Origin of the sequence: Bradyrhizobium sp. th-b2, from assembly GCF_000426785.1 — a bacterium.
GTDB lineage: Bacteria > Pseudomonadota > Alphaproteobacteria > Rhizobiales > Xanthobacteraceae > Bradyrhizobium > Bradyrhizobium septentrionale.
In genome coordinates this window covers 57,672-114,908 of the sequence record NZ_AUGA01000030.1, presented here as the reverse complement: position 1 = coordinate 114,908, position 57,237 = coordinate 57,672, and the positions used below count along the sequence as shown (strand labels likewise).

The 57,237-nt window shown below is 65.5% G+C and carries 52 protein-coding genes and 2 pseudogenes (1 of these 54 cut by a window edge); 30 read left to right on the top strand and 24 right to left on the bottom strand.

From position 1 onward, the window contains the following. On the top strand, nt 1-642 hold the 3' portion of the coding sequence (locus K359_RS0131070; protein WP_029082813.1) for an enoyl-CoA hydratase. Its footprint begins 171 nt before the window's first position; only the last 642 of its 813 coding nucleotides appear in the window; its start codon lies off the left edge, out of view; the stop codon is at nt 640-642. Between the two features lie 331 nt (nt 643-973). Here the strand turns inward: K359_RS0131070 and K359_RS0131065 are convergent, their stop codons facing one another. The 8 genes and pseudogenes from K359_RS0131065 to K359_RS0131030 all read right to left on the bottom strand — a co-directional run bounded on the left by K359_RS0131065 (nt 974) and on the right by K359_RS0131030 (nt 8,558). After that, nucleotides 974-1,756, bottom strand: coding sequence for an SDR family NAD(P)-dependent oxidoreductase (locus K359_RS0131065; RefSeq protein WP_029082812.1), 783 nt, complete (start codon nt 1,754-1,756; stop codon nt 974-976). 86 nt (nt 1,757-1,842) lie between these two features. Further along, a pseudogene (locus K359_RS53450) lies at nt 1,843-2,770 on the bottom strand (DUF1932 domain-containing protein). Then, complete coding sequence (locus K359_RS0131055; RefSeq protein WP_029082811.1) at nt 2,770-3,639, bottom strand: ABC transporter substrate-binding protein; 870 nt, start codon at nt 3,637-3,639, stop codon at nt 2,770-2,772. The pseudogene K359_RS53450 and the gene K359_RS0131055 overlap by 1 nt, the downstream one beginning before the upstream one ends. 19 nt (nt 3,640-3,658) lie before the next feature. Beyond that, nucleotides 3,659-4,405, bottom strand: a complete 747-nt coding sequence (locus K359_RS0131050) for a TetR/AcrR family transcriptional regulator (RefSeq protein ID WP_029082810.1) — start codon at nt 4,403-4,405, stop codon at nt 3,659-3,661. A 59-nt stretch (nt 4,406-4,464) separates the two neighbouring features. Beyond that, nucleotides 4,465-5,343: an SMP-30/gluconolactonase/LRE family protein gene (locus tag K359_RS0131045; RefSeq protein WP_029082809.1), complete on the bottom strand. Its 879-nt coding sequence runs from the start codon at nt 5,341-5,343 to the stop codon at nt 4,465-4,467. A gap of 35 nt (nt 5,344-5,378) precedes the next feature. Beyond that, complete coding sequence (locus K359_RS0131040) at nt 5,379-6,449, bottom strand: aldose epimerase family protein (RefSeq protein WP_029082808.1); 1,071 nt, start codon at nt 6,447-6,449, stop codon at nt 5,379-5,381. Between the two features lie 2 nt (nt 6,450-6,451). Further along, on the bottom strand, nt 6,452-7,381 hold the full coding sequence (locus K359_RS0131035) for a Gfo/Idh/MocA family protein (RefSeq protein ID WP_029082807.1): 930 nt from the start codon (nt 7,379-7,381) through the stop codon (nt 6,452-6,454). A 151-nt stretch (nt 7,382-7,532) separates the two neighbouring features. Beyond that, nucleotides 7,533-8,558, bottom strand: coding sequence for a histone deacetylase family protein (locus tag K359_RS0131030; protein WP_029082806.1), 1,026 nt, complete (start codon nt 8,556-8,558; stop codon nt 7,533-7,535). A 179-nt stretch (nt 8,559-8,737) separates the two neighbouring features. On the opposite strand from K359_RS0131030, the gene K359_RS0131025 reads away from it, so the two are divergent. Next, nucleotides 8,738-9,349 (top strand): TetR/AcrR family transcriptional regulator, encoded by a 612-nt coding sequence (locus tag K359_RS0131025; protein ID WP_029082805.1) that lies wholly within the window; start codon nt 8,738-8,740, stop codon nt 9,347-9,349. Between the two features lie 3 nt (nt 9,350-9,352). Here K359_RS0131025 and K359_RS0131020 read toward each other — a convergent pair whose 3' ends face one another. Together K359_RS0131020 and K359_RS0131015 are read right to left on the bottom strand one after the other, a co-directional pair. After that, entirely contained in the window at nt 9,353-10,303 is a 951-nt protein-coding gene (locus tag K359_RS0131020) for a fatty acid desaturase (protein WP_029082804.1), read from the bottom strand. A gap of 14 nt (nt 10,304-10,317) precedes the next feature. Beyond that, nucleotides 10,318-11,349 (bottom strand): alpha/beta fold hydrolase, encoded by a 1,032-nt coding sequence (locus K359_RS0131015; protein WP_029082803.1) that lies wholly within the window; start codon nt 11,347-11,349, stop codon nt 10,318-10,320. A gap of 144 nt (nt 11,350-11,493) precedes the next feature. Here K359_RS0131015 and K359_RS0131010 point away from each other — a divergent pair, with 144 nt between their 5' ends. The 7 genes from K359_RS0131010 (at nt 11,494) to K359_RS63485 (ending at nt 19,866) form a co-directional block, all read left to right on the top strand. Beyond that, nucleotides 11,494-12,831, top strand: a complete 1,338-nt coding sequence (locus K359_RS0131010; protein ID WP_029082802.1) for an MFS transporter — start codon at nt 11,494-11,496, stop codon at nt 12,829-12,831. 129 nt (nt 12,832-12,960) lie between these two features. Continuing rightward, the gene (locus tag K359_RS0131005) at nt 12,961-13,866 is read left to right on the top strand and encodes a LysR substrate-binding domain-containing protein (protein WP_029082801.1); all 906 of its coding nucleotides are present in this window, start codon (nt 12,961-12,963) and stop codon (nt 13,864-13,866) included. Between the two features lie 124 nt (nt 13,867-13,990). Next, a complete protein-coding gene (gene kdgD, locus K359_RS0131000) occupies nt 13,991-14,932 on the top strand; it encodes a 5-dehydro-4-deoxyglucarate dehydratase (protein WP_029082800.1) in 942 nt (313 codons plus the stop codon). A gap of 44 nt (nt 14,933-14,976) precedes the next feature. After that, nucleotides 14,977-16,332, top strand: a complete 1,356-nt coding sequence (gudD, locus tag K359_RS0130995) for a glucarate dehydratase (RefSeq protein ID WP_029082799.1) — start codon at nt 14,977-14,979, stop codon at nt 16,330-16,332. Between the two features lie 18 nt (nt 16,333-16,350). Beyond that, the gene (locus K359_RS0130990) at nt 16,351-17,799 is read left to right on the top strand and encodes an aldehyde dehydrogenase family protein (protein WP_029082798.1); all 1,449 of its coding nucleotides are present in this window, start codon (nt 16,351-16,353) and stop codon (nt 17,797-17,799) included. 184 nt (nt 17,800-17,983) lie between these two features. Next, nucleotides 17,984-19,525, top strand: coding sequence for a galactarate dehydratase (gene garD / locus K359_RS0130985; RefSeq protein WP_029082797.1), 1,542 nt, complete (start codon nt 17,984-17,986; stop codon nt 19,523-19,525). 164 nt (nt 19,526-19,689) lie between these two features. Further along, complete coding sequence (locus K359_RS63485) at nt 19,690-19,866, top strand: hypothetical protein (protein WP_165126055.1); 177 nt, start codon at nt 19,690-19,692, stop codon at nt 19,864-19,866. A 51-nt stretch (nt 19,867-19,917) separates the two neighbouring features. On the opposite strand, the gene K359_RS0130975 is transcribed toward K359_RS63485, so the two are convergent. Genes K359_RS0130975 through leuC form a run of 6 tightly spaced genes read right to left on the bottom strand, consistent with a single transcriptional unit; the run spans nt 19,918 to nt 25,849 of the window. Further along, nucleotides 19,918-20,775 carry an ABC transporter permease gene (locus tag K359_RS0130975; protein ID WP_371261204.1) on the bottom strand — a complete coding sequence of 286 codons (858 nt, stop codon included), beginning with the start codon at nt 20,773-20,775 and terminating at the stop codon, nt 19,918-19,920. 11 nt (nt 20,776-20,786) lie between these two features. Then, on the bottom strand, nt 20,787-21,620 hold the full coding sequence (locus K359_RS0130970) for an ABC transporter ATP-binding protein (protein WP_029082795.1): 834 nt from the start codon (nt 21,618-21,620) through the stop codon (nt 20,787-20,789). Then, nucleotides 21,617-22,678: an ABC transporter substrate-binding protein gene (locus K359_RS0130965; RefSeq protein WP_029082794.1), complete on the bottom strand. Its 1,062-nt coding sequence runs from the start codon at nt 22,676-22,678 to the stop codon at nt 21,617-21,619. The genes K359_RS0130970 and K359_RS0130965 overlap by 4 nt, the downstream gene beginning before the upstream one ends. After that, nucleotides 22,678-23,811: a 3-isopropylmalate dehydrogenase gene (gene leuB, locus K359_RS0130960; RefSeq protein WP_029082793.1), complete on the bottom strand. Its 1,134-nt coding sequence runs from the start codon at nt 23,809-23,811 to the stop codon at nt 22,678-22,680. The genes K359_RS0130965 and leuB overlap by 1 nt, the downstream gene beginning before the upstream one ends. Then, a complete protein-coding gene (gene leuD, locus K359_RS0130955; RefSeq protein WP_029082792.1) occupies nt 23,808-24,443 on the bottom strand; it encodes a 3-isopropylmalate dehydratase small subunit in 636 nt (211 codons plus the stop codon). Before leuD ends, leuB begins: the two co-directional genes overlap by 4 nt. Then, entirely contained in the window at nt 24,443-25,849 is a 1,407-nt protein-coding gene (leuC, locus tag K359_RS0130950) for a 3-isopropylmalate dehydratase large subunit (RefSeq protein WP_029082791.1), read from the bottom strand. Before leuC ends, leuD begins: the two co-directional genes overlap by 1 nt. 145 nt (nt 25,850-25,994) lie before the next feature. Here leuC and K359_RS0130945 point away from each other — a divergent pair, with 145 nt between their 5' ends. Further along, complete coding sequence (locus K359_RS0130945; protein WP_029082790.1) at nt 25,995-26,783, top strand: IclR family transcriptional regulator; 789 nt, start codon at nt 25,995-25,997, stop codon at nt 26,781-26,783. Between the two features lie 288 nt (nt 26,784-27,071). On the opposite strand, the gene ald is transcribed toward K359_RS0130945, so the two are convergent. Then, nucleotides 27,072-28,187 carry an alanine dehydrogenase gene (gene ald / locus K359_RS0130940; protein WP_029082789.1) on the bottom strand — a complete coding sequence of 372 codons (1,116 nt, stop codon included), beginning with the start codon at nt 28,185-28,187 and terminating at the stop codon, nt 27,072-27,074. A 127-nt stretch (nt 28,188-28,314) separates the two neighbouring features. Here ald and K359_RS0130935 point away from each other — a divergent pair, with 127 nt between their 5' ends. Further along, entirely contained in the window at nt 28,315-28,803 is a 489-nt protein-coding gene (locus tag K359_RS0130935) for an Lrp/AsnC family transcriptional regulator (RefSeq protein WP_029082788.1), read from the top strand. A gap of 77 nt (nt 28,804-28,880) precedes the next feature. Here K359_RS0130935 and K359_RS0130930 read toward each other — a convergent pair whose 3' ends face one another. Then, nucleotides 28,881-29,438 (bottom strand): cytochrome b, encoded by a 558-nt coding sequence (locus tag K359_RS0130930; RefSeq protein ID WP_029082787.1) that lies wholly within the window; start codon nt 29,436-29,438, stop codon nt 28,881-28,883. Nucleotides 29,439-29,799: 361 nt separating this feature from the next. Between K359_RS0130930 and K359_RS0130925 the strand changes: the two genes are divergently transcribed. Beyond that, entirely contained in the window at nt 29,800-30,738 is a 939-nt protein-coding gene (locus K359_RS0130925) for a hypothetical protein (protein WP_029082786.1), read from the top strand. 85 nt (nt 30,739-30,823) lie between these two features. Further along, nucleotides 30,824-31,537 carry a type 1 glutamine amidotransferase gene (locus K359_RS0130920; protein WP_029082785.1) on the top strand — a complete coding sequence of 238 codons (714 nt, stop codon included), beginning with the start codon at nt 30,824-30,826 and terminating at the stop codon, nt 31,535-31,537. A 9-nt stretch (nt 31,538-31,546) separates the two neighbouring features. Here K359_RS0130920 and K359_RS0130915 read toward each other — a convergent pair whose 3' ends face one another. Further along, complete coding sequence (locus tag K359_RS0130915; RefSeq protein WP_051346503.1) at nt 31,547-31,897, bottom strand: hypothetical protein; 351 nt, start codon at nt 31,895-31,897, stop codon at nt 31,547-31,549. Nucleotides 31,898-32,132: 235 nt separating this feature from the next. Beyond that, nucleotides 32,133-33,068: a LysR substrate-binding domain-containing protein gene (locus tag K359_RS0130910; protein ID WP_029082783.1), complete on the bottom strand. Its 936-nt coding sequence runs from the start codon at nt 33,066-33,068 to the stop codon at nt 32,133-32,135. 193 nt (nt 33,069-33,261) lie between these two features. On the opposite strand from K359_RS0130910, the gene K359_RS0130905 reads away from it, so the two are divergent. The 6 genes from K359_RS0130905 (at nt 33,262) to K359_RS0130880 (ending at nt 41,556) form a co-directional block, all read left to right on the top strand. Continuing rightward, on the top strand, nt 33,262-34,248 hold the full coding sequence (locus K359_RS0130905; protein WP_029082782.1) for a hydroxyacid dehydrogenase: 987 nt from the start codon (nt 33,262-33,264) through the stop codon (nt 34,246-34,248). Nucleotides 34,249-34,301: 53 nt separating this feature from the next. Then, nucleotides 34,302-35,633 carry an MFS transporter gene (locus K359_RS0130900; protein ID WP_029082781.1) on the top strand — a complete coding sequence of 444 codons (1,332 nt, stop codon included), beginning with the start codon at nt 34,302-34,304 and terminating at the stop codon, nt 35,631-35,633. 29 nt (nt 35,634-35,662) lie between these two features. Further along, entirely contained in the window at nt 35,663-36,991 is a 1,329-nt protein-coding gene (locus K359_RS0130895) for an MFS transporter (protein ID WP_029082780.1), read from the top strand. A gap of 21 nt (nt 36,992-37,012) precedes the next feature. Then, nucleotides 37,013-38,038, top strand: a complete 1,026-nt coding sequence (locus tag K359_RS0130890; RefSeq protein WP_029082779.1) for an amidohydrolase family protein — start codon at nt 37,013-37,015, stop codon at nt 38,036-38,038. Nucleotides 38,039-38,071: 33 nt separating this feature from the next. Next, nucleotides 38,072-38,746, top strand: coding sequence for an RraA family protein (locus K359_RS0130885; RefSeq protein WP_029082778.1), 675 nt, complete (start codon nt 38,072-38,074; stop codon nt 38,744-38,746). Nucleotides 38,747-39,072: 326 nt separating this feature from the next. Beyond that, nucleotides 39,073-41,556: a TonB-dependent receptor gene (locus K359_RS0130880; protein ID WP_256375182.1), complete on the top strand. Its 2,484-nt coding sequence runs from the start codon at nt 39,073-39,075 to the stop codon at nt 41,554-41,556. A gap of 158 nt (nt 41,557-41,714) precedes the next feature. Here K359_RS0130880 and K359_RS0130875 read toward each other — a convergent pair whose 3' ends face one another. Both K359_RS0130875 and K359_RS0130870 read right to left on the bottom strand, forming a co-directional pair. After that, nucleotides 41,715-42,488 (bottom strand): SDR family NAD(P)-dependent oxidoreductase, encoded by a 774-nt coding sequence (locus K359_RS0130875; RefSeq protein WP_029082776.1) that lies wholly within the window; start codon nt 42,486-42,488, stop codon nt 41,715-41,717. Between the two features lie 88 nt (nt 42,489-42,576). Next, complete coding sequence (locus K359_RS0130870) at nt 42,577-43,197, bottom strand: hypothetical protein (protein ID WP_029082775.1); 621 nt, start codon at nt 43,195-43,197, stop codon at nt 42,577-42,579. Between the two features lie 362 nt (nt 43,198-43,559). Here K359_RS0130870 and tuf point away from each other — a divergent pair, with 362 nt between their 5' ends. The 8 genes from tuf (at nt 43,560) to K359_RS0130825 (ending at nt 54,423) form a co-directional block, all read left to right on the top strand. After that, nucleotides 43,560-44,765, top strand: a complete 1,206-nt coding sequence (gene tuf / locus K359_RS0130865) for an elongation factor Tu (protein WP_029082774.1) — start codon at nt 43,560-43,562, stop codon at nt 44,763-44,765. A gap of 232 nt (nt 44,766-44,997) precedes the next feature. Then, nucleotides 44,998-45,369, top strand: coding sequence for a DUF2946 family protein (locus tag K359_RS63480; RefSeq protein ID WP_029082773.1), 372 nt, complete (start codon nt 44,998-45,000; stop codon nt 45,367-45,369). Between the two features lie 148 nt (nt 45,370-45,517). Beyond that, nucleotides 45,518-47,791: a TonB-dependent receptor gene (locus K359_RS0130855; RefSeq protein ID WP_029082772.1), complete on the top strand. Its 2,274-nt coding sequence runs from the start codon at nt 45,518-45,520 to the stop codon at nt 47,789-47,791. Between the two features lie 166 nt (nt 47,792-47,957). Beyond that, nucleotides 47,958-48,893, top strand: coding sequence for a helix-turn-helix domain-containing protein (locus K359_RS0130850; protein WP_029082771.1), 936 nt, complete (start codon nt 47,958-47,960; stop codon nt 48,891-48,893). Between the two features lie 118 nt (nt 48,894-49,011). Further along, nucleotides 49,012-50,256 carry an acyl-CoA dehydrogenase family protein gene (locus tag K359_RS0130845; protein ID WP_029082770.1) on the top strand — a complete coding sequence of 415 codons (1,245 nt, stop codon included), beginning with the start codon at nt 49,012-49,014 and terminating at the stop codon, nt 50,254-50,256. Nucleotides 50,257-50,364: 108 nt separating this feature from the next. Next, nucleotides 50,365-51,087, top strand: coding sequence for an SDR family NAD(P)-dependent oxidoreductase (locus K359_RS0130840; RefSeq protein ID WP_029082769.1), 723 nt, complete (start codon nt 50,365-50,367; stop codon nt 51,085-51,087). Nucleotides 51,088-51,726: 639 nt separating this feature from the next. Beyond that, entirely contained in the window at nt 51,727-52,587 is an 861-nt protein-coding gene (locus K359_RS0130830; RefSeq protein ID WP_029082767.1) for a DUF427 domain-containing protein, read from the top strand. 72 nt (nt 52,588-52,659) lie between these two features. Next, the gene (locus K359_RS0130825; protein WP_029082766.1) at nt 52,660-54,423 is read left to right on the top strand and encodes an MOSC and FAD-binding oxidoreductase domain-containing protein; all 1,764 of its coding nucleotides are present in this window, start codon (nt 52,660-52,662) and stop codon (nt 54,421-54,423) included. Nucleotides 54,424-54,498: 75 nt separating this feature from the next. Here the strand turns inward: K359_RS0130825 and K359_RS0130820 are convergent, their stop codons facing one another. Further along, nucleotides 54,499-55,398 (bottom strand): LysR family transcriptional regulator, encoded by a 900-nt coding sequence (locus tag K359_RS0130820; RefSeq protein ID WP_029082765.1) that lies wholly within the window; start codon nt 55,396-55,398, stop codon nt 54,499-54,501. A 110-nt stretch (nt 55,399-55,508) separates the two neighbouring features. On the opposite strand from K359_RS0130820, the pseudogene K359_RS66270 reads away from it, so the two are divergent. After that, nucleotides 55,509-55,766 (top strand): annotated as a pseudogene (locus K359_RS66270) (alcohol dehydrogenase catalytic domain-containing protein); the annotation flags it as partial. Here the strand turns inward: K359_RS66270 and K359_RS63475 are convergent. Further along, nucleotides 55,697-55,879 (bottom strand): hypothetical protein, encoded by a 183-nt coding sequence (locus K359_RS63475; RefSeq protein WP_198031202.1) that lies wholly within the window; start codon nt 55,877-55,879, stop codon nt 55,697-55,699. The pseudogene K359_RS66270 and the gene K359_RS63475 sit on opposite strands and share 70 nt — an antisense overlap. A 128-nt stretch (nt 55,880-56,007) precedes the next feature. Here K359_RS63475 and K359_RS63470 point away from each other — a divergent pair, with 128 nt between their 5' ends. Then, a complete protein-coding gene (locus tag K359_RS63470; RefSeq protein ID WP_198031201.1) occupies nt 56,008-56,478 on the top strand; it encodes a zinc-binding dehydrogenase in 471 nt (156 codons plus the stop codon). A 96-nt stretch (nt 56,479-56,574) separates the two neighbouring features. Then, entirely contained in the window at nt 56,575-56,757 is a 183-nt protein-coding gene (locus K359_RS64720) for a DUF1427 family protein (protein ID WP_371261205.1), read from the top strand. The last annotated feature ends 480 nt before the right edge of the window (nt 56,758-57,237 follow it).

Here is a 57,237-nt window from a genome sequence, read left to right as displayed (position 1 = left end):
CGCGTCGTGATCCTGGTCGGCGCCGGCGACAAGGCCTTCGTGTCGGGCGCCGATATCAGCCAGTTCGAGAAGACCAGGCACAATGCCGAGGCCTCCGAGGAATATTCACGGCGCAGCGCGGCCCAGCGCGCCCTGCTCGCCGACTATCCGAAGCCGACCATTGCCTGCATCCGCGGCTTCTGCCTCGGCGGCGGCATGCAGGTCGCGATGCTGACCGACATCCGCATCTCCGGCGCCAGCGGCCAGTTCGGCATTCCCGCGGCCAAGCTCGGCATCGCCTATGGCTATGAGGGCTTGCGCCATCTGGTGTCGCTGGTCGGCCCGTCCTGGGCGCGGCTGATCATGTATACGGGCATGCGGATCGACTCCACGGAAGCGCTGCGGATCGGCCTCGTCGATCGCGTGCTGCCGGACGCCGAGCTCTGGGACGCGACCATGGAGATCGCGCGCACCATTTCGGGCAACGCGCCGCTGGCGATCAAGGCCGCCAAGATCACCATCGCGCAGGTGCTGAAGGATCCCGCCGATCGCGACATGGCCGCGATCAAGCAGATCGGCATCGACTGCATGGACAGCGCGGATTTCCGCGAGGGCCGCAGCGCCTTCATGGAAAAGCGCAAGCCCAAGTTCAAGGGCCGGTAGCGGCGTCCTCATCCTCACCTGTCATCGCCCGGCCTGTGCGCAATTGCGCACTTGGACCGGGCGATCCAGTACGCCGCGGCCCATCGGCTCAAGCACGACCGCCTCTCGAATACTGGATCACCCGCATGCGCGGGTGATGACACCGGATGGCTATTGCGCGATTTTCTGAATAATCGAATAATACCGTCGATTTGCCCGACGTGTCAAGTTGCCGTGTCGAACGTCGGCAGCCGCGGGCTACTTTGCATGGGGTTGTTTTCGATATTTTGGCAATGGGCCCTTGCAACGGCAGGCCGCGGAGTTTCGCTGTGCTCGTGCTTGAACCTGCCCCCTACTTCTTCTCGTTGACCGGCACCGTGTAGTTCAGGATCAGCCGTCCGCCGTCGGGGTAGATGGTCTGGCCGGTGATGTAGGAGGCATCGTCGCTGGCGAGGAAGGCCACGACGGAGGCGACCTCGCTCGGTTCGCCGCAACGGCCGGCCGGGGTGCGCGACAGCACGCTGCGCCGGGCATCCTCGGACGAGAAGATCGCCGTCGCCACCATCTCGGTCAGGATCGTGCCGGGTCCGACCGCCACGACCCGAATGCCGTGCGGCGCCAGCGCCACGGCCGCCACCGAGGTGAGCTGCTTCATGGCGCCCTTGGACATCGCATAGGTCGCAAGCGAGGGGATCGCAAGCAGCGCATTCACCGAGGACATGTTGACGACGACGCCGCCACCGCCCTGCGCGATCATCTGCCGCGCTGCGGCCTGGACGCCGAAAAACGCGCCCTTGAGGTTGATCCCCATCACATCGTCGAATTCGGCTTCGCTGATGTCGAGGAAATCGCGGTTGCGCGCCACGCCCGCATTGTTGACCATGACGTCGAGCCGGCCGAACTCCTTGACCGCCGTAGCGACGATGCGATCGACATCGGCGCGCTTGCTGACGTCGGCTTCGACGGCCCGCAACCGATCCTCATGTCCGAGTTCGTTGGCGGTGTGGACGAGCCCAGCAGCGTCGACATCAGAGATGACGACCCTGGCGCCATCGGACAGGAAGCGCGCCGCGCAGGCCTTGCCGATGCCGCGCGCCGCCCCCGTGATGGCGACGACCTTGCCGGAATTCTTCATGGTAGTGCCTCCAGATCAAGACTGTTCAAGGAGCAATAGCGCATCGCGCGTCCGCAGGGAACGCGACGGATTCTCCGCAGGAGGATTCAGGACTTTATGCGCGCGAGAATTCTATCGGCCTCGATCCGCCAGTCCGCGCGGCGGGCGAAGTCCGGCGTTCCCTTACGCCCGAACACGCCTTCATCGGCAAGATCGGCGATCCAACCCTGCCGCTCGGCGGTAGCAGACGCGGACCATGGCGCAAGCCCGGCCTCGCGCACGGTCTCCGCCCGCCACCTCGCGCACCTCCTCGGCGCGGCGCCGGCCGTGCTCGATCACCCGCTGGAAGAAATAAGCGCCCTGCTTCTCCCAATCGATGGCAGGGAAGGTTTCCTTGAGCGAGGCCAGCACCGCATCCTCGACGCCAAAGGCACGCGCGGTGGTAAAGCTCTCGATCACCATCGCCTCCAGGCCCTTGATCATGATGCTGCGGCACATCTTGACCGCCGAGGACACGCCGAGTTCGTCACTCGCGACCTTGGCCGCGAAGCCGAGCGCGACCAAAAGCGGCGCCAGCTCCCGCGCGCCCGGGCCGCCGAGCAGCAGCGGCACCTTGATCCGGTACGGCGGCAGCGAAGTCATCACCGCGCCTTCGACATAGCGGCCGCCGGCGCCATCGATGTGCACGGCGGCGCGCTGCTTGGCACCGGGCGAGGCCGAATTGAAATCGAGAAACCAGGCGCCGTTCCGGATCGCGGGTGCACAGGCCTCGGCCACCGCCACCGCCTGGCTCGCCGTCACCGCCGAGATGATGAAATCGGCCCGCGCCGCGAGATCGGCGTGGGATTGGGCGAGCGCGACGCCGATCTCCGCCGCGTGCGCGCGCAGCGGCGCGCCCTGCCCGCGGTCGAGCTTGATGTCATAGGCCGCGACCTTGACGCCCAGCTTACGCAGGTCCTCGGCGAGGATGCGGCCGACCTCGCCATAGCCGAGCATGCCGATCTGCCATTGTCGCGGATCGCTGGAGATTGTCATCAGTTCAAGTCCCGTGTTGTGTCGTCAAACAGCGCGTCGACCGCGACGCGACGCGGGATCAACGCCTGCTGGGCGCAGTAGTCGATCATCAGTTCGAGCGGCCTGCGGTTCGCCTCGACGCCGAACGGCACCAGGTCCGGCACGTGGGGCGGACCAGCCCTGGCCTTGCTGCGCTTGAGGAGCTCGTAGAGGCTGCGCACCACGTCGGGCCGCGACGTCGCGAGCTGTCCCGTCACCACCACCAGATGATTGACCGGTACGACACCATGCCGCGCATACCACCGCGCCGCCTCGCCGGCCGGATCGGCGAACAATGGCTTGAGCGCCGGGTCGCTCGAGGTCTCGCCCAGCACGGCGTCGAGCTCGCCGTCCTTCAGCATCTGGATGATGGTGCTGCCCTTCGGCGCACGCTCGGTGCGGTCGACATATTCGGCGATATGCGGGTCCTCGAAGGTCACCCAGTCGATGCTGTCGAGGTTGACGCCGTAGTCGTTGGCCAGGATGCCGCGCATCCATGCTCCCGTCGTGGTCGTGAACGAGCGGATGCCGACCCGCTTGCCCTCGAGATCGGCAGGCACGAGCGTGCCGCGGTCGGCGCGATAGAGCGCGTGACCGTGCTGGAAGCGGCCGACCATCGCTGCCGGCAACAGCACCAGCGGCTTGCCGTGCGCGTGGGCCATCAGATAGGTCACGATGGCCATCTCGCAGACGTCGAACGCCTGCTCGCGCACCATCGGCTTGAACGCGGCGTTGGTCGGCGTGAACTCGGTGAAGTCGAGGTCGAACAGCTCCGAGCGCAGCTCACCGTTCCTCACCGCCTGGATGTGCGGGTGATTGCCGAGCACGGTCCGCAGCCGAAGTTTCTCCATGGCGATCGCCTCCGCGGGATCAGGTCAGCGCTCGTCCGGGAATTGCGCCCGGTGCCTTGCGCGGGGCAGGCGTCACAGGATCGAGTGGAGGAGCCTGCAGCGCGGCCACCGTCGCGCGCACCAGTTCCTCGATGGCGTGGCCGGCGTCGGTGCCGTCGGCGCTGCCGCGCGACAGGCGCGAAACGCGCTCGGGGGTCACCAGCGTGTAGTAGAGCGCGCCGAGTAGGAAGTGGCCGCGCCAGACCAGATCGGTGCGCGGAATATGCGGCAGGCTTTCATGGATCGCATCGATGAAGGCGTGGCTGGTGTCGTCAAACGTCTGCGCGATGATCTTGCGCACGACCTCGTTTCCTTCGGCGGACATGATCGCGCGCAGCCGCGTGAACCGCGTCCCGCCGCCGGCAAGGTCGCTGCCCGAGGTGAAGGCCGGCAGCACATAGGCGCGCACGATCGCCTCCAGCCGGTCCTGCAAATCGCGCACGCGCCGCGCCGCCGCCAACAACTCGGAGCGCCGCCGGTTCATCGGACCGCAATGCCGCCGGTAGATTTCCAGCAGCAGGCCGTCCTTGGTCTTGAAGTGATAGGTCACGCTGCCAGGATTGGCGCCGGCGGCCTGCGCGATGTCACGCACCGAGACGGCGTTGAAGCCGTAGGTCGAGAACAGCTCCTCGGCGGCGGCGAGGATCGCCTCGCGCATGTTCGGCTTGCGTGAGCTTGCGGCCTTGACGTCGGCCTTAACGCCAAACTTGGCAGGTTTGCGGACCATATTTGTACTATCGTCCAAATAATCAGGTCGCGTCAACAAGGCGGCCAACAAGCGCGCGGTCAGGACAGTTTGAGGTCAGGCTCGGCTCGGCCGCGCGCGGCGGCGTCGAGCAGGAAAGTCTTGCCATGCCCGGGATCGGCCGCGCGCTGCGCGTCATCCATGTCCTGCCAGGCCGAGGTCACAAGCACACGCGAGAAGTCGCGGCCGACAAAGGCCGGGCAACTCGATTGGCTTGCCGGCACGCGCAGCGAGCGCAGACGCTTGCCCCGGGGATCATAGATGTCGACGCAGCCGCCGCCCCAGCGCGCATTCCAGATCAGCCCGTCGGCATCGACGACCGCACCGTCGAGCCCGCCCGTGCCTTGATGCTGGATCAGGACCGCGGGCTGGCCCACCGGCAATCCGGTCGCGGCATCGAGCGGCACCCGGTACAGCACATTGGTCGCGGTATCAGCGAAATAGCCGACATCGCCCGCGGGTGAAAAGCAGATCGCGTTCGGGATCGTGATGTCTGGATAAAGCTGCGTGATGCGACCACGGTGCAAGGTGTAGATCGCGCCCGCTCCCTGCTCGGCATTGCGCCCCATGGTGCCGAGCCAGAATGTTCCGGACGGATGCACGCGCGCGTCGTTGGAGCGCGTCGCCGGGTTGTCGGCCTCGAGCGCAGCGAACAGCTCTATGTGGCCATTGGCGATCTGCCGCACATAGAGCCCGTCGTCGGTGAGGACAAGCTGCCGCTCGCCGTCGATCCGCGCCAACGCGCTCGCCATGTTCGGCAGGTTGTGGATCACGGTCCGCCCACTGGCAAAGCGATGCTCGAACAGGCGACGCTCGCGGATGTCGAACCACCAAGCGGTGTCGGTTGACGCATCGTAGGTCGGGCCTTCGCCGAGATGACAGCGCTCGGCCGACAATATCGATGTCGGCACCTCTTCCATCGGCGGCTCGGCGGCTCGATCAGTCATGGCATCACTCACACGGTCGAGAATCGATAGATGGCGCTGCGCCGATAGATCTGCCCGGGATCGAGCCGCGCCGACGGAAAGTCGGGCCGGTTCGGCGCATCGGGCCAGGCATGCGGCTCGAGACACAGCGCATCGGATTGGCGGTACAGCCGGTCGCCCTTACCGGCGGTCGAGCCGTCGAGGAAATTGCCGGAATAGAACTGCAGTCCCGGCTGATCGGTGAACAGCTCCATCACGCGGCCACTGTGCGGCGCCTCGAGGCGCGCGGCGAAGCGGAGGCCGGTCCCCGCGGCCAGACAGAAATTGTGGTCATAGCCGCGCCCGAGCCGCAGCTGCTCGTCATTCATCCTGATCCGCGCGTCGATCGCTGTGGGCTTGCGGAAGTCGAACGGCGTGCCGTCGACCGGCCGCGGCGGCCCCGGCAGCGGGATCGCGGTGGCATCGACCGCGAGAAAATGGTCGGAAGCGATCGTGAGCCGGTGATCGAGGATCTGCGTGCCTGAGCGCGCACCGTCGAGATTGAAGAAGCTGTGATTGGTGAGGTTGAGGCAGGTCGGCCGGTCGGTGGTCGCCTCATAGGTCACCGCGAGCTCCATCGGACTGCGCACGCGATAGGTCACCCGCGTCGCCAGATTGCCCGGATAGCCCTCCTCGCCATGCGGGCTTTCGCGCTCCAGCACCAGCGTCGGCCCCGGACCGTCGCTGAGTTCGGCGATCCGCCACAGCTTGCGATCAAAACCCTGCAGCCCGCCATGCAGCGCGTTGGGGCCGTTGTTGGCGTCGAGCTGCACCGTTTCGCCATCGAGCATGAAGCGCGCGCCGGCGATCCGGTTGGCGTAACGCCCAACGGTCGCGCCAAAGAATTTGCGCTGCCCGAGATAGCCGTCGAACGCGTCGTGACCGAGCACGATGTCGTCGCACTGTCCGTCGCGATCCGGCGTTACTAGCGCCTGCAGCGTGGCGCCGAAGGGAAGGATGGCGGCCTCAAAGCCGTGCTCGCCGCGCAGCGTCACGCGCTCGACCACGGTACCATCGGGCAACATGCCGAAGGGCGCGCAACTAATTCCGGCCGAAGTCATTTTCAGTCCTCGAACGCCTCGACGAGGCGCCGCCGCCCCAGCATGAAGCTGTCGGCGACGAGCTGCAAGGGCACCAGATCGACGTCGGATTTACCATCCGACGTCAGCGTCACGAAGCGGCGATACAGCGCGGGATACTCCTCGTCGGCGGCATCGACGACCAGCATGCTGCCGTCGCGCAGCTGTCTGCCACCCTTGGACAGCGTCACGGGCCCGGCATCGGTCTCGCATAGGATGTCCCAGGTCTGCGGACCGGTCTGGCGGAAATCGAATTCGGCACGGATCGGCAAGCCGCTCTCATCGGAGAGCTCGAGTTCCGCGGCAATCGGCGCCTCCCGATTGGCGGGGAAATCCAGCATCGCACTCCTGACAAGAACCGGACGCGGCAGGATGTCGGTCAGGATCGAGAGCGCGTTGACGCCGGGATCGAACACGCCGAAACCTCCGGCCTCGAAGATCCAGGCCTGGCCGGGATGCCAGACGCGCACGTCCTCCTTCCAGATGATGGTCACCTTGTTGATAGTGCGGCCGGCGAGCAGCTTGCGCGCAGGACCGACCGCGGGCGCATAACGCGAATGCCAGGTCGCAAACAATGTCCGGCCTGCCTGATGCGCTGCCACGATCAACGGCGAGAGTTCGGCAACGGTGGCCCCCGGCGGCTTTTCCAGCAGCACGTGCTTGCCCGCAGCGAGTGCGGCGGCGGCCTGCGCGTGACGGGTCTGGGGCGGCGTGCACAGCGCGACCGCGTCGATCTCCGGCCCGTCGCGCAGCAGTTCATGCAGGTCGCGGAAATGCGGCAGCCCCGCCGGCGATTTGACCGGATCGGCGACCGCAACCAGGGCCGCGCCCGAAATCTTCGCGATCGCTGGCACATGCTGCCGGCGCGCGATCTCACCGAAACCGACAATAGCGATACGCAGCAGGTCGCTCATGCCCGTCCTCGTGTTGTCGGCGGCCCTGATCGGCAAACAGTCTCAGCGCAAGACCACAGGTCAGCACCCAACATTAACCGCACGCTCTTGGTTTGGTTGCAATCCGGAAAATCAGCCACGCCGCGTTGCAAGGTAACTATCAAGACCGCGTCTAGCGCGCGGCCTCGAACCCGCCCAGCACCGCCGTCAGATTGGCCCCGAGGATATCGGAGAGATAGCCGCCCTCCTGCACCAGCACCGTCGGCAGGCCGAACCGCGCCAGCCCCTCGCCGATGCGGCGGAAGCCGTCGGTGGTGACCGCGAGGCCCGCCAGCGGGTCCTTCTCGGAGGCATCGAGGCCGAGCGCGACCACCAGCGCCGTCGGTGCGAAGGAGCGGATCGCCCGCTCCGCCGCCGCCAGCGCCTTCATGTAGCCGTCGTCGCGGGTGCCCTTGGCCAGCGGAATGTTGAGATTGGTGCCGAGACCACCTCCGGCACCGCGCTCATGCGCATAGCCCCAGACGTAAGGATAGAAGAACGACGGATCGGCGTGGATCGAGACGGTGAAGACATCCGGCCGCTCGTAGAAGATGCCCTGCGTGCCGTTGCCGTGATGCACGTCGACATCGAGGATCGCGACGCGCTCGTGCTTCTGGCGCAGATGCTCGGCCGCAATCGCGCTGTTGTTGAGGAAGCAGAAGCCGCCAGCGAGGTCGCGATAGGCATGGTGGCCGGGCGGTCGGCACAGCGCGTAGACGGCATCTTCGCCATCCAGCACCATTTGCGCGGCGGTGACCGCGACGTCGCTCGAGGCGCAGGCGCCGGCCCAGGTGCCCGGTCCGATCGGACAGCCGGTGTCGACCGTATGCCAGCCGAGCTTGCCGACGATATGGGTGGGGTAGGTGCCGGCGTTGCGCACCGGATGCATGTTCGCGATCATCTCCGGCCCGGCATTGCCGAGCGCGGACCATTCATCCCAGGCCTCAGCGAGGAAGCTCAGATATTCCGGACTGTGCACCCGCGCCCGCGGCCCTTGCCCAAACTTTGTCGGCTCGATCAGCGTGTGCTTGCCAGCCTTCAGGCCCGCCAGCAGGCGGTCGGCGCGCTCGGGCTGCTCGGTGGTGCGCTGGACCACACCGCGGACCAGGAAGAATTGCGGATCATGGCTGCGGTGCAGATCACTGTAGACGGCCTTCACGGGACACTCCTGTTCGATCGGCAGTGGAGCGGGACAGTGCACGGACAACGCGCCGCACACTACGCTCAATCTGTGCGTTGTACACTATCAGCAGCCGCGCGGGTCTGAAACGGAGCACAATTCATGCTATGCCCGCACACGGCGCAATGATTCAAACGCGCTGGAGACGAAGTCCGACGATGGCGCGCAGCAAGGCGGAAACCGAGGATGCGACAACGGGGCGGCGCGGCCGACCTCGCTCCGCCACGACCACGGCCGCGATCCTGCAAAGCGCCTATACGCTGATGGCGACCACCGGCCTTGCCGCCACCACCATCGACGCGATCGCCAAGCACTCCAACGTCTCGAAGATGACGATCTACAAATGGTGGCCGTCGCGCGAGGCGTTGCTGATCGATGCCTTCCTCGACCAGGCCTCGCGCGCCGTGCCGCTGCCAGAAACCGGCAATCCGGTAGCCCGCATCCGCCGCCATGTCGCGACCTATGTCGAGGCGTTGCAGGGCGAGTTCGGGCGGGTGCAGCTCGCGGTGATCTCGGAATGCATCTCCAAGACCGGCGCAGCGGAGCTGTTCTACGAGCGCTACCTCGGCCTGCGCCGCAGCAGGATGCTGGAGATCATCACCGCCGGCCAGAAGGACGGCAGCATCGGCGCGCCGGGCGTGCCCGGCGATATCTATGACGCGATCTATGGCAGCCTGTTCTATCGCTATGTCTTCGGCATCAAGCCGTTGACGCCGGCGTATGCCCGCAATCTCGTCAATCTGGTTCTGCGGCCGAACAACGACACGTGAATATCAAGCAGAGTGCTGCCGCTGGCGGCGAAACCAGGCCCAGGTCTCGCGCGTGACGGCGCGGTAGTTGCTGCCGCGATACACGATGTGGCCATCGACGATGGCGTTCAGCTTAGGCAGCGCATGGAACGGCACCGTCGGATAGGCATGGTGCTCGACATGATAGGGCATGTTCCAGGCGAACCATTTCATGATCCGGCCGGTCATCGTGGTGCGCGTATTCTCGAATGCGCTCCGCGTCCGCTCGCATCCGGTGTGCTCGGCATAGAGATAGGGACGCAGGATCAGCTGACCGGCCAGCAGCGGCACGATCCATACCCAGAGCAGGATCGCGCTGTGCAGCGCAAGCGATGCCACCAGCAACAGCAGATAGCCCGCGAGATAGAGTCTCGCCTCCCGCACGATCGACGCCCGCTTGTGCTCCGGAATCCACGGCACGCTCACCTTCCCGGTGAGCGCGTGCCGCAACATCAGGCGGACGCGGACCAACACCTGCAGCAATCCGGAATAGGCGATTGCCAGTTGCGTGTCCGACGCCGGCCTGGGACCGACGATCAGCTCCGGGTCCTTCTCCGGATCCTGGGTGTAGCGATGATGGTCCCAGTGGAACAGGCAGTAATATTGATAGGGCAATCCGATCATGAAGGCGGACAGATTGCCGACAACCAGATTGAGGCGATGGCTGCGGAACGCCGTCTTGTGCGCAGTCTCATGTACCACCATGAACAGGAACGCGACGAAGTAACCTTGCACGACAATCAGCGGCACCGCCCACGGCAAACCGCAGCGTGACGAGACAAGCCAGATCAGCGCACCGACCACAACGATCATCCCGTAATGGCTCGCCGCGCGCACCGCGCCGGCAAGGTTCGACTTGGCCGACAGATCTCGCAGGGTCAGCGGGCTGAGCGGCTTCAAGCGCGGTCCGACGTCACTTGTCTCTGCGGTGCTCATGGTCGCCTCACATGTCAGCGTTGCAGCAGGGCCGAGATCTCGGCGTTGATGAAGGCGCGGTCTGCGGGGTTGTTGACCGGATTGCCGGCACGGTGGCCGTGGATCGAGGGGATCGCGTGCAGCGCCGCGGAGCGCGCGTTGACCAGGCGGCCGAGCTCATCCTCGTTATCGCGCGGGTCGAAATAGCGATCGGTACGCCCGGGCACCAGCAGGACGTGCGCCTTGATCGCGGCCAGCGCCCGGTTGAAATCGCCGCCGAATTCATCGCAACGGCTGATGTCGCCGGCCTGCCAGATCGCGACTTGCGCCAGCAGATCATTCGCATCGCGCCGCGCGAATGCGCCGTCCCACGATCCCGCCAGATAATCCTCCAACGAGTTGAAGCCGGCTTCGCGCCAGACCTCCTCGCGATAGAATTCATGCGACATCGCCCAGCCGGCATAGACGCGCCCCATCGCGCGCAGGCCAGCCGCAGGCTTGCTGACGAAGCGGCCGTCCCGATAGGCCGGATCGGAGGTCAGCGCGGCCTTCACCCCCTCGAGGAACACATGGTTATACGGCGAGCACCGCGCGCTGCCGCAGACCACCGCTGCGCGCTCCACCATGTCGGGGTAGCGCGCGGCCCAATGATAGGCCTGCATGCCGCCCATGGACCAGCCATAAACCAGCGCGAGCTTGGTCACGCCGAACCGCTCGAGTAGCAACCGCCGCTGAATGGCAACGGCATCATGATAGGTGAAGGCGGGAAACGGCGCGCCGCCAAGCACCTCGCTCGAATTCGAGGGCGAGGACGACAGGCCATTGCCGAACAGATTCGCGGTGACGATGAAGTAACGCTCGGGATCGAGCGCCCCGCCCGGCTGCACCAGCCATTCGATGTCGTAGTGCTGGGCGGCGAACGACGTCGGATAGAGGATGACGTTGTCCTCGGCCGCGTTGAGCGTGCCGTAGGTCTTGTAGGCCAGCCTCAGCTGCGGAAACACGGCGCCGCCCTGCAGGGTCACGTCACCGGCCTCGAACACCTCATAGTCGCGTGGCGTGGTCATGCGCCGAGGCAACAGGGGCGAAGGTGGCATCGCACCAGGCCGATCCATTCAAAATCGGTATGGATCAATACCCGTTTCGGCTTGGACCCATTGCCGTCATCTCTCTAGGACTGCCCCCGAGGAAATTTTTTCAAGGAGGCGCTAATGAGCGCGATTGTGTCCGCTGCGGACGCGCGGCGATCCCGCGTCCGGCTTCTGATCGTGACGATGCTGTTTTTCGTCACCACCGTGAACTATGCCGATCGCGCCACGCTCTCGATCGCCGGCCCCGCGCTCTCCAAGGAACTGCATCTCGACCCCGTCGCGATGGGTTACGTATTCTCGGCCTTTGGCTGGTCCTATGTGATCGCCCAGGTGCCGTGCGGCTGGCTGCTCGACCGCTTCGGCTCGAAGTGGGTCTATGCGATCAGCATCATCGTCTGGTCGATCTTCACCGCGCTGCAGGGCCTGGTCGGGTTTCTCTCAGCGGGCGCGGCCGTGGGCCTGCTGTTCGCACTGCGCTTTCTGGTCGGCTTCGCCGAAGCGCCATCGTTCCCGGCCAATGCCCGCATCGTCGCGGCCTGGTTCCCCGGCAATGAGCGCGGCACCGCATCGGCCTTCTTCAACTCCGGGCAGTATTTCGCGACCGTGATCTTCGCGCCGCTGATGGGCTGGATCGCGCACGAATACGGCTGGCGCCACGTGTTCTACGTGATGGGCGGGCTCGGCATCGTGATGGGCATCGCCTGGATCAAGACGATCCACGAGCCGAAGGAGCATCCCGCGATCAACGAGGCCGAGTTCGACTACATCAAAGAGGGCGGCGCGCTGGTCGACATGGACGCGGCGAAGGACGGTAAAAAGCACGACAGCGGCCCCAGCTGGGACCACATCCGCCAGTTGCTCGCCAACCGCATGATGCTCGGCGTCTATATCGGCCAGTATTGCATCAACACGCTGACTTATTTCTTCCTGACCTGGTTCCCGGTCTATCTGGTCAAGGAGCGCGGGCTCTCGATCCTGCAAGCCGGCTTCGTCGCGACGTTGCCGGCGCTGTGCGGCTTCATCGGCGGCGTGCTCGGCGGCGTGATCTCGGACTACCTGCTGCGCCGCACCGGCTCGCTGACCATGGCGCGCAAGATCCCGATCGTCGGCGGCATGCTGCTGTCGATGGCGATCATCGCCTGCAACTACGTCGACAGCCAGGCACTGGTGGTCGGCTTCATGGCGCTGGCCTTCTTCGGCAAGGGCATCGGTGCGCTCGGCTGGGCCGTGGTTTCGGACACCTCGCCGAAGGAAGCCGGCGGCGTCTCCGGCGGCTTGTTCAACACCTTCGGGAACCTGTCCTCGATCACCACGCCGATCATCATCGGCTACATCCTCGCCGCCACCGGCTCGTTCAACGGCGCGCTGGTGTTCGTCGGCGCCAACGCGCTGGTCGCGGCGATCGCCTATCTGTTCATCGTCGGCGAGATCAAGCGGGTGCAGCTGAAGGCGGCCTGAGCGAGGCCGCCGCAGCCGCTACAACATGTCAACGGCGGCTTCGGCCGCCGTCTTTGTCTTCTTGGCCAGTGGGAGGCATCGATGCTAGAACGTACAAATCCTCGAGCGATCCATTCCAGGCTAGCATCGATGTTCGACCTGAACCAGCTCCGCTGTTTCGTCACGGTGGCCGAGGAATTGCACTTCGGCCGCGCCGCCGCGCGGCTCAACATGACGCAGCCGCCGCTGAGCCGGCAGATCCAGGTGCTCGAGCACATCATCGACGCGCCGCTGCTGGAGCGCACCAGCCGCTCGGTGCGGTTGACGCCGGCGGGACGCAGCTTCTTGCCGGAGGCGCGGCGTATCCTCAAGCTTGCGGAGTCCGCGTCGCAGGTCGCCCGCCGCATCGCGCTCGGCAAGACCGGCTCGCTCAAGATCGGCTTCACGGCCGCAGCCGCCTATGGCTTCCTGCCCGACCTGATCGCGGCCGCCCGCTCCCGCCTGCCGGAGGTCGATTTTTCCCTGAAGGAAATGGTCTCCGGCGATCAGTTCGAGGCGCTGACCACCGGCCAGATCGACGCCGGCCTGCTGCGCCCGCCGATCGCGCGGCCGGAATTCGCCAGCCGGCGCGTCGTGGCCGAGCCGCTGCTTGCCGCGATCCCGAAGAAGCATCCGCTGGCCGCGGCCGAGACCGTCAGCATCAAGGATTTCGACGACCAGCCCTTCGTGATGTATTCGCCCTATGAGGCACGCTACTTCCACGATCTGCTGGTGTCGATGTTCACGCGCGCCGACATGCTGCCGCGCTATGTCCAGCATCTCAGCCAGATCCATTCGATCCTCGCCATGGTGCGCGCCGGGCTCGGCGTCGCGATCGTGCCGGAAGCGGCCGCCAGCCTGAAGATCGCGGATGTCCGGCTGAAGCCGCTGAAGTTGCGCACGCCGGTGCCGGTCGAGCTGTTCATGGTATGGCGGCGCGATCACGAGAACCAGCTGCTGCCGGCATTGATCGAGATCGCGACCGAAATCGCCGGCCCGCACCTGCGCGGCGATTGATGCAGATTGTGCATCGCTCGATACCGCGTTTGGCTTGGACGCGCATCGAACGATTTCCTAGAAATCTCGCCATGGACGCGCGCTGCTCGCGCATCCGTTCCAACAGCATTTTAGGAGTGGCGCCATGAGCAAGATGACCCCTCAGGAGATGGCCGCGAGAATCGGTGGCGGCCTCCTGTCCTTCCCCGTGACCCCGTTTAACGCGGATCATTCGTTCGACGAGGCGACCTATCGCGCCAACATGGACTGGCTGTGCGGATATGACGTCGCCGGCCTGTTCGCCGCCGGCGGCACCGGCGAGTTCTTCTCGCTGACGCCGGCTGAGGTTCCGCAGGTCGTGAAGGTCGCGGTCGAGGAGACCAAGGGCCGCGTTCCCGTGCTGGCCGGCACCGGCTACGGCACCGCGATCGCGCGCGAGATCGCGATCGGCGCCGAAAAGGCCGGCGCCGATGGCCTGCTGCTGCTGCCGCCCTATCTCACACATGCCGAGCAGGACGGTCTCGCCGCCCATGTCGAGGCGGTGTGCGCGTCGGTCAAGATCGGCGTCATCGTCTACAACCGCGACAACGCGATCCTGCAGCCCGATACGCTGGCGCGGCTCTGCGAGCGCTGCCCGAACCTGGTCGGCTACAAGGACGGCATCGGCGACATCGAGCTGATGACCCGCGTCTACACCCGGCTCGGCGACCGCCTGACCTATATCGGCGGGCTCCCCACGGCGGAAACCTTTGCCCTGCCCTATCTCGACATGGGTGTCACCACCTATTCATCGGCGGTGTTCAACTTCGTGCCCGAGTTCGCGACCAATTTCTACGCGGCGGTGCGCCGGCGCGATCATCAGACCATCCATGCAGGGTTGAAGGATTTCATCCTGCCGCTGATCGCGATACGTAACCGCAAGAAGGGCTATGCGGTATCGATCATCAAGGCCGGCATGAAGGTGATCGGCCGCGATTCCGGTCCGGTGCGGCCGCCGCTGACCGACCTGACCCAACAGGAGATCGCCGAAGTCGCGGCGCTGGTGGCCAAGCTGCCGCAGGCTGCGAGACAGCAAGCAGCAGAATAGGCCGAAGCGGCGCAAGAACGGAAGGAAGACCAAGGGAGGAGCAGATGATTCAAGACACGATCCGCACCGGCTTTGCCGGCGCCCCCGTCGTCACGGCGATGGAGGTGATCCCGGTTGCCGGCCGCGACGGCATGCTCCTCAATCTGAGCGGCGCGCATGCGCCGTTCTTCACCCGCAACCTCGTCATCCTCACTGACAACTCCGGCCACACCGGCGTCGGCGAGGTGCCGGGCGGCGAGAAGATCCGCAAGACGCTCGAGGACGCACGCGACCTCGTCGTCGGCCAGACCATCGGCGCCTGCAACAACATCCTGGCGTCGATGCGCCAGACCTTTGCCGACCGCGACGCCGGCGGCCGCGGCAAGCAGACCTTTGATCTGCGCGTCACCATCCATGCGGTGACGGCCGTGGAATCCGCACTCCTCGATCTGCTCGGCCAGCATCTCAATCTCCCGGTCGCGGCGCTGCTCGGCGAAGGCCAGCAGCGCGCCAGCGTCGAGACGCTCGGCTATCTCTTCTTTGTGGGCGATCGCAGCAAGACCAGCCTACCTTACGTTGAAGGCGAGACCGGCAAGGCGGACTGGTTCAATCTGCGCCATCAGGTTGCGATGACACCGGACGCGATCGTGCGGCTCGCCGAGGCGACGCAGGCGCATTACGGCCTTGCCGATTTCAAGCTCAAGGGCGGCGTGCTCGCCGGCGAACAGGAGATCGAGGCCGTCACCGCGATCGCCAAGCGCTTCCCACAGGCGCGCGTGACGCTCGACCCGAACGGCGCCTGGTCGCTCGACGAGGCGATCCGTCTTTGCAGCAACATGCACGGCATTCTCGCCTACGCCGAGGATCCCTGCGGCGCGGAGGCCGGCTTCTCCGGCCGCGAGATCATGGCCGAGTTCCGCCGCGCCACCGGGCTGCCGACCGCAACCAACATGATCGCGACCGACTGGCGCCAGCTCTCCCACGCGCTGCGCCTCGGCGCAGTCGACATTCCGCTCGCCGATCCGCATTTCTGGACCATGCAGGGCTCGGTGCGGGTGGCGCAGACCTGCCGCGACAACGGCCTGACCTGGGGCTCGCACTCCAACAACCATTTCGACATTTCGCTGGCGATGTTCACCCATGTCGGCGCCGCCGCGCCCGGCAAGGTGACCGCAATCGACACCCACTGGATCTGGCAGGACGGCCAGGCGTTGACCAAGAAGCCGTTGCAGATCAAGGGCGGCAAGATCGCGATCCCCGACCGTCCGGGCCTCGGCATCGAGCTCGATCGCGGTGCCATTGAAGCTGCGAACGCGCTATACAAGCAGCATGGCCTCGGCGCCCGCGACGACGCGCTGGCCATGCAGTTCCTGATCCCCGGCTGGACCTTCGACGACAAGCGTCCCTGCCTCGTGCGCTAATAAAGAAAGGTTGGAAACATGACCGCCCATCAGAAGAACTTCATCGCCGGCGAATGGGTCGACGGAACAGGCATCACGCGGGACATCAATCCCTCCAACACCAAGGACGTCGTCGGCGAATACGCCAAGGCCGACAAGGCGCAGACCGAAAAGGCGATCGCCGCGGCAAAGGCCGCCTTCCCGGCCTGGTCGCGCTCGACACCGCAGGAGCGCTTTGACGCGCTGACCAGGATCTCGGTCGAAATCCTCGCCCGCAAGGAAGAGCTCGGCAGCCTGCTCGCGCGCGAGGAAGGCAAGACGCTGCCGGAAGGCATCGGCGAGGTGGCGCGCGCCGGCCAGATCTTTGCTTTCTTTGCCGGCGAAGCGCTGCGGCTGACCGGCGAGAAGGGCGCATCCGTGCGTCCCGGCCTCGATGTCGAGATCACCCGCGAGCCGGTCGGCGTCGTCGGCATGATCACGCCGTGGAATTTCCCGATCGCGATCCCGGCCTGGAAGATCGCGCCGGCGCTCTGCTACGGCAACAGTGTGGTGTTCAAGCCGGCCGAGCTGGTACCGGGCTCCGCGCATGCGCTGTCCGAGATCATCGCACGCTCCGGGATTCCGGCAGGGGTCTTCAACCTCGTGGTCGGCTCGGGCTCGGTAGTCGGCCAGACCCTGCTCGAACATCCCGACGTCGCCGCGATCTCCTTCACCGGCTCGGTCCAGACCGGCCGCAAGATCGCGCAGGCCTGCGTGGTCTCCAACCCGATGAAGAAATTCCAGCTCGAGATGGGCGGCAAGAACCCGCTGGTCGTGCTCGACGACGCCGATCTCAAGGTCGCGGTCGAAGTCGCCGTCAACGGCGCCTATTTCTCCACCGGCCAGCGCTGTACGGCGTCCTCGCGCCTGATCGTCACCGCGGGAATTCACGACCGCTTCGTCGCCGCGATGACCGAGCGGATGAAGGGGCTTTCGGTGGACGACGCGCTGAAGAGCGGTGTGCATGTCGGCCCGGTCGTCGACCAGAGCCAGCTCGACCAGGACCTCCGCTATATCAAGATCGGCCAGGACGAAGGCGCCCGCCTGCATTGGGGCGGCGAGCTGTTGAACCGCCAGACGCCCGGCTTCTATCTGCAGCCGGCGCTGTTCACCGAAGCCACCAACACCATGCGCATCGCGCGCGAGGAGATTTTTGGCCCGGTCGCCTGCGTGATCCGCGCCAAGGATTATGAGGAGGCGCTCGCGATCTCCAACGACACCGAGTTCGGCCTCGCCTCGGGCATCTGCACGTCAAGCCTGAAATACGCCTCGCATTACAAGCGCAACAGCGAGGCAGGCATGGTGATGGTCAATCTGCCGACCGCCGGCGTCGACTACCACGTGCCGTTCGGCGGCCGCAAAGGCTCGAGCTACGGCGCGCGCGAACAGGGCGCCTATGCCCGCGAGTTCTACACCACGGTGAAGACGGCTTATACGTTCCCGGGTTGAGACTCATCGCACGGAAAGTGCGCCCTCTCTCCCGCTTGCGGGGGAGGGTTGGGGTGGGGGCTCTCTCCACGAGTTACACTGTGGAGAGAGCCCCCACCCGTCACGCTACGCGTGCCGACCTCCCCCACAAGCGGGAGAGGTAAAGCAAGAAAGCCGTTGGCGCCGAAACCTCAGGAGAGCCCACATGGACCAGTCGATCGGCGCGAAGGAGCAGCCCCGCTACATCAAGCTCAACGAACGCGACAATGTCGCGATCGTCGTCAATGATTTCGGCCTGCCCGCCGGCTCCCGCTTCGCCTCCGGCCTGACGCTGCGCGCCTTCGTGCCGCAGGGCCACAAGACCGCGCTGGAAGACATCGCCGAGGGCGCGCCGATCATCCGCTATGGCGAGGTGATCGGCCATGCGCTGTCGCCGATCCTGGCCGGCGAATGGGTCGACGAGGCACGCATCCGCATGCCCGACGCGCCGCCGCTCGATCAGCTCGAGATCGCAACCGCGGTGCCGCCGGCGCTGCCGCCGCTCGAAGGTTTTACGTTCGAAGGTTTTCGCAATCCCGACGGCTCGGTCGGTACCAAGAACATCCTCGGCATCTCCTCCTCCGTGCAATGCGTCAAGGGCACGATGGAATATGCGGTCAAGCGCATCCGCGCCGAGCTGCTGCCGAAATATCCCAATGTCGACGACGTCGTGCCGCTGACGCATGCCTATGGCTGCGGCGTCGCGATCACGGCGCCCGATGCCGTGGTGCCGATCCGCACCTTGCAGAATCTCGCGCTCAATCCGAATTTCGGCGGCGAGATCCTCGTGGTCGGGCTCGGCTGCGAGAAGCTCGCGCCGGAACGGTTGGTGCCGGATGGCATCAGTGACGCCATCGTACGGATGCAGGACGAAGCCTTTGACGGCTTCGGCGCCATCGTCGATGCGATCATGACCCAGGCCGAGGCGCGCCTGAAGGTGCTCAACGCCCGCACGCGCGAGACCTGCCCGGCCGCCGATCTCGTGATCGGCCTGCAATGCGGCGGCAGCGATGCGTTCTCCGGCGTCACCGCGAACCCCGCAGTCGGCTTCGCGGCCGATCTGCTGGTACGCGCCGGCGCGACTGTGATGTTCTCGGAAGTGACCGAGGTGCGCGACGCGATCCAGCTTCTGACCCGCCGCGCCGTCAACGAGGATGTCGGCCGCGCGCTGATCCGCGAGATGGCATGGTACGACGCCTATCTCGCCCGCGGCGGCGCCGACCGCAGCGCCAACACCACGCCGGGCAACAAGAAGGGCGGGCTCGCCAACATCGTCGAAAAATCCTTGGGCTCGATCGTCAAGTCGGGCTCCGGCCCGATCACGGGCGTGCTGTCGCCGGGCGAGAAGGCGCGGCAGAAGGGCATGCTGTTTGCGGCTACTCCTGCAAGCGACTTCATCTGCGGCACGCTGCAGCTCGCCTCCGGCATGACCTTGCAGGTGTTCACCACAGGCCGCGGCACGCCCTATGGCCTCGCCGCTGCGCCCGTCATCAAGGTCGCGACCCGCAGCGAGCTCGCGCGGCGCTGGAAGGATCTGATCGATTTCGACGCCGGCTGCATCGCGACCGGCGAGAAGACGATCGAGGAGACCGGCTGGGACCTATTCCGCCTGATTCTCGATGTCGCGAGCGGGCGGACCAAGCCATGGTCGGACCGCTGGGGCATTCACAACGATCTCACGCTGTTCAACCCGGCGCCGGTGACCTAGGACTGGCGTCAACGACCCTGCTGCAGATGCGCACGCGCAAGCGCGGAACATCGCGCATGGAACTCGCGTGAACAGACATTCACCAGCGTGGCAAAATGCTCATGTTCCACGCGTTGAATCGCCCGAATTGATCTCCCACGTCCTCATCAACAGGAGGACGTTCCATGAAACAATCGCAGCACTTCCTCGACAATGCGGAGAACTGCGCGCAGCTTGCCGAGCGCGCTGACGACGAGCCTACCTACAATCGCTTCAAGCGCATGGAAGCGGCCTGGCGCGCGCTGGCCAAGGAGCAGGATTGGCTCGACGGCGAGAGCTCGCCGTCGGAAACCGCAGCGTGAATCAGAAGGTGGCCCGTGCGCGACGAATGCGATGTCGCCGCGGGCCGCTTTCTACTCCGCACTGCGCTGCCGCTGCCAGCGCAAGAGATAGGCCTGCAGCCGCCAGATGATCGCCGACAGCACGACACCGACCAGCATCAGCACCACGACCGCGACCATCATGCCGGAGGCCTCGCCGCGCGCCTCCGACTCGATGATGAGACGGCCGATGCCGCGCTCGGCGCCGATGAATTCGCCGACGATCACGCCGATCAGCGCAAACGAAATGGCGGGCGTCAGCGAGGCGAACACCCAGGCCATGGTCGAGGGGATCACCACGGTGCGGGTGATCTGCCACTCGCTGGCGCCGAGCAGCCGCGCAGCATTGGTAAAACCCTCGTCGATCGAGCGCGCGCCTTCGAAGGTGTTGAAGAACACCAGGAACACCACCACGATCCAGGAGGTCACGATCTTCGACATGTCGCCGATCCCGAACGCCAGCACGATGATCGGCGCCAGCGCGATCCGCGGAATCGAATTCACCGCGGTGATGAAGGGCTGGAAGATCGCGCTCAGGCGGTCGGAGCGCCCCAGGATCAGCCCGGCGACGAAGCCGCTGACCACGCCGGTGACGAAGCCGAAGAAGGTGTTCTTCAGCGTAATGGCGGTAGCGGCCCAGAGATTGTTCTCGTTGCGTGCCAGGCACTTTGCGAAGTCGCCGTTGAACCAGCCGTTGAAGACGCCGAGCTTCGATTTGAGGCAGCTCTGGATCAGGAAATTCTCGTAGATCATCGACGGCTTCGAGATGAAGTACGGGTCGAGCAGATCCGGCACCAGCCACGGCAGTTTTGTGCGCAGGTCGTAGCCCCATTGCCACACCGACAGCACGATTGCGCAGATCAGGACCTGCCAGCCGATCGTGTTCATCATGCTGTATCGCTTCATGGGCTGCGGCCCTTGACGAATTCCTCGCCGAGCGAATGCCAGATGTGCTGGAACAGCTCGGCATAGCGCGGGGTCTCGCGCACCTTCACCGCATCGCGCGGGCGAGCGAAGTCGACCTCGAACATGTCCTTGATCCGGCCCGGCCGCGCCGAGAACAGGATGATGCGGTCGGCGAGCGTCAGCGCCTCGCCGAGATCGTGGGTCACGAACAGCACGGTTTGCTGCTCGCGCTCCCAGATCCGGAGCAGCACCTCGTGCATGTCGATCTTGGTGTGGGTATCGAGCGCGCCGAACGGCTCGTCCATCAACAGGATCTGCGGCTCGACGATCAGGGTCCGCATCAACGCCGCGCGCTGCCGCATGCCGCCCGACAGCGCCGACGGATAGGCATTCTCAAATCCGTTCAGCCCAGCCTGCGCGACGCATTCCGCGATGCGCGCTTTCCGCTCCTGCGCCGGCACGCCTGACAGCTCCAGCCCATAGCCGATATTGTCGGCAACCGTCCGCCAGGGGAACAGCGTATCGCGCTGGAAGACGTAGCCGACATCGGGCGTCGCCTTGCCGGCGACGACGCGCTTGCCGTCGATCAGGATCTCGCCGCCGGTGGGGCGGATCAGCGAGGCGATCATGTTGAGCACGGTGCTCTTGCCCGAGCCCGACGGCCCAAGCAGCGCGACGAACTCGCCGCGGCGGACGTCGAAAGTGACGTCGCGAACAGCCTCGATCGTGGTTTTGGCGAGCTGGAACGACTTGCACAGGCCGTTGACCTCGACGCGGCGGTCGGCCGAGGCGCGCGGCGACGGAGTGACGCTCGTCTCGAGCGCGCTCAACCCGGATAGGCCTTTCGCGCCGCGTCGATCAGGTTGGAGTTGACCACGTCGGCGATCTTGAGCGGCTTGATGCCCGTCATCTCGCGGAACCAGACCTTCTCGCCGCGCGCGAAGCTTGCGGCGTCGATCGTGCCCTCATAGTCCGCGACCTTTTGGATCGCCGTGATCTCGAGCAGATTGGCATCACGCGAGGTGCTGCCGACATAGGGCTCGATGGCGTCGTAGACCTCCGTCGGCTTGTGCGCCTTGATCCACTGCGACGCGCGCCACAGCGCGGTGACGAAGGCCTGCATTTTGGCGGGATCCTTGTCGACGGTCGCCTGCAGCGTGAAATGCGCGGTTACCGGCACCTTGCCGCCGATATGCTTGTTCCAGATCGCCTCGTCGGTGCCGTCGAACAGCAGTTCGCCCCAGCCCTGCTGCTGCGCCTCGTTCAGCAGCGACAGCGAGCTGACAAGGATATCGACTTGCTTCGATTTCAGCGACCCCAGCATGGTGTCGACATTGCCGGTGCCGATCCAGGTCACCTTGTCGTCGAGACCCATGGTTTCCATGTAGTAGGACGCCCAGACATGGTTGGTGCCACCGAGCGAGGACACCGAGACGATCGGCTTGCGGCCGTCGGGCCGCTTCCATTGGGCGAAGGCCTCCAGCGAGTTGATGCCCTGGTCCTTGAGGTCCTTGCGGATGATGAACATCACCGAGTTCGACCGTGTGTCGACCGGCAGCAGCACGCGCGCGGCGCGGCCGTGATTGGTCAGCTGCATCGGATGGGTGACGTCGCCGATGCCGATATCGCCCTGCGACGAGGCGATGATCTCGCGGGTCTTCACGCCGCTGCCGCCCTGCAGCAGCTTGCAGTCGAGCCCGGCTTCCTTGAAGTAGCCGATGCGATCCGCAACAAATTGCGTCTGATAGACCGGCACCGCGACCGGATAGATTGCGCGGCCGGTGGCCGCCTGCGCCCATCCACGCCCCGCAGCCAGCGCCGCGCCGCCGGCAGCGATCACCGTCAGCGCCGATCGCCTCGATACTTGGGGCATGGTGATGCGCGCCATCAGGCGTGCTCCTTGGCCGAGATCTTGTCCAGCGCGGCGAGCACCGCGTCGCCCATCTGGACGGTCGACAGCTTCCTCGCACCGGCTTCTGCAATGTCGGCGGTCCGCGCGCCGGACGCAAGCGCAGTCTGCACCGCCTTCTCCAGCAAATCGGCATCCTCAGGGCGGTCCAGTGTCAAGCGCAGCAGCATCGCGACGCTGAGGATCGAACCGAGCGGATTGGCGATGCCCTTGCCGGCGATATCGGGCGCGCTGCCATGCACCGGCTCATACAGCGCCTTGCGCCGGCCGAAGCGATCGACCGGGCCGAGCGAGGCCGACGGCAGCATGCCGAGCGAGCCCGAAGCCATCGCCGCGCAGTCGGACAGGATGTCACCGAAGATGTTGCCGGTCACCATCACGTCGAATTGCCGCGGCTCGCGCACGATCTGCATCGCGGCGTTGTCGACATAAAGATGGGTCAGCTCGACGTCGGCGAACTCCTCCTTGTGCAGTTTGATCATTTCCTCGCGCCAGACCACGCTGGTCTCCAGCACATTGGCCTTGTCGACCGAGCAGACCTTGTTGCGCCGGGTCCGCGCCAGCTCGAACGCCGAGCGCGCCACGCGGCGGATCTGGTTGGTGGTGTATTGCTCGGTGTTGAAGCCGCGGCGCTGGCCATCGGGCAATGTCTCGATGCCGCGCGGTTCGCCGAAATAGATGCCGCTGGTCAATTCGCGGATGATGACGAAGTCGACGCCGTCGAGCACCTCGGCCTTCAGCGGCGCCGACGCCGACAGCGCCGGGCTCGCCACGATCGGCCGCAAATTGGCGTAGAGATCGTATTTGCTGCGCAGGCCGAGCAGACTGCCGGCCTTGCGCGCCGCCGCCGGCACCTCCGTGGTCTCCGGCCCGCCGGTCGCGCCCCACAGGATCGCGTCGGCCTCGTCCATCGCTTCCGCCGTGTCCTCGGGCAGCACCTTGCCGGTCGCCAGATACGGGATCAGGCCGTATTGCGCCTCGCGCAGCGTCATCGGCACGTTACGTTTGGCCGCGAACCAGTCGAGCACGCGGCGCGACTGCGCGGTGACCTCGGGACCGATGCCCTCACCGCCGACGACGGCGACCTTGACCATGTTGGATTGCGTGCTCATACAGGTGTCCTTGTAGAATGAATCCAGGGCCGCGCCGCGCGGTCGGCGGCCTGGAAGGCGTGGATCTCGTCGTCGCGCTGCAGCGTCAGCGCCACCTCGTCGAGCCCCTTCAGGAGCCCGTCGCGCCGCCGCGGGTCGATCTCGAACGAATGCCGCGCGCCCGACGGCGAGACGATGGTCTGGGCCTCGAGATCGATCGAGATCTTGCCTGCGCCCTGCGTCGCCTCGATGTCGGCGGCAAGCGAATCCACCACCGCCTTGTCGACGATCACGGGGAGGATTCCGTTCTGGAAGCAGTTGGCGAAGAAGATGTCGCCGAAGCCGGAGCCGATGATGGCGCGGATGCCGCGCTCTTGCAGCGACCACACCGCGCCTTCGCGCGACGAGCCGCAGCCGAAATTCGGCCCCGTCACCAGGATCTCGGCCTCGCGGTACGGCTCGCGGTTGAGGATGAAATCCGGATTCTCCGAGCCGTCGGCGAGATAGCGCAGCGAGCCGAACGCCCATTTGCCGAGCGTGCCGCGGATCGAGTTGCCGACCAGGCGCTCGATGCGGATGATGACGTCGGTGTCGATATTGGCGCGCATGATCGGCGCAGCGGTTGCGGTGAGCTTGTCGAACGGCTTTGGCATCACTGGCGTCCCATCATCCTGACATCGGCGATCGCGCCGGCAATGGCTGAGGCCGCCGCACTCGCGGGGCTCGCCAGATGCGTGCGGGCGCGCGGCCCCTGGCGGCCGACGAAATTGCGGTTCGAGGTCGAGACCGAGCGCTGCCCAGGCGCCACCACCTCGCCATTGGCGGCAAGGCACATCGAGCAGCCCGGCTCGCGCCACTCGAAGCCGGCGTCGATGAAGATCTTGTCGAGCCCCTCGGCAACCGCCTCGCGCTTGACGTTTTCCGAGCCCGGCACCACCCAGGCGCGGACCCCGGCCGCGACCTTGCGGCCACGCGCGACCTCGGCCGCGGCGCGCAGATCGCTCAGCCGGCTGTTGGTGCAGGAGCCGATGAACACCCAATCGACCGGCGTGCCGGCAATCGGTGCGCCGCCTTGCAGGCCCATATAGTCGAGCGCGGTCTCGATCGCGGCGCGCCGCGCCGGATCGTCGACCGTCTTCGGATCGGGAATGACGCCATCGACGCCGACGACGTGCTCGGGGCTGATGCCCCAGGTCACTTGCGGGATGATCTTTTCGACATCGATTACGACCTCGCGGTCGAACACCGCGTCCGGATCGCTCGGCAGTTCGCGCCACGCCTTCACCGCGAGATCCCACATCTCGCCTTGCGGCGCATAGGGGCGGCCGCGCAGGAATTCGAAGGTCTTGTCGTCCGGCGCCACCATGCCCATCTTGGCGCCGAGTTCGATCGAGAGGTTGCAGATCGTCAGCCGGCCCTCGATCGGCAGCGCCCGGATCGCGCTGCCGGCATATTCGACCGCGTAACCGGTGCCGCCGGCGGCGCCGACATGCCCGATCAGCGTCAGGATCATGTCCTTGGCGGTGACGCCGAGCGGCAGCTTGCCCTCGAAGCGCGCGCGCATCGTTTTCGGACGCTTCTGGATCAGCGCCTGCGTCGCCAGCACATGGGTGAGCTCGCTCGATCCAATGCCGAAAGCGAGTGCGCCGAGGCCGCCATGGGTACAGGTGTGGCTGTCGCCGCAGACGATCGTCGCGCCCGGCAGGCTCAAACCGAGTTCCGGCCCGATGACGTGGACGATGCCCTGGCCGGGCTGGTCGACATCGAACAGCGTGATGCCGCTCGCCGCGGTCTCGACCCGCAGCGCGGCCAGCAATTCCATTCCGATCTTGCTGGTTCCGGCGCGGCCGGGCGCCGTCGACAGCGCATGATCCGGCGTCGCAAAGACCAGTTCGGGATTGTGAACCTTGAGGCCACGGCTCTTCAGGTCGAGCAGGCCGCGCGAGCCGCCGAGATCGTGCAGCAGATGGCGGTCGATATGCAGGAGATCGGTGTCCTCGCTGAGGCGGGCAATGACATGCTGGTCCCAGATCTTCTCGAGCAAACTTCGTCCGGGCATCCGCCTTCCCCTGCTCTCTGCGTTTCCATGCGGCTTGATCTTATTGACGCCAATCTGTGCCAAAGTTGTCGTCAAGTGAAGCAGTTTCGTCCTAACATCACATATGTGATGGAGGTGCGGTAGTTGACCCGCCGCGGAGACAGCTATGCCGAACTCGAATAAGACGGCCATCGTCAAATCGGCCATGCGGACGTTTGCAGTTCTGGAGTTCTTTCGGGAAACAAAGCGGGCTGCTTCCGTGACTGAAATATCTTCCGCGTTGGAGATGCCCCAATCGAGCACGTCAGTATTGCTCAGCAGTCTCGTTGAATTGAACTACCTCGAATACGACCGACAGACCCGGCGTTTCATCCCTAGCTACCGGGTAAATCTGCTTGGTGATTGGATCCGTCGTTCTCCGTTCCGTGACACAAAGCTCACCGATCTGATGGAGGAACTCTGGACCGCGACTGGCGGCGAAACCGTGATGCTTGGACAACAGGCAGGCGCCGCTGGGATGCAGTATCTACACGTTGTACGCGGCGGCTATCAGCTTCAGTTCATTGCACATGCTGGTCAAATACGACCGATGGTTCGTACCGCGCTCGGACACGTGCTGCTGAGCCAAATGCCAAATACCAAAATTCGCGGCATCATCCGTCGCAATAACGCCGAGGAGCCGAGTCAGTCGGCGCGCGTTCGCGAATCGGCCTTTCTCGAAGAGGTCGAGCGCATTCGCCGCCGCGGCTTTTCCGAGTCCAGCGGCCGCACGACGCCGGGCGCAAACACAATAGGCATGCTTGTACCCCTACCCAAGAGACGCGCTCCGCTCGCGATCGGCATCGGCGGACCGATCGAACGAATCGCGGCGAAGCGCGCGCGCATCATTGAGGTCATGCAGAGTCGGCTGAAGAAACTGGCAGATGAAGCTAGGCCAGGATTCGTTGAGAAATGACCTCTCAGGACGCTTAACGCGTGCGGGTGACAGAACCGTAGCCCGGATGCAGCGAACGGGTCGCGCGAACGAGCGCCCGATGACAGGCTCCGCGCAATCCGGGGAGCCAGCCGCATCCGCGCGAAGGATCCATCCTCTCCTTCCCCCTGAAAGGGGAAAGGTCGGGATGGGGTCAGCCGCAGGCGACTCTCTATGAGGAGAGCGCCGATCCCCACCCGCTTTGCTCTGGCGAGCAAAGCGACCTCCACTTTTCAAGGGGAGGTTAGCTTCATCCGGGCTACTGAATTCCTACGACGCCAGTGCTTCCTCCGGCATCACGACCGCGAGATGCTGGCTCTCGGCCACGGCGCGGTTGGTGATGCGGCCGCGATGGACGTTGAGGCCGGCGCGCAGATGCGGATCCTCGACCAGCGCGCGCAGTCCCTTCGATGCCAGCGCCAGGCCGAACGGCAAAGTGGCGTGGTCGAGCGCGTGGCTCGAGGTGACCGGCACCGCGCCCGGCATGTTGGCAACGCAGTAATGCACGATCTCGTCGACCAGATAGGTCGGCGCCTGATGCGTGGTCGGCTTCGAGGTTTCGAAGCAGCCGCCCTGGTCGATCGCGACATCGACCAGCACCGCGCGGCGCTTCATGCTGGCGAGCTGCGCGCGCGAGACGAGCTTGGGCGCGCTGGCGCCCGGGACCAGCACCGCGCCGATCACGACGTCGGCGGCGATAATCTCCTGCTCGATCGCCTCCAGCGTGGCGTAGCGGGTGCGGACACGGCCGATGAAGAGATCGTCGAGCGCGCGGAGCCGCGGCAATGAGCGGTCGAGGATGGTGACGTCGCTGCCGAGCCCGGCGGCCATCCGCGCCGCATGGGTGCCAACCACGCCGCCGCCGATGATCGCAACCCTGGCCGGCGGAACGCCCGGCACGCCGCCAAGCAGCTTGCCCATGCCGTCGGCGGATTTGCGCAGCGCAGCGCCCGCCGCCTCGATCGCGAGCCGGCCGGCGACCTCGCTCATCGGCGCCAGCAGCGGCAGCCCGCCATGCGCATCCGTCACGGTCTCATAGGCGATCGCCGTGCAGCCGGAAGCGAGCAGGCCCTTGGTCTGCGGAACGTCGGGCGCAAGATGCAGATAGGTGAAGAGGATCTGTCCCTCGCGCAGCCGGGCCCATTCGGCCGGCTGCGGCTCCTTCACCTTCACGATCATGTCGGCGACGGCAAACACCTCATCGGCGGTATCGGCGATCCGCGCGCCGGCCTGCGTGTAGACGTCGTCGCCGGCACCGATGCCGTCGCCGGCGCCACGCTGCACCACGACCTCGTGTCCGTGCGCCACATACTCCCGCACCGAGGCCGGCGTCAGCCCGACCCGATATTCCTCGACCTTGATCTCCTTGGGCACGCCGATGCGCATGGTCCGCTCCTTGAATGGATTCGTTTCCGCTCTCCTTAAGGGTATTCCCCGTCACACGGCGTTTCTCAGCGAATTCCGGCTTGTGCACATCCAGATACGCTCATATCCTTCGTCGCGGGCTCAGCTCTTGAAGGAAAACTGCGTGGACGGTCTCGATCGTATCGACCTCAGAATCCTCGGCGAGCTGGTCACTGATGCCCGCGCGAGCCAGATCGAGCTCGCGGAAAAGGTCGGGCTATCGCCGACCGCCTGCGCGCGTCGCATCCGCCATCTCGAGGAGATCGGCGTGATCCGCGGCTACCGCGTTGATCTCGAGCCGAGCGCGCTGGGACTTGTGACAACGGTCGTCGTCACCATCACGCTGGAGAAGCAGAGCGAGGACTATCTGGCGGCATTCGAGGCCGCGATCGCGCGGTGCCCCGACGTCGTGTCCTGCCATCTGATGTCGGGCAGCGACGATTATCATCTGCAGGTCATCGCCCGCGACATCGCCGACTTCGAGCGCATCCACAAGCAGCATCTGTCGCGGATGCCCGGTGTCGCGCGCATCCATTCCAGCTTCGCGATGCGCGAGGTGGTCCGCCGCACCATTCCAGAGACCGCGCTGCGCGGCTGACGCAGAGCGTTTTCGAGCGGAAGTGGACACCGGTTCGCGTGAAGAAAACGCGTCAAAATAAAAACTAGAGCAACGGATCAGGATGGATTGCGGCTCGCGCGCGGCCACATCCGCGCCAGCGTCTCGTCCTTCTTCACCACGGCATGCCAAAACGTCGCGGCGATGTGCAGCACGACCGCGGCGTAAACCACGTAGGCGAGCGCGCCGTGCGCGAGCTCGCCGGCATGTTCGACCGCCTTGTTGTCGGCGAACAGCCGCGGCCAGCTGAAAGTCCAGAAATAGCGCAGCGAATAGCCGCCGGCCGACGAGAACATGTATCCCGTCACGGGCATCACGAAGAGAACGAAGAGGATGGCGTAGAGCGCCCAGTGATTGAGCCGCGCGGCGATCTTGACCAGCGGCGAGAACGATCCCGGCTCCGGCGGCGCCGTGGTCGCAGTCCGTACGATCAGCCGCAGGATCGCCAGCATGAACAGCGTCATGCCGAGCGACTTGTGCACCTCGAGCAGCTCGCGTCGCGGCGACGTCCCCGCCGGCTGCAGCCCGCAATAGAGCCCGATCAGCATTGCCGCGATGAACAGCACCGCGGTCGCCCAATGAATCCTGCGCAGCAGCGGGTCGTAGCTGGCCGTCATGTCCGTCGTCACAAGGCGCCTTCGCTTGAAGCCAGCCCGTGCGGGTTCGGCCCGAAAAAGGAAGCAGTTCAATAGATGATCGCGCGAAGCCTGCCTACCGGCGCGGGCGTCAAATTCGATCACGATCGCGAAGGGCCGGGGCCGAGACTTCTCCCCTCGTCATTCCCGGGCGCGCAGAGCGCGAACCCGGAGTGTCGAACGGAGGGTCGGGCGCACCACGCGCTCGCTGTCACAAATCTCGCTGTCATAATTGGAGCCCTGCCCGCGCCACACGCATTTTTTAGTCGTGATTCCCGGCCGTCTGTGACAGAATTAATACACCCAAATGTCAATTCGGTTACACGCGGAGCGGTGAATGAGCATGGAGTGGCGGGCACGGCCGGTTTCGCTGGCTTGGTCGAATCCGGTGGTCCGTTGGTGGGGCATGCTGAGCCTCGTCAGCGCCGCCAACATCGCGGTGTGGTTCGCGCTTTACCGCCAGTTCCACGAGCAGGCCAATGGCAGCCTGAGCAACACCTCCGGCATCGGGCTGATGCTGCTGCTCTGTGCCGCCTATGTGTTCGGCTGCGCCTTCCGCTCGGTGCTGCCGCGCGCCGACGTGCAGCGCATCTGCCTGGTCGACACCTGGCTGTCGAGTGTCGTGGTCGGCCGCACCGTCGCCACCGTCGCCGAGGTCTGCTTCGCCGCGCAATGGGCGATCGTGCTGTATCAGCTCGGCACCATGAGCGGCGCCGAGACCACCGTGAACATCGCCTGGATCATCGTGCCGCTGATCGTCATCGCGGAATGCTTCTCCTGGTATGCGGTGCTGACCACCCACTATCTCTGCAACGCGATCGAGAACTCGATCTGGGCCGTGGTGTTCTTCCTGGTCGGGATTGCGCTGTGCCGGCTGCTGCCCGAGTTTCACGGCCCGGTGCGCTGGGCCTTCATCGTCGCGATCGTCGGCATCGCCGCCTTCCTCGCCTTCCTGATGACCGTCGACGTCCCGATGTATCTGAACCGCTGGCGCGCCAATCTCGCCGCCGGCGGCACGCTGCTGCATCCGCTCGACGGCTTGCGCGACGTCAGCCGGCGCTGGGTCGTGACCCACGACATCGCCGAGTGGCGCGAGGAAATCGCCTGGATGTCGCTGTATTTCAGCATGGCGGTCTGGTCGAGCCTTGCGCTCTGCGTCGGCTATTCGCTCGCGGATCAGCTGCCACGTTACCGCACCGAGCCCGTGATTGTCAGCACGAGCACGGCGCCGGCGGCGCAGCACACCGCAACGATCGAGGCTGTGGCGACACCCCGCAATTGATCGGCGGCCGACAGCCGCAGCTTGTGGCCAGCAGCGCTTTCGGAGTTAAAGGCTCGTCATCCCCGCCCATCACTCGTCGCGTCCCATGCCCAGCATCACCATCATCGAGACCGGGCTCGTCAGCCCGCAATTCCGCGAGCGCCACGGCAGCTATCCGCAGATGTTCCAGCGGATGGTCGCTGCCGCCGATCCCTCTGTTGCCTGCGACGTCGTGAGCGTCGCCAACGGCGAGGCGCTGTCGGAGCCGGCGGCGCTGGATGCGATCCTGATCACGGGATCGTCGGCGGGCGTTTATGACGATGTCGACTGGATCGCGCCGCTCGAGGCCTTCGTGCGCGCGGCGCATGATAAGCGCGTTCCGATGGTCGGCGTCTGCTTCGGCCATCAACTGATCGCGCAGGCGCTCGGCGGCACCGTGCGCAAGTCGGAGAAGGGCTGGGGCATCGGCCGCCACGTCTATCGGCTGGCACCGAACAACGGGCTGATCGCGGGCGAGACGATCGCCGCGGCCTGCTCGCATCAGGACCAGGTGATCACCCCGCCCGCCTCCGCACGCACCATCATGTCATCAGACTTCACGCCGCATGCCGGGCTGCTCTATGGCAACGGCACCACGCTGTCGGTGCAGCCGCATCCGGAATTCACCGCCGATTACGCCGACGCGCTGTGCGACCTGCGCCGCGGCCTCGCGCCGGATGCCGTGGTCGAAACCGCCAAGGCGTCACTCGCCGCGCCGCTCGAGCACGCCCGGCTCGGCGGCGTGATCACGCGCTTTCTCACCGGCCGCGCGCCTGGGTGAGGCGATCGCTCAGGTCATGCTGCCCGGCATGAAGCAGCGCACCCGCGGGTGGCCGTCGATGTAGTGCTTCCACACCATGGTCCGCCCGATCTTGTTCGGCTCGGTGATCACGGCTTCGTTCGGCACCACGACCCATTCATCGTCGATGTGGACGCGATAATGGCCGTGATCCGACTCCCAATCGGGATCGGCGACCACATAGCCGTCGGCATCCGAGCAGCATTGTCCGTAACCACTGCGCAGGCTTTCAAACCAGGGCTTTAATGGTGAATTGGCGTAGCGGCCGTCGTCGCGCGCCAGGGTCGGCGATGTCAACCACATCGTCCCAAGCAGCAGTGCCGCACGCGTGATGGCGTGCATAATGTCGTCTCCGCAGGTTTCGATCCCGCTGCGGGCGCGTATCACTCCAGTTCGCCCGCGACATTGCCGTCGCAGGCGAGAACACGACGAATCGGCGCCCCAGCTCCTGCCATTCACCTATGCAAGAGCAGAGCCAGACTGCATTCCGGGAGACTACTGCCGACGAAAGTATGGGGTGCGCACGCCGCCGCAATCTCAGGCGGGAAGCAGCGCGCGCGTGCTCGGCGCAGCTCGATCACCGGCTCGCCGCGGCGACCTCGGGAACGAGCGGCGGTGCGCTGCGCGACGCCGCCTGCAATGCGCATTCGACGAAGCGGCGCGGCAGCAGCGAGGCGTTCGCGCGCATCGCCACCAGCATGCGGCTCTCCGCATCCGGCGTGTCCAGCGGCTTCGCCACCACATTCATGACGCCGGCCTGCTGGTAGCAGGATGGCAGGATCGAAAGCCCGATCCCGGCCGCGACCAGGCTCAGCACGGTGCGCAGTTCATGCGCCTCCTGCACCACGCGCGGGGCAAAGCCCGCCCGCCGGCACAGCATCGCGGCCTGATCGCCGACGCCGCAGCCGCTCTCGGCCATGCCGACGAATTCGTGATCGGCGAGATCGGCCATCTCAAGCGCGCCTTTGGCGCCGGCCAGCGGATGATCCAGCGGCAGGAACACCATCAGCCGGTCGCGCCAGACCACATGGACCTGCAAATCGGCTGCCGGTCGAAAATCGAGCGGCGGCCGCATGATCGCAACATCGAGCTCGGCGTCGGCAAGCGCGCGCAGCTGCGTCGCCGTCGACATGTGCCGGAGCTCGATCTTCACCCGCGGATAACTGGCGCGAAAGCTGCGGAACAGCTCGGCGAACATGTCGAGCATCGGCACCGAGCCGGTGAAGCCGACGCGGATCATGCCGGCCTCGCCGCGCGCTGCACGACGAACCGTCTCCGACGCCAGATCGAGCTCGCTGACCGCGCGCCGCGCATGCTCCAACAGCAATTGCCCGGCCTGCGTGAGTTCCACAGCGCGCCGCGTCCGTGCCAGCAGGCGCGTCCCGAGCTCCGCCTCCATTGCCTTGATCTGCGTGCTCAGCGGCGGCTGGCTGACATGCAAACGTTTGGCTGCGCGGCTGAAGCTCAATTCTTCGGCCACCGCGATGAAGTAACGAAGCTGCCTGTAATCCATCGCTTATTCCGTTTCCCTATAAGTGGGGGGTCAACAAGGTATTTGACCTCACGGGGCCGTTTCCCGATCTTCGCGCGAAATCAGCAATGCTCCAAGGGAGAAGGGAGAAGCGCGAAAAATGCGTCAGGTTCTTGCAGTATGGCGCGGCGCACGCAGCGGGGCAGCCATGCAATATCGCAGCGGGCGATAGGCCATGACCGCTTCGTTTCGCGTCCTGGTCACCGGCGACACCCTCGCCCCCGCAGCCGTCGAAATCCTCAGCGAGATCGGCGCGGACGTCGTGCTGATGCGCGATGCCATCACGCCTGAACGCCTCACGCACGAGATGGCAACAGCGCCGACGCAGGCGATCCTGATGCGCGGCAATCCGGTATTCTCCTCCGCCGTCATCGCCAGCAATCCGCATTTGCGCGTGATCGCCAAGCACGGTGCGGGTATCGACAGCGTCGACATCGATGCCGCAACCAAGCAGCGCGTGCTGGTGATGGTGGCGGGCGACGCCAACGCGCCCGCGGTTGCCGAGCACACCATCGCGCTGATCCTCGCGCTCGGGCGTGATGTCGTCAGCCTGAACGCGCGAACCCATTCCGGCGCCTGGGACCGCGCCACCTATCGCGGCCGCGAAATCCGCGGCCGCACCCTCGGCCTCGTCGGCTTCGGCCGTATTGCCCGCCACGTCGCGCGCACAGCGGCGGCGCTCGGCATGACCGTCGTCGCGCTCGGCCGAAGCAAAGGCCGTGTCGATCCGGCGCTGGCGCGCGAAGCCGCCGATCTCGCCGATCTGCTCGCCGTCTCCGACATCGTCAGCCTGCACGCGCCGCTGACCGATGCGACCCGCGGCATGATCGACGCCGCGCGCCTCAACGCCATGAAGTCCGGCGCCATCCTGATCAACACCGCGCGCGGCGCGCTGGTCGACGAGGACGCATTATGCGCAGCGCTGAGCAGCGGCCATCTCGCCGGCGCCGGCCTCGACACGCTGGCGCAAGAGCCGCCCGCCAAGGACCGGCCGATCCTGCAGGCGCCGAACCTGATCGTGACGCCGCATATCGCAGCCCAAACCGGCGCATCGATCACGCGGACCGGCGTCGAGGCAGCGCGCAACATCGCAGCAGTGCTGACGCAGGGCGACATCGATCGCGCCAACGTCGTCAACCCGGCGGCGCTGGACCCGCCATAACGCTCGCAGAAACGGCCCGACAAGAGGCCCGTGATATCAAGGGGGAAACGAACATGAATCTGGGGTGGCTGTCCAAGCTGTCCGCCGTCGAACGCAAGACATTCTTCGCCGCCTTCGGCGGACTTGCGCTCGATTCGATGGACACGACGATCTATGCGCTGGTCACGCCGGCGCTGATCGCGACGCTGAGCCTGTCGCGGCCGGACGCCGGGATTCTCGCCTCGAGCTCGCTGATCGGCACCGCTGCGGGCGGCTGGATCGCAGGCATTGCCGCCGACCGGTTCGGCCGGGTACGCGTGCTGCAATTCACCATCCTTCTGGTCGCGGTCTCGACATTTGCCGCCGCCTTCGCCGACGGCTTCTGGTATCTCCTGGTCGCGCGCGCCGTCCAGGGCATGGGCTATGGCGGCGAGGCCGCGGTTGGTGCCGTGCTGGTGGCCGAGGTGGTCTCGGCCGGCATGCGCGGCCGCGTCGCCGCCGCGATCCAGAGCGGATATGCCGTCGGCAATGCACTGTCGGTGGCGGCATTTCCGCTCATCTTCGGCTGGCTGTCGCAGGACATGGCTTGGCGCGTGTTCTTCGCGATCGGAATCCTGCCCGCGTTGCTCGTCTTCTTTGTCCGCCGCTTCGTGCCGGAATCCGCGATCTTCGTCGAGGAGAAGGCGCAGCGCGGCGCCTCGGCGACGCACAGCTTCTGGACCATCTTCACCGGCGAGCATCTGTTCAAGACGCTGGTCGCGACCTTCTTCACCACCGGCACACTTGGCGCGGCCTATGTGATGATCACCTGGCTGCCGACATATCTGCAGACCGGCCTGCATCTGCCGGTCATGCACACCGCCGGCTATCTCGCCGTCAACATCTTCGGATCGTTCGTCGGGCCGATCGCCTTCGGCCTGATTGCCGACCGTATCGGCCGCCGCAAAGGCTTCATGCTGTTCCTGCTCTGCCAGGCGCTGAACGTCGCAGTCTACACCCAGGCGCCGATCGGCCAGGGCATCACCATCATCCTCGGATTTTTCCTCGGCGCGCTGCAGGCCGGCCTCGCCTCCGGCCTGATGCCGACCTTTGCCGAGCTGTTTCCGACCAACATCCGCGCCAACGGCGCCGGGTTTGCGCTCAGCGCAGGGCGCGGCCTCGGCTCGATCGTGCCGGCGACCGTCGGCATCCTGTCGACGCGGATGCATCTCGGCGACGCAATGGCGATCTGCGCCATCTGCGGCTACGCGGCCGCGTTCTGCGCTGCATTGATGCTGCCCGAACAGCAGGGCATCGACCTCCGAACGATGGCGGCAGGCCCGGCTCCGGACGGAGCCGAACGGCTGCCTCCCGCGCGCGAGGCCGTCCACCCCAACAACATCCGAAATGGCGTCGCGACCCAATGAACGCCATCACAACGAACGGGAGGATTTTAATGGCCGGAGCGTCCGTCAGAGAACTCGAACAGCAAACCATCCGCCGCGTCTACTGGCGGCTGATCCCGATCCTGTTCGTCATGATGTTCTTCAACTATCTCGACCGCATCAATCTCGGCTATGCCGGGCTGACGATGAACAAGGATCTCGGTCTCAGTCCCGCGATCTTCGGCTTCGCCGCCAGCATCTTCTTCCTCGGCTACATGGTGCTCGAGGTTCCGAGCAATCTGATGCTGCACTGGTTGGGCGCGCGGATCTGGCTGGCGCGCATCCTGATCACCTGGGGCCTGGTCGCGACGCTGACCGCCTTCGTCTGGAATCCGCTCAGCCTCTACGTGATGCGGTTCGGCCTCGGCGTCGCGGAAGCCGGCTTCATGCCCGGCGTGGTGCTCTATCTGACCTACTGGTTCCCCGCGCGCTATCGCGCCCGCGCGGTGGCCGGCTACATTATCGCCGGCTCGTTCTCGGCGGTCCTGGGCGGACCGATCTCGACCAGCATCATGACCTGGTACGACGGCGCCGCCGGCCTGCATGGGTGGCAATGGATGTTCATCGCTGAGGGCGTGCCGACCATTCTGCTCGGCCTGTTCACGCTCTATTATCTGACCGACCGCCCGGCCAAGGCGAGCTGGCTGAGCAAGGAGCAGGCCGCCTGGCTGGAGGGCGAGCTCGCCGCCGAGCGGGCCGAGATCGAACAACAAGGGCAGCACAGGTTGATCGAATGTATCATCGATATCAGGGTCTGGCTGCTGGCGGCGCTGTTCGGCTGCGCGCTGGTCGGCATCTATGGCCTGCTGCTGTGGCTGCCGCAGATCATCAAGGGCATGGGCAATCTCAGCAATATCGAGGTCGGCTTTCTCTCCGCGATCCCGCCGCTGCTCGGCGTCATCGGCACCATCATAGTCAGCTGCAGCTCCGACAAAACAGGCGATCGCAAGTTTCACCTCGCGGCGGTCTATCTGCTCGCGGCGATCGCGATGCTCGGCAGCGCCTATGTCTCGAGCCCGGTGCTGGCCTTCGTGTTCCTTTGCATCGTCGGCTTCAGCCTGAATGCCGGCAATCCGCTGTTCTGGAGCATCAACGCCTCGCTGCTGACCGGCGCGGCCGGCGCCGCCTCGATCGCCATGGTCAACACGCTGGCGCAGTTCGGCGGCCTGATCGGGCCGTGGTGCATCGGCCTGATCAAGGACTCCACCGGAAGCTTCTCATGGGCGCTGGTCGGCATCGCCGGCTTTCTGCTCATCGCCTCCGCCATCGCCGCCACCATGCGCGTCAAACCGCGCGAGACGGAATTGACGGGCGCGATGCCGTCCTCCGTCACACACTGACAACCTCGTAAGGAAGCAACCATGATCATCGATTGTCACGGCCACTACACCACCGAGCCGGCCAAGCTGCAGATATTCCGCGACAAGCAGCTCGCCGGCCTCGCCGACAGATCGCGCCGGCCGCTCACCACCAAGCTCGGCATCACCGATGACGAGATCCGCGACAGCGTCGAGGGCGCGCAGCTTCGCCTGCAGAAGGAGCGCGGCACCGACGTCACCATCTTCTCGCCGCGCGCCGCCGGCATGGCGCATCATGTCGGCAAGGAAGCGACCAGCCGGGAATGGACCACGATCTGCAACGACCTCGTGCACCGGGTCTGCACGCTGTTCCCGCAGAACTTCGTTCCCGTGTGCCAGCTGCCGCAGAGCCCTGGCGTCAAGCCTGCGAACTGCATCGAGGAGCTGGAGCGCTGCGTGACGCAGCTCGGCTTCGTCGGGTGCAACCTCAACCCCGATCCCGCCGGCGGCTATTGGTGCGATCCGCCGCTATCAGACGAATGGTGGTACCCGCTCTATGAGAAGATGGTCGAGCTCGACGTGCCGGCCATGGTCCATGTCTCTTCGTCCTGCAATCCCTGCTTCCACGGCACCGGCGCGCATTACCTCAACGGCGACACCACCGCCTTCATGCAGTTCCTGACCTCGGACCTGTTCAAGCGCTTCCCGACCCTGCGGTTCATCATCCCGCATGGCGGCGGCGCGGTGCCCTATCACTGGGGCCGCTACCGCGGCCTCGCGCAGGACATGAAGCTGCCGCCGCTGTCGGAGCATCTCCTGAAGAACGTGTTCTTCGACACCTGCGTCTATCATCTCCCTGGGATCGAGCTGTTGACCCGGGTGATCCCGGCCGAGAACATCCTGTTCGCGTCGGAGATGGTCGGCGCGGTCCGCGGCATCGATCCCGAGACCGGGCATCACTTCGACGACACCCGCCGCTACATCGACGCGCTGCCGCTAAGCGCGGCGGACAAGGCCAAGATCTTTGAAGGCAACGCCCGCCGCGTCTATCCCCGCCTCAACGCCCATCTCGACCGCCGCTCGCATTAAGCGATCGCGCCGACAACAAACCGGAGAACACCGATGGCTGTAGGATTTGCAATTCACAAGGCGAAGCGAAAAGTGTCGCCTGGCCTCGTCGCGCGCTACCGGCCGCTGCCGGTCGCCAATATCAGCGATTCGATGTCGCGGATCGCGGGCACCAACCGTCTGCGGCCGATGCATGCCGGCGGCTGGCTCGGCGGCCCGGCGCTGACCGTGAAGACCCGGCCCGGCGACAATCTGATGGTGCACAAGGCGATCGACCTGGCCCAGCCGGGCGACGTCATCGTGGTCGACGCCGGCGGCGTCCTCGTCAACGCCATCATCGGCGAGATCATGTCGACCTTGGCTGAGAAGAAGGGTGTGGCGGGCTTCGTGATCGACGGCTCGATCCGCGATGCCGGCGCGATCCGCGCTGGTGCGTTCCCGGTGTTCGCCGCCGGCGTCGCGCATCGCGGCCCCTACAAGGACGGCCCGGGCGAGATCAATTGTGCCATCTCGATCGACGGCATGATCGTCGAGCCCGGCGACCTCATCGTGGCCGACGACGACGGCGTGCTCTGCGTGCCCTATGACGACGCCGAGGCCATCTGCAAGCTGACCGAGGCCAAGAAGGCCACCGAGGAGAAGGCGATCCAGCAAATCCTGGCCGGCACCAGCGACCGCCGCTGGGTCGACGAGGCCTTGCAGCGCCTCGGCTGCGAGTTCAAGGACTAGACACGTACCGTTGCCTAAGAGGCGGGAATGCCCGTCTCTTAGGCACAAACCTGCGTAAAGCCGCCCAGAATCACCGCCCCGTATCGGATTCGCGCGTCCGTCCACCAGCATCGGGAATTTTTCCCGAACATATCTGGAAAAGAATCCCGGTCCTCCGGGACACATCTTGTTTGCCAAAGCCTTAGCGCTCCCGCAGTCTTAAAACCAAGGTTCGTCGGGGATAAAAGTCGAACCGCGACTTTGGGGTGGGCGTCATGGCTGGTGCGTTGTTGCGTACGGCAACACGATTTTTGTCTTCTTCGGTTCACACGCGTGGCGCCGCGGCCGTGCTCACGGCGATCGGCGCCGCGGCGCCGCTGACCGTTGTTTACGCCCAGACCCCCGCACCCGCCCCGACCGAGTTGCCGCCGGTCACCGTGATTGCTCCCTCGCCGTTGGCGGGCACGCGCAGCCCCAAGCCGGCGGCACGGCCGGCGGTGCAGACATCGCGAACCACACGAACACGGGCCGCGCCGGCGCAAACCGCGGCGGCGCCCGAAGGTGGCACCGGCGTCCCCGGCCCCTCCGAGCGCGACTCCACCCTGATCGATCGCGACAAGGTCCCGTCCAACACCGCGGTGATGACGTCGGCGGATTTCAGCCACAACTATTCGACCAACTTCCTCGATGCGGTGAACCGCAAGCTGCCCGGCGTCACCCTCACCGACCAGACCGGCAATCCGTTCCAGCGCACGCTCGACTATCGCGGCTTCGTCGCCTCGCCGGTTCAGGGAACGCCACAGGGGATCGCGGTCTATCAGAACGGCGTCCGCATCAACGAATCCTGGGGCGACGTGGTCAATTGGGATTTCATCCCGGAAAAGGCCATCGACCGGTTGTCGTTGGTTCCTAACAGCCCCATATTCGGCCTCAACGCGATCGGCGGCGCGCTCAGCATCCAGATGAAGAACGGCTTCACCTATCAGGGTGTCGAGGGTGAAGCGTTCGGTGGCTCCTACGGCCGTGTGCAGGGCAGCGTGCAGGCCGGCGGCCAGAAGGACAACATCTCCGCCTATGCGGCCTTCGAATCCGCCTATGACCGCGGCTGGCGCGACTACGCCAATTCGTCGCACGTCAACCGCATGTATGTCGACATCGGCGCGCGCAACGATGACACCGAATTCCACGTCAACTTCACCGGTGCCAACAATCTGCTCGGCAACGTCGCGGCCACGCCGGTCGAGATGCTCAATCAGCGCTGGTCGAGCGTCTACACCTGGCCGCAGTCGACGCATCTTCAGCTCGCCTTCGTCAACGCGACGTTGAACCACAATTTTTCGGACACCTGGTCGTTCCAGGGCAACGCCTACTTCCGCAGCTTCCGGCAGTCCCATGTCGACGGCAATGGCACCGACGTCGCGCCGTGCGACGATCCCACCAATCTGTGCATCGGCGACGGCCTTCCGATTTTCGGCCCGGCGGACGGTACTGTTCCGAACACGCTGGGCACCGCTTTCCTTGGCGAAATCGACCGCAACCGGGTCGCGACCAACAGCTTCGGCGGTACAGCCCAGCTCACCAATACGGACAGACTGTTCGGCCATGACAACCACGTCGTGATGGGCGTCAGCGTCGACCACGGCAATACAAAATTCACGGCGACCAGCGAACTCGGTACGGTCGACCAGAATCTGTTCGTGACGGGCACCGGTGTCTTCATCAACCAGCCCGACGCCGGTCTCAGCCCGGTCGACCTGCGCGCCACCAACACCTATACCGGCGTCTACCTCACCGACACATTCGATGTGACGAACAAGTTCTCGGTCACCGCCGGTGGACGATTCAACTATGCCCAGATCGACCTGCAGGACCAGACCGGCACAAACGACCTGCTCAACAGCAGCAACCGCTTCCAGCGATTCAACCCGGTGATCGGCGGCACCTACAAGATCACCCCGAATCTCACCGCCTATGCCGGCTATTCGGAAGCCAACCGCGCGCCGACGCCGCTGGAGCTCGGCTGCTCCGATCCGAACCATCCCTGCATGATCGACACATTCCTGGTGGCCGATCCTCCGCTCAAGCAGGTGGTGGCGCACACCGTCGAAGCCGGCCTGCGCGGCGGCTGGGGCCGCGACGTCAGGACCGGCGTGTTGAGTTGGGGCCTCGGCGTGTTCCGCACGCTGTCCGACGACGACATCATCCAGGTGGCGAGCCCGCTCGGTGTCAACAATTTCGGCTTCTTCCAGAATGCCGGCCAGACCCTGCGGCAGGGTATCGAGGCCAAGCTCGAATACCGCTACAACAGCTGGAATGCTTACGCCAACTACACCTATGTCGACGCGACCTATCGAAGCGCGATCACGCTGTTCTCGCCGAACAATCCGAACGCCCAGACCGACCCGAACAACGACGACGTCTCGTTTGTCAACGTCAAGCCGGGCGACCACATCCCGGGCATTCCCGCGCACCGCTTCAAGGCCGGCGTCGAGTACAACGTCACTGACGCGTGGAAGATCGGCGCCGACCTCAACGTCGTGGGCAGTCAGTGGATCATTCATGATGACACCAACCAGAGCCCGAAGGTGCCGGCCTATTCGGTCGTCAATCTGCACACCTCATATCAGATCACAAAGAACATCGAGGTGTTCGGCCTGATCAACAACGTGTTCAACCAGCACTACTATCTGAGTGGCGCGTTCTATCAGACCGGCGGCTTTGCCAGCGCCACGCCTGGAGTCACCAACCTGATGGCGCAACTGAGCGATCCCCGCACCTTCGTGCCCGGCATGCCGCTCGCCGCCTATGCCGGCATCAGGGCGAAGTTCTAGGGGGAATGCCCTTGAGAGCCTGACCCAGAGGGCGGCCAAGGAGCTTTCCACGAAACTCGTCATGCCCGGCCTTGTGCCGGGCATCCACGTCTTTATCTCCACGCGATCAGGCAAAGACCTGGATGGCCGGACAAGCCCGGCCATGACAATGCGGGATCCTACGCCAGCGTCCCGCCGTCGACCGGCATCGCGATGCCGGTGACGAACGACGCCTTGTCCGACAGCAGGAACACCGCGACCTCCGCGATCTCCTCGGGGCGCGCGGCGCGGCCCATCGGATTGCGAGTCACCGCGGCCTTGATCAGTTCCTCCGGATCGGCCTCGTTGTGCCCCGGCTGGTCCGGCCGGTTGACGAACACCCGCAGCATCGGCGTGTCGATCGCACCGGGGCAGATCGCATTGACGCGCACGCCGTCCTTGGCGTGGCGCTTGGCGAGCGCGCGTGCGAGGCCGATCACGCCGGCCTTCGCCGCCGAATAGGTCGGGCTCCACGGCGAGCCTGTCAGCCCCGAGGTCGATGCCGTGAACAGGATGCTGCCCTTGCGCCGCGCGGTCATGTGGCCGAGCGCCGCGTTGGTCGTGATCAGCTGCGAGCGCAGATTGAGATCGACGCTGAGGTCCCAGCCCTCCATGTCGTCGATCACGGACGGACCGGGAATGCCGAGATGGTTCCAGACGCAGTCGAGCGCGCCGAATTCCTTCACGGTCGCAGCGACGATCTCGCGCGAAAAGCCGTCGTCGCGGAGATCGCCGGTCAGCGCCAGCGCGCGGCCGCCGCCCTTCCTGATCTCGTCGACAACAGCCTTCGCGCCGGCCTCGTTCTGGTCGACCACCGCAACGGATGCACCCTCGCGCGCGAGGATGCGCGCCCCGGCGCGGCCGGCGCCCGACGCTGCGGCGGTGACGAGCGCGATCTTGCCCTGCATGTCCATGTTTTCGATCCCGGCTGTGCTCTTGACCTCGAGCCTTCTCGGCTCTGGTTGGATCAGGACCGCAGCGCGGCCGTCTTGCGCTGACGCGCTAGCGGCCGCCGAACAGAATCGGAGACTGGCCGGGCAGCAACTGCGAATGGATGTCGCTGTCCATCCGCTCCGTCCCTTGCTGGGTGAAACCGGCCCCGAACGACAGGGTGACATTCGAGGTCGGGCGGAACTCCAGGCCCGCGCGCGCCGAATAGCCGGCGTTGACGCCGGGATTGCCGCTGAACGGCGCCAACGGCCCGCCGGCGCCGGGCGGATTGTATTTCAACGTGTCGAAGCCGGCGAAGAACGTCACGGGTGTATTGCCGACGCCCTTGAAGTTGTAGCCGAACTGCGCGCCCTGATATTCGAGCGAGCCGAACGCCGCCGATTGGCCGAGCCCGCTCCAGCCGGCGCGTCCGCCTTCGCTGCCGATGAACCAGCCGTCCGGACGGCCATTCAGATACGCGAAGTCACCGCCCTGCGCGCCGGCGGCGTCGAAGCCAGGAAAGTTGCCGTAGGTGTCCGCCTTCTGGCCATCGGCCAGGCTGCCGCCGAAGCCGAACAGCGACCCCGGCGTCCAATAGCGCACCGGGCCGGCCTGAGCATGCGCCTGCTGGCTGCCGAGACACAGCACTGCCACGACGATTGCGAGACCGGTTTTGCTTGCGAGGATCGACATTGGGGAGACCGTCACCTGTGCCCGCAAACTATACGCTCCGGAGGCCGACAATGCCAGCGTACCGCTCCACGGCAACACAGCCGCCTCTTGCCAATCGCGCGGTCACGCCTTATGTACACGCCTCCTTTTTTGATAGCGAGCGACCCAGGTTTCCACATGCGGCGATCACAGCAAGCATCGATGCTGATGACGGGAGGGCTATTGCCCTCAGCCGCCGCTATTCTGCTTTGGACCTGACCTCACGTCACACCTGACATTGGAAGGCAGCCCGGAGCGGAAGCGGCTCCTGGCGCCGAACGAGCTCTCGCGGTGCCTCGAGTCGTGCAAACCCAGCACGGGAGCTCGAACACCACAGGTGTCCCATGGCCAAAGAGAAGTTCATCCGCCTCAAGCCCAACTGCAATGTTGGCACGATCGGCCACGTGGATCATGGCAAGACGACGCTGACGGCAGCGATGACGAAGGTTTCAGCCGATCACGGCTGGGGCGCGTTCGTCTCCTATCAGGACGTTGCCAGGGCGTCGGCAGCGCAAGGTACGCGTGACGACACGAAGATCCTGACCATTGCGACGAGCCACGTCGAGTTCTCGACGGCGGCGCGTCACTACTCGCACGTCGACTGTCCGGGCCACGCCGATTATGTGAAGAACATGATCACGGGCGCGGCGCAGATGGACGGCGCGATCCTGGTCGTCTCCGCCGTCGACGGACCGATGCCGCAGACGCGCGAGCACATCCTGCTCGCGCGCCAGATCGGCGTGCCGCGCATCGTGGTGTTCCTGAACAAGTGCGATGTCGCTGACGATCCGGAACTCGTCGATCTCGTTGAGATCGAGGTGCGCGATCTGCTGTCGAAGTACCAGTACGACGGCGACAACGCGCCGGTCGTGCGCGGTGCGGCGATGGCGGCGCTGCGCGGCGAGCGCGGTCCGCTGGCGGATCAGGCGATCCTGAAACTGTTCGAGGCGCTCGATAGCTACATCGAGCTGCCCGAGCGGCCGAAGGATCGCCCGTTCCTGATGCCGATCGAGGGCGTGCAGTCGATCGCCGGACGCGGCACGGTCGTGACCGGGCTCGTCGAGCGCGGCACGATCAGGCTCGGCGACGAGGTCGAGATCGTCGGCCTCGGCGAGACCCGCAAGTCGGTCGTGACCAGCATCGAGAGCTACCGGAAGATCCTCGATCAGGGGCAGGCCGGCGACAATGTCGGCTGCCTGCTGCGCGGGATCGACAAGGCTGTCGTGCAGCGCGGTCAGGTGCTGTCGCACCCGGGCGGTGCGTCGCCGCACCGGACCTTCCGGGCGGAAGTGTATGTGCTGACAAAGGACGAAGGCGGACGGCACACGCCGTTCTTCGCCAACTATCGTCCGCAGTTCTACTTCCGGACCGCCGACGTCACCGGCACCGTCCAGCTCGCCGATGGCGCCGAGATGGTGATGCCGGGCGACAGCGCCGAGTTCACGATCGAGCTCAACAAGCCGATCGCGCTCGAGGAGCGGTCGCGCTTTGCGATCCGTGAAGGCAACCGCACCGTCGGTGCCGGCGTCTTCACCGCGATCGTAGAGTAAGGGATGGGGGCCTGGCGCGAGCCGGGCCCCTATTTTCATGGGGAGTGCTTCACGGCCACCACGAAAAGGCACCGTAAGTCGCGACGTTGCCCAGTCGCCCCAGACGGCTGGAAATTGATCGCATTGCCCAGCAATGCGGATTGACAGGCTGGCACGTTTTCGAAAATGTGCGACACCGCGTCGCAGGCACCGTCCATCGGTGTTGTGACCATCGACGCGGAATGGCGTCGTCATGAAGTGGTTTCGTTCGAACATCAGGCACGGGGCTGGGCTGGCGCTTTTGGCGCTGGCGATCCAGTTCGTGCTGTCGTTCGGGCATTTTCATGCCATCGCATCGGCACAGGCGACGGCGGCGTTCGCGGCGCATGTCGAGAACACGTCGCGCGACGAGCCTCGTTCTACGCCTGATTCCGATCAGGCCGCGGACCTCTGCGCTATCTGCGCCGTCGTGGCAATGGTCAACACGGCGACGCCGGCACCGGCGCTGCCGCCGCTGCAGTTGCCCGATGCCGTCGGTCTGCTTCCTTGGCACATCGACAATTATGCGGCCCCGGTCGAATTCGGCAGGCCTCACTTTCAGCCGCGCGCACCTCCGATCTCCTGACATCCCACCACAACTGAACCTCAAACGCGGCCACGCATCGGCTGCCGTTTGATCAATGGGGAATCTGGCCGTCGCGCATCGACGGCAGGCACGACCGTGTCCTGTTCGGAAGGATCCGGATCGCGGCCTCGTGAGATCGGAAACGAACATGTCAGGGCATATCAGACGACACGCCGCCGCCGGCGCGGCATCGCTTTTGGTCTGCGGGATGAATGGCCCCGCGTGGGCGCAAACGACCGCGCCGACCACAGAACTTCCGGACATCACGGTGACGGCGCCGCTGCATCACAGCGCGCCGTCTGCGCCGAACAAGCCGAAGACACACGTTGCCGCCGGAGCCGGTCGACGCGCGCGAAGAACCGGCGCAGTATCGGCTGCGCCCGAATCCGCCGAGCAGGCTCAGGCCCGCGGGGTCGCAGGCCAGAACGCGCGGCTCGACCAGGCCCGCGCCGCGCTGCTGGCACCGACCGGCGCCAATACCTACGAGATGAGCCGGCAGTTCCTGGAGTCGCTGCCGCAGGGCACCAACACCACCCTGGACAAGGCGCTGCTGCAGGCGCCCGGGGTCTCGCAGGACTCTGCCGCGAGCGGCGAGTTGCACGTGCGCAACGAGCACGCCAATCTGCAATACCGCATCAACGGCATCATGCTGCCGGACGGCGTCGGCGCCTTCGGCCAGATCATCGACACTGGCATCGTCGGCAGCATGGCGCTGTTCACCGGCGCCCTGCCCGCACAATACGGCCTGCGCACCGCCGGCGTGCTCGACATCCAGACCAAGACCGATGCCTTCAACAATTCCGGCAGCGTCAGTGTCTATGGCGGCAGCCACGGCAATTTCACGACCAGCGTCGACTATGGCGGCACCATCGGACAGACGCAGTATTACGTCTCGGGACGCTATTTCGGCAGCGATGTCGGCATCGAGAATCCGACGCCGGCCTACAATGCCATCCACGACCGGACCGATCAGGAGAAGGGTTTTGCCTATGTCTCCACAGCGCTCGATCCGACCAGCCGGCTGACCTATATCGGCGGCGTCTCCAACGGCAATTATCAGATCCCCAACAATCCGGGCCAGTCGCCGGCCTTCACCGCCTTCGGCGTCTCCAATTTCGATTCCGCGCTGCTCAACGAGCGGCAGCGGGAGTTCAACCAGTTCAACGTCGTGGCCTATCAGAAATCGGCCGACGGCCTCGATTACCAAATCGCCTATTTCAACCGCTACAGTCAGTTGCATTTCACGCCGGATCCGGTCGGCGATCTCGTCTTCAACGGGGTCGCGTCCGACGTCTATCGGCAGAGCTTCATCAACGGCATCCAGGAAGACACGTCCTACCGAGTGGGCTTCGCGCACACGCTGAAGTTCGGCGTGTCGTTCAGCGCCGAGCGGTCGCTGGTCAACAACGGCTCGACCGTGCTGCCGCTGGACGATACCGGGAACCCCATCGACGCGCCGCTCTCGGTGTTCGATTCCAGCGCCAAGACCGGGTACCTGTTCTCCACCTACATCAGCGACGAGTGGAAGATCACCAACCAGCTGACGCTCAACGCCGGGCTGCGCTTCGACCAGATGTGGCAATATGTCGATGCCAACCAGCTCAGCCCCCGGATCAGCCTGACCTGGAAGCCTCTCGAAGGCACGACCTTCCATGCCGGCTATGCGCGCAACTTCACGCCGCCCGAGCAGGTGCTGGCGGCGCCGACCAACCTCTCGCTGGTGCAGAATACGACCGCGCAGCCCGCCGTCTCCGCCAACGATCCTGTCTTACCCGAGCGCTCGCACGTGTTCGACGTCGGCGTCACGCAGAAAGTCTATGCGATCCCCGGCCTCGAAGTCGGCATGGACGCCTATTACAAGATCGCGACCGACCTGCTCGACGACGGCCAGTTCGGCGCGGCCTACGTCCTGACCGCTTTCAACTACGCGAAAGGCACCAACGAAGGCGTCGAGCTGACGGCGAGATACGACCACGACAATTTGCACCTCTACGGCAACGTCGCCATCGCAAGACAGGTCGCGACCAACGTCGTGTCGAACCAGTATCTGTTCGATCCGGACGAACTCGCCTACATCGCCAACAATTACGTCAACACCGATCATGCCCAGACCCTGACCGCATCAGTGGGCGGCTGGTATCAGTGGCACGACACCAAGTTCAGCGCCTCGCTGATCTACGGTTCAGGCCTGCGCGACGGCTTTGCCAACATCGGCACAGTGCCGCCCTACACCCAGGTCAATCTCGGCGTCTCGCACGATTTCTACCTTGTCGCACCGAACAAGCCCACCACGCTGCGTCTCGACGTCGTCAATCTGTTCGATACCGTCTACCAGATCCGCGACGGCTCCGGCATCGGCGTGTTCGCGCCGCAATACGGACCGCGGCGCGGCGTCTATGCCGGCATCACCCAGAAGTTTTGACGAAAGGCCGACGTCAACCAGGGGATGGCGATGCCCACGGCATCGTCATTGCTCCGGTCCGCGGGTGTCCCGGGACCCGCGGGCTGGCACTATTTGACCGCCGGTTTGGCCGGCGATATCTTTCGACCGCTGGGCCCTTCGCAGTGACAGTCTATTCGAGGCGCACATGGAATGGTCGACCAGGCCGGCCCGTCCGGATCAGCCCTTCGGCAGTTGGGCTGATAACCTCGCGGCTGCCTTCGTGCGGTTGGAGCCGCGCCGGATTGCCGAAGAATCCTTTGTCGGCACGATCTGCAAGGTCGACGCCGCGCCGCTGCAGATCTCGCGGGTCACGGCGAGCGGGCACACCGTGCTGCGGCTGCCGTCGCACATCGTTGCGAGCACCGACGACCTTTGCTTCGTCAACCTGCAGCTCGAAGGGCTGGGACGTACCTCGCAGCGCGGCCACGAGCAGATCAGTGCGCCCGGCGACCTCGCGGTTGCCGATACGACGCAGCCGTTCGAGATCGCCCACCGCCACAACTTCAAGCTCTTTTGCTTTGCCGTGCCGCGACGTCTGTTGCCGGACGCGCTGTTCGACCGCCCGCGGCTCGGCCTGTCGGCGACCGAAACCGGCCGCGCGTTCTCGCGGACGCTGGCGAGCTACGCCGAGCTCTGCCTCAGCGGCCGTCAACTCGCCACGACCTCGGCGATGCTCGGCACGCATATCGCCGAGCTGATCGCGCACGCACCCGACATCCTCGCCCACATGTCGGCGGAGCGCGTGCATATGCCCGTGCTGCTGTCGATGATGCTTGACCACATCGCCCGTCACAGCGACGATCCCGAGCTCGGTGCCCCGGCGCTGGCCACGAGATTCCGCTGCTCCGAGCGCTATGTGCACCGCCTGTTTGCGACCACCGGCCGCTCCGTCGGCGAACACGTCAACGAGCAGCGGATCGCCGCGTGCACGCGCGCCCTGCTCGATCGCAGCTCTGCCCACAGGACCATTGCCGAGATCGCCTTTGCCGCGGGCTTCCGCGACATCTCGCATTTCAACCGCCTGTTCAAGCGCCACAATGGCCTCGCCCCGCGCGAGTTCCGCCGCTCAGCCGCGCATTGAAAGCGCGACGAGACCGGGTTCACGACCCGGTTCACCCCACGCCAAGAAATCAGGCGCTGCCGTCCAAGATTTCCTGACCATGCCGGGATAGCGATAGCCCGACACGGAGGACATTGGCATGGCGATCGATTTCACGCTCACGGCGCAGCAGCGCGAGTTGCAACTCGCCTCCCGCAAATTTGCCAGGGAGGTGCTGGCCGAGGCCAGGGCCGCCGAAAAGCTGGCAACGCCGGAGCAGCGCTTTCTCGCGACCAAACCGACCTACGAGGCGATGGTGGCGGCCGGCTATATGCGCAAGTGCATTCCGGCGCCGGCAGGCGGTGACAATGCCGGCATGATCGACATGGCGATCCTGGCCGAGGAATTCTACAGCGTGAATCCCAGCGTGACGCTCACGATGCTCGGCAGCGTGCTCGGCCTGCTGCCGCTGCTGCTCGGCGGCACGCCCGAGCAATGCCAGCGGTTGCTCGCGCCGTTCCTGAAGACCAGCGGCGCGCCGCTCGCGGCCTTCTGCTCCAGCGAACCGGGCGGCAGCGCCAACGCCGCCTCGCCGCCGCCCGGCGAGGGCGTCCGCACCACGGCCCGGCGCGAGGGCGACAATTGGGTGATCAACGGCCGCAAGAAATGGGTGTCCTCGGCCACCGGCTGGAATCGCGAGGGCGCCGATCTCCTGACCGTCGTGTGCCGAACCGATCCGGCGGCGGCACCCGACGCGGCCATCTCGATCATTGCCGTGCAAGGACCGGTGACCGGTCTGGTGTTCGAACGCGCGATCGACAGCATCGGCCATCGCGCGCACCTCGTCCCCCAGTTTGGCTTGCAGAATGTCACGGCGCCGCAGCGCAATCTGCTCGGACAGCAGGGCGCAGGTCTGGCGCTGACGGCGGCGGCGTTCACGGGCACCGCGGCGCTGGTCGGAATCTTCGGCGTCGCGCTGATGCGGGCGGCGTTCGCGTTCGCGCTTGATTTTGCCCGCACCGAAAAGCGCGGCGGCGTGCACCCCATCATCGAGCATCAGGCAGTCGGATACGCGCTGGCCGATGCCAAGACCACAATCGAAGCGGCGCGTTATCTGAGCTGGCGCGCCTGCCATGCCCTGGACACCCAGTCGCCGGCCGCCGAGGAGCTCTCGGTGCAAGCCAAGATCTTCGGCTCCGAGGCCGCCGTGCGCGTCATCACCGATCTGATGCGGGTGGTCGGTATCGACAGCTATGACTATGAAGCGCCATTCGGCGGCCTGCTGCAGGACGCGCTCGCGCTGCCGATCTTCGACGGCGGCAATCTGGGCATCCGCCGGCGGCAACTGCACACGATGTTCAAGAGCCACGACTACAGCCCGCTTGCTGCAAGCGGCGCGGCGTAGGCCAGAGCGTTTTCGAGCGAAGCCTGCCCGCACTTGATGCGGGGTGGATACCGGTTCACGCAAGGAAAACGCGTCAAAACAAGAATCGAGTTTTGAAGGAGTGCGATCATGAGCACAGAGCGGAAAGTGGCTGTTGTCACTGGCGCATCGCAGGGCATCGGCGCCGGCATCGTTCAGGCCTTCAGGGATCGCAACTACCGGGTGGTTGCGACGTCGCGCTCGATCAAGCCGGCCGACGATGCGGATTTTGTCACGGTGGCGGGCGACATCGGGGCGCCTGATACTGCGGAGCACGTGTTCAAGGCGGCGCTGGAGCGCTTCGGCCGCGTCGACACGCTGGTCAACAATGCCGGAATCTTCATGGCCAAACCGTTCACGGCCTACACGCAGGATGACTACGCCACCTACATCTCCACGAACGTCACGGGCTTTTTCAACATGACCCGGCGCGCGCTGGAGCTGATGAGCAAGCAGGGCCATGGTCACGTCGTCACGATCACGACAAGTCTCGTCGACCAGCCGATGAGCAGCGTTCCGGCCGCCCTCGCCTCGCTGACGAAGGGAGGCTTGAACGCCGCAACCCGCGCGCTCGCCATCGAATACGCAAGGACCGGAATCCGCGTCAACGCGGTGTCGCCCGGAATCATCAAGACCCCGATGCACCCGGCGGAGGCGCATCAGGCGCTGGCAGCCCTTCACCCGGTCGGCAGGATGGGAGAGATCTCCGACATCGTCGACGCGGTGCTTTATCTCGATGGCGCAGGCTTCGTCACCGGCGAAGTGCTCCACGTCGACGGCGGACAGGCGGCCGGCCACCATATGCCCGGCTGATGTAGGCAAGAGGCACTCCACGAGGAGCTGTCCGTCGTCTTTGACGACGAGGAACAGGCACTCACTCCGTAAAAACCCCGCTTGCACTCCGCTGCCGGCTGCGGGAAGCTTCTCCGGTCGATTTAGGGGAAGGAGCGGAAAGCATGGTGTGCGCACGCAAACTTCTTTTGAGCTGCTTTGCAGTCGCGGCATTCGCTGCCGCCTTCAGTCCCCGGACCGCCAACGCGGTGTTTTGGCGCGGCGTCACCGCCCCGACGAACATCGATATCCACGGATATCCGATCATCAAGGAGCCGCCTCCGAGCCCGTGCCAACTGATCCATGTGAATGGCTTTTGGGTCCGGCAGTGCCTGGATTTGTCGTATCGCCGATGGCGGTGAACGAGTAGCGCACTCGCTTGAGCTACGATTCCGCGATGCTCGCCTCGTCCTTCCGCGGGCATGAGCCTCCGCGCCGGCCGCGCATTGCGCGGAACCCGAGTGCGGCGGGCAAGCGCCAGACGGGCCCGAAAGTTGCCATCATTGTTGTGAGAAATTACTGTCGGATCCGCGTTATTGCTGTCGAATTCGCGTTCGGCGTAACAAATGCTCCGCGGATATCGTACCAGCCTCGATCGTCAAATCTTTGCGGGAGGCAACAATGGGACTGTCCTGGCAACAAGGTCCGCTCTCAGCGGGAGCACTCGGCCGGTTCCTCGTGCCCGAACCGCTGCCCAAGAGGTTGTTGTTCGTCGAGCGGCTGCGCCGGCGCATGCGCGTGCGCTTCGCCGAACGCTGGATCGCCGACAGCGAGCAGGTCCTCCTGCTGTTCGAACCGGCTCGCTATCCCGTCGCCTACTTTCCGGAAGCCGATGTTGCTCCGGGTGTCCTGGAACGCACCGAGCACGTCACCCAGCACGCCGATCTCGGATCCACGTCCTGGTACAGCGTCTGCGCCGACGAGCAGCACATCGCAGCGCGGGGCGCATGGCAGCACACCGGCCTGCCGGCCCACGCAAGCGAACTGCAGGGACGGGTCGCGTTCGCCTGGCGGGCGATGGATGCCTTCTACGAGGAGGACGAGCGGATCGTCGGCCACGCCGCCGACCCCTACCATCGCATCGACATCCGCCAGGCCTCCCGTCATCTCGTGGTCCGCCACGGCGAGCGCGTCGTCGCCGACACCAGGCGGCCGCTGGTGCTCTACGAGTCCGGCTTCGCGCCGCGCTGGTACGTTCCGCGCGCCGATATCGACGAGTCCGCCCTCGTTCCGGTCAAGCTCCAGACCTTCTGCCCCTACAAGGGATTATGCAGTTACTATGCGATCGGTGAGGCACGCCAGGCGGCGTGGTCCTATCCGGACGCCTATCCCGAGGTGCGCCGCATCTCCGGCCTGGTGTCGTTCGAACCCGATATCGTCACCGTCCATCTCGACGGCGTCCAGCTGCATCTCGAACCGGGCCAGACTGTCGTGCCGCACGGCCCGGATCGCAACCTCGACGTCGCCGAGATCGTCCGCTAGTCAGCCTCCGGCGGCTTGCTGCCATTGCGAGCCGCGGGAGGCCTCCGATTCTCGTTCAAGGCGGAGCAGAACATGGCGCGACTGCTATCCGTGAACGTCGGGCTTCCGCGCGACATTGAGTGGAAGGGCCGCACTGTTCACACCGCGGTCTGGAAAAGTCCGGTGCCCGGCCGGTGCCGGGTCGGCCGGCTCAATCTGGCCGGAGACGGCCAGGGCGACCTCGCGGGCCATGGCGGCGAGCATCGCGCCGTGTTCGTCTACCAGATCGAATCGTATCGCCACTGGCAGGAAGAGCTGAAGCGAAACGACTTCGTCCACGGCCAGTTGGGCGAGAACTTCACGATCGAGGGGTTGCCCGACGATACCGTGTGCATCGGCGACCGCTACCAGATCGGCAGCGCGCTGTTCGAGATCACCCAGCCTCGCGTGACGTGCTACCGCGTCGGCATTCGCGTCAACGAGCCGCTGATGCCGGCATTGCTGACCTCAAGCGGACGGCCGGGCTTCTACTTCCGCGTCCTCAGCGAAGGCGATGTCGGCGCCGGCGACGACATCCTGAAGGTGGGCGAGGCGAAGGAGCGAATGACCGTTGCGGAGATCAACGCGCTGCTCTATTCGCCGAACCATCCGCGTGATCGGCTGGAGCGCGCCTTGCGCATCGAGCAACTCTCGCCGGGATGGCGGGCGTCGTTCCAGGCTTTGCTGCAGAACCAGGCGAGTGGCGCGGGCACCGGCAACGCGGGGCTGGCGCCGGCAGCGGCTGCGCATCCCGCTGCACCGGGATTTCGTCCGCTCGTGGTCGCCGCCATCGATCACGAGGCGGCGGACGTCCTCTCGCTGTCGATGCAGGACCCGGACGGACAGCCGCTGCCTACGGCCCTGCCCGGTCAGTACGTCGTGCTGCGCCTTCGGCCGGCCGGCAACGGGCCGCAACTGTTTCGCAGCTACTCGCTCTCGGGCCCGGCCTCGACGGAGCGCTATCGGATCAGCGTGAAGCTCGAACCGAACGGCGCTGCCGGAACCTACCTGCGGGAGCAGATCCGGCCCGGCAATCGTCTCGACGTCAGCTCGCCGCGCGGAAGCTTCGTGCTGCGGTCCGGAGAGCGGCCCGTCGTGTTGCTCAGCGCGGGAATTGGCGCAACACCGGTGCTGTCAATGCTGCACGCCTTGGCGAAGACCGGCTCGACACGACAGGTGTTGTGGCTGCACACGGCTCGCGACGGGCAACATCATCCGTTCGCAGCCGAAGTCCGCCGCCTGATGCCCGCTCTCACCCACGGTCGCAGCTACGTTTGTTACAGCAGGCCGGACTCGCGCGACCGGAAGGGCGTGGATTTCGACGGCAGCGGACATCTGTCGCGACAGGTGTTCGGCGAGGTCGGCATTCCCGGAGAGGCGGACGTCTACCTCTGCGGACCCGCGCGCTTCATGGCAGACATGAAAGACGGGCTGACGGCCTTCGGCGTGGCGCCGCAGCGAATTCATCTCGAAATCTTCAACGGCAGCGAGTCGATGACGCCGGGTGTCGTCGGCACCGCAGCCCGAGCTCCCCATCCGCCCGGCGACGATGCGGACACCGGTCCATTGATCTCGTTCGCCAGAAGCGGCGTTGCCGCACACTGGAAAGCGTCGGCCTACCAAAGCATCCTCGAGCTCGCCGAGGCATGCGATGTCCCGGTGCGCTGGGCGTGCCGGAGTGGCGTTTGTCACAACTGCGAAAGCGGCCTGGTTTCAGGCACGGTCGCTTATGGGCCAGAGCCGCTCGACAGGCCCGCGGACGGCAATCTTCTGATCTGCTGCTCACGACCGGTTGGTGATCTCGTCATCGATCTCTGAACTGCAAGCGCGGCACGTATCAGATCGAACAGGAACCATCCGCGCGCGGCTGAGATAACGGATCCGAGAGTCCAGCTACGACGACTGGTTCAAACGCGACGCTGCGATGAAATCAACGAACAGGCGGACGCGTGGCGGCACGGGATGGCCCGGCTGAAACGTGGCGAACAGCTCGATTTCATCGCACGCATGATCGGCAAGACAGGCCACCAGACGCCCGGCCTGCAGGTCCTCAGACACGTCCCATAGCGCTTCCGACGACAGGCCCCGGCCTTCAAGGGCCCAGCCGTGAAGCACGTCGCCGCTGCTGCTGGACAGGTGCCCCTTCACGACGATCTCCTCGACGCCGTGCTCCGTCCGGAACCGCCAGCGATCGTGCAGATGATGCCGGCGCGCCAGACGCAGGCATTCGTGATCGATCAGATCGGCTGGCCGCTCGGGCATCCCGCGTTTGGCGAAATAGGATGGCGCAGCGCAGAGCACGCGCGGTGTGGTCGCGATCTTGCGCGTCATGAGCGCCGGATTGTCGGGCCGGTCAACGCGAAGCGCAACGTCGATGCCGTCCTGTCCGACCTCGAGGCCGGCATCGGAGAGCACCAGATGGACGTCCAGTCCCGGATGCTGGTCGGCGAATTCCGCCAGCAACGGCGCGATCCGCCGCCGGCCGAGCTCCATCGGCGCGCCGACCTTCAATAGTCCACGCGCCGTCGCGCCCCGGGCCGACACCTCCGCTTCGACGTCGCGCATCGCCGCAAGCAGCTTTCGGCAGTGTTCGTAGAACAGCGCACCCTCTTCCGTCAGTCGAAACCGCCGCGCATTGCGCTCCGCAAGCTTCACACCGAGCCGCGCCTCGAGGGCTGCAAGCCGCCGACTGGTGGCGGGCGGCGACGAGCGCAGGGCCGCGGCACCGGCGGAGATTCCGCCCGCTTCAACGACGCCGCAGAAGAGCTCGATATCCCCGATGCTGTCCGGCAATTCAGCCTCCATGCTTCCATATAATGGAAGCATAGCATCCTTCCTGGCATCTTTCCGGTCCTCTCAGGCCGGTCCATTTTCCAGCCTAGGAAAGATGAGGAGCAAGATTCATGCGCGCAATCCGGTTCGAGACCTTCGGAGACCCTTCGGTACTGAAACTGACCGAGGTCCCAGCGCCGACCGTGGACGCGGCGACCGCGCTGGTGCGCGTCGTCGCCGCCTCCATCAACCCCAGCGACGTCAAGAACGTGGCTGGCGCGATGAGCCAGACCACGCTGCCGCGCATCCCCGGCCGGGATTACGCCGGCATCGTCGAGGCGGGACCGGTCGAATGGTGCGGCGCCGCGGTCTGGGGCACCGGCGGCGATACCGGCTTCACCCGCGACGGCACCCATGCCGAACTGCTCGCGGTGCCAGTCACGAGCCTGCGGCGGAAGCCGGACAATCTCAGCTTCGAGCAGGCGGCATCGGTCGGCGTCAACTATGTCGCCGCCTGGTGCGGCATCGAGGCCGCCGGTCTCAAGGCTGGCGAGACCATCGTCCTGATCGGCGCCGGCGGCGGGGTCGGCGGCGCCGCGGCCCAGATCGCCCCGGCGCATCGGCGCGCGGGTGATCGGCGTCGACCGCCACGCGCCGCATGCCGACGCGCCGATTCATGCGATTGCGGAGCATCTGATCATCGGAGCGGAGGACGTGCCGGCGGAAATCCGCGCGGTCACTCGCGGCAACGGCGCCGATATCGTGTTCGACCTCGTCGGCGGCGTCATGTTCCGCAGCGCTGTCAACAGCCTCGCGCTGCGCGGACGGCTGGTGGAAATTTCCGCGACCGGCCAGCGCGAGGTGAGCTTCGATCTCGCCGATTTCTACCACAATGAAAGCCGGCTGCTCGGCGTCGATACCTTGAAGCGCGATCTGGCGGCCTCGGCGGATGTGCTTGACGCGCTCACGCCCGGCTTCATCGCCGGCGATTATCGCGCGGCCCCGATCGCGGAAACCTGCGGGCTGGCTGACGCCGCGCAGGGCTATCGCAAGGTCGCAGCCGGTGCGACAGGTCGCATCGTGATCAAGCCGCAGCAATAGGAGGACGACGATGATCGGCTACATGCTGTCCCTGCTGATGGGCGTTGCCGCCGGGGTCGCTTACGGCTCGTCCAGGTTCGCTCCCCAGCCCCGCCGCTGATCGCGCTGGTTGGCCTGTTGGGCATGGTGGTCGGAGAACAGATGATCAATACGGCGCGGCATCATCTCGCGCCCGCTTCAACACCGATCGCGCAGTCCGACGATGCACGTCCGGATCCACACGGCCTTACCGCGAGGCAAAGGCCGAACCGCATGAACGATGCGGCACGATCTCCGTGAGGGCGGAACGAAGAGCAAAAGCTCGGACGATTCATGTCGCGAGAACGCGGAAGTATGACTCACGGCTAATGCAACATTCGGTGTCGTCCTGGCGAAAGCCAGGACCCATTACCCCAAATGAGACTTGTTTCGCGATGCTGGGGCCACGATCCCGTTCATCATCAAGTGCGCTGGCTATGGGTCCTGGCTTTCGCCAGGACGACGGTCGTGTGTGTGGCGCCCACACTGTCATCGCCCGGCTCGACCGGGCGATCCAGTACGCCGCGGCCCCTCAGCTTAAGCACCGGCGCCTCTGGAATACTGGATCACCCGCCTGCGCGGGTGATGACATCGAGCAAGTAACCGCGACATTGCGCCGCGAACCTCGTTGCGGCGCAACAATCAAAATGAGACTGCCCGTTAAGCGATTGCGCGGTGACGACATCCGCGCTGTGCCCGCCTTCGGCTAGCTTTATCAGCAACAACCGGACGCCCTTGCGC

What these genes read in the sequence shown, in the direction of transcription:
- tuf (WP_029082774.1), top strand. Translation starts at nt 43,560, where the DNA reads ATGGCCAAAGAGAAGTTCATCCGCCTCAAGCCCAACTGCAATGTTGGC.
- K359_RS0130965 (WP_029082794.1), bottom strand. Translation starts at nt 22,678, where the DNA reads ATGGCGCGCATCACCATGCCCCAAGTATCGAGGCGATCGGCGCTGACG.
- K359_RS0130875 (WP_029082776.1), bottom strand. Translation starts at nt 42,488, where the DNA reads ATGGACATGCAGGGCAAGATCGCGCTCGTCACCGCCGCAGCGTCGGGC.
- K359_RS0130975 (WP_371261204.1), bottom strand. Translation starts at nt 20,775, where the DNA reads ATGATGAACACGATCGGCTGGCAGGTCCTGATCTGCGCAATCGTGCTG.
- K359_RS0130900 (WP_029082781.1), top strand. Translation starts at nt 34,302, where the DNA reads ATGAATCTGGGGTGGCTGTCCAAGCTGTCCGCCGTCGAACGCAAGACA.
- K359_RS0130845 (WP_029082770.1), top strand. Translation starts at nt 49,012, where the DNA reads ATGGCGATCGATTTCACGCTCACGGCGCAGCAGCGCGAGTTGCAACTC.
- K359_RS0130895 (WP_029082780.1), top strand. Translation starts at nt 35,663, where the DNA reads ATGGCCGGAGCGTCCGTCAGAGAACTCGAACAGCAAACCATCCGCCGC.
- K359_RS0130945 (WP_029082790.1), top strand. Translation starts at nt 25,995, where the DNA reads ATGCCGAACTCGAATAAGACGGCCATCGTCAAATCGGCCATGCGGACG.
- K359_RS0130990 (WP_029082798.1), top strand. Translation starts at nt 16,351, where the DNA reads ATGACCGCCCATCAGAAGAACTTCATCGCCGGCGAATGGGTCGACGGA.
- gudD (WP_029082799.1), top strand. Translation starts at nt 14,977, where the DNA reads ATGATTCAAGACACGATCCGCACCGGCTTTGCCGGCGCCCCCGTCGTC.
- ald (WP_029082789.1), bottom strand. Translation starts at nt 28,187, where the DNA reads ATGCGCATCGGCGTGCCCAAGGAGATCAAGGTCGAGGAATATCGGGTC.
- K359_RS0130830 (WP_029082767.1), top strand. Translation starts at nt 51,727, where the DNA reads ATGGGACTGTCCTGGCAACAAGGTCCGCTCTCAGCGGGAGCACTCGGC.
- K359_RS0130840 (WP_029082769.1), top strand. Translation starts at nt 50,365, where the DNA reads ATGAGCACAGAGCGGAAAGTGGCTGTTGTCACTGGCGCATCGCAGGGC.
- leuC (WP_029082791.1), bottom strand. Translation starts at nt 25,849, where the DNA reads ATGCCCGGACGAAGTTTGCTCGAGAAGATCTGGGACCAGCATGTCATT.
- K359_RS0131020 (WP_029082804.1), bottom strand. Translation starts at nt 10,303, where the DNA reads ATGAGCACCGCAGAGACAAGTGACGTCGGACCGCGCTTGAAGCCGCTC.
- K359_RS0130855 (WP_029082772.1), top strand. Translation starts at nt 45,518, where the DNA reads ATGTCAGGGCATATCAGACGACACGCCGCCGCCGGCGCGGCATCGCTT.
- K359_RS0131035 (WP_029082807.1), bottom strand. Translation starts at nt 7,381, where the DNA reads ATGAGCGACCTGCTGCGTATCGCTATTGTCGGTTTCGGTGAGATCGCG.
- K359_RS0131015 (WP_029082803.1), bottom strand. Translation starts at nt 11,349, where the DNA reads ATGACCACGCCACGCGACTATGAGGTGTTCGAGGCCGGTGACGTGACC.
- K359_RS0131045 (WP_029082809.1), bottom strand. Translation starts at nt 5,343, where the DNA reads ATGGAAGAGGTGCCGACATCGATATTGTCGGCCGAGCGCTGTCATCTC.
- K359_RS0130905 (WP_029082782.1), top strand. Translation starts at nt 33,262, where the DNA reads ATGACCGCTTCGTTTCGCGTCCTGGTCACCGGCGACACCCTCGCCCCC.
- K359_RS63485 (WP_165126055.1), top strand. Translation starts at nt 19,690, where the DNA reads ATGAAACAATCGCAGCACTTCCTCGACAATGCGGAGAACTGCGCGCAG.
- K359_RS0130910 (WP_029082783.1), bottom strand. Translation starts at nt 33,068, where the DNA reads ATGGATTACAGGCAGCTTCGTTACTTCATCGCGGTGGCCGAAGAATTG.
- K359_RS0131005 (WP_029082801.1), top strand. Translation starts at nt 12,961, where the DNA reads ATGTTCGACCTGAACCAGCTCCGCTGTTTCGTCACGGTGGCCGAGGAA.
- garD (WP_029082797.1), top strand. Translation starts at nt 17,984, where the DNA reads ATGGACCAGTCGATCGGCGCGAAGGAGCAGCCCCGCTACATCAAGCTC.
- K359_RS0130825 (WP_029082766.1), top strand. Translation starts at nt 52,660, where the DNA reads ATGGCGCGACTGCTATCCGTGAACGTCGGGCTTCCGCGCGACATTGAG.
- kdgD (WP_029082800.1), top strand. Translation starts at nt 13,991, where the DNA reads ATGAGCAAGATGACCCCTCAGGAGATGGCCGCGAGAATCGGTGGCGGC.
- K359_RS0130920 (WP_029082785.1), top strand. Translation starts at nt 30,824, where the DNA reads ATGCCCAGCATCACCATCATCGAGACCGGGCTCGTCAGCCCGCAATTC.
- K359_RS0131010 (WP_029082802.1), top strand. Translation starts at nt 11,494, where the DNA reads ATGAGCGCGATTGTGTCCGCTGCGGACGCGCGGCGATCCCGCGTCCGG.
- K359_RS0130925 (WP_029082786.1), top strand. Translation starts at nt 29,800, where the DNA reads ATGGAGTGGCGGGCACGGCCGGTTTCGCTGGCTTGGTCGAATCCGGTG.
- K359_RS0130890 (WP_029082779.1), top strand. Translation starts at nt 37,013, where the DNA reads ATGATCATCGATTGTCACGGCCACTACACCACCGAGCCGGCCAAGCTG.
- K359_RS0131065 (WP_029082812.1), bottom strand. Translation starts at nt 1,756, where the DNA reads ATGAAGAATTCCGGCAAGGTCGTCGCCATCACGGGGGCGGCGCGCGGC.
- K359_RS0130850 (WP_029082771.1), top strand. Translation starts at nt 47,958, where the DNA reads ATGGAATGGTCGACCAGGCCGGCCCGTCCGGATCAGCCCTTCGGCAGT.
- K359_RS0131055 (WP_029082811.1), bottom strand. Translation starts at nt 3,639, where the DNA reads ATGGAGAAACTTCGGCTGCGGACCGTGCTCGGCAATCACCCGCACATC.
- K359_RS0131040 (WP_029082808.1), bottom strand. Translation starts at nt 6,449, where the DNA reads ATGACTTCGGCCGGAATTAGTTGCGCGCCCTTCGGCATGTTGCCCGAT.
- K359_RS0131025 (WP_029082805.1), top strand. Translation starts at nt 8,738, where the DNA reads ATGGCGCGCAGCAAGGCGGAAACCGAGGATGCGACAACGGGGCGGCGC.
- K359_RS0130930 (WP_029082787.1), bottom strand. Translation starts at nt 29,438, where the DNA reads ATGACGGCCAGCTACGACCCGCTGCTGCGCAGGATTCATTGGGCGACC.
- K359_RS0130885 (WP_029082778.1), top strand. Translation starts at nt 38,072, where the DNA reads ATGGCTGTAGGATTTGCAATTCACAAGGCGAAGCGAAAAGTGTCGCCT.
- K359_RS63480 (WP_029082773.1), top strand. Translation starts at nt 44,998, where the DNA reads ATGAAGTGGTTTCGTTCGAACATCAGGCACGGGGCTGGGCTGGCGCTT.
- K359_RS0131050 (WP_029082810.1), bottom strand. Translation starts at nt 4,405, where the DNA reads ATGGTCCGCAAACCTGCCAAGTTTGGCGTTAAGGCCGACGTCAAGGCC.
- leuD (WP_029082792.1), bottom strand. Translation starts at nt 24,443, where the DNA reads ATGCCAAAGCCGTTCGACAAGCTCACCGCAACCGCTGCGCCGATCATG.
- K359_RS0130870 (WP_029082775.1), bottom strand. Translation starts at nt 43,197, where the DNA reads ATGTCGATCCTCGCAAGCAAAACCGGTCTCGCAATCGTCGTGGCAGTG.
- K359_RS0130915 (WP_051346503.1), bottom strand. Translation starts at nt 31,897, where the DNA reads ATGCACGCCATCACGCGTGCGGCACTGCTGCTTGGGACGATGTGGTTG.
- leuB (WP_029082793.1), bottom strand. Translation starts at nt 23,811, where the DNA reads ATGAGCACGCAATCCAACATGGTCAAGGTCGCCGTCGTCGGCGGTGAG.